General features: G+C 69.9%; 52 protein-coding genes, 1 tRNA gene and 1 pseudogene (1 of these 54 running past the window's edge). 37 read left to right on the plus strand and 17 right to left on the minus strand.

The window, feature by feature from the left end; translation table 11 throughout:
- Nucleotides 1-37: 37 nt before the first annotated feature.
- From tilS to ACZZY9_RS09330, 14 genes are all read left to right on the plus strand, one after another.
- The gene (gene tilS / locus ACZZY9_RS09265; RefSeq protein WP_463463866.1) at nt 38-1045 is read left to right on the plus strand and encodes a tRNA lysidine(34) synthetase TilS; all 1008 of its coding nucleotides are present in this window, start codon (nt 38-40) and stop codon (nt 1043-1045) included.
- A gap of 50 nt (nt 1046-1095) precedes the next feature.
- Nucleotides 1096-1647: a hypoxanthine phosphoribosyltransferase gene (gene hpt, locus ACZZY9_RS09270; protein WP_192061730.1), complete on the plus strand. Its 552-nt coding sequence runs from the start codon at nt 1096-1098 to the stop codon at nt 1645-1647.
- 152 nt (nt 1648-1799) lie between these two features.
- Nucleotides 1800-3797, plus strand: coding sequence for an ATP-dependent zinc metalloprotease FtsH (gene ftsH, locus ACZZY9_RS09275; protein ID WP_243215841.1), 1998 nt, complete (start codon nt 1800-1802; stop codon nt 3795-3797).
- A 102-nt stretch (nt 3798-3899) separates the two neighbouring features.
- Complete coding sequence (folP, locus tag ACZZY9_RS09280) at nt 3900-5453, plus strand: dihydropteroate synthase (RefSeq protein ID WP_463463867.1); 1554 nt, start codon at nt 3900-3902, stop codon at nt 5451-5453.
- Nucleotides 5450-5869 (plus strand): dihydroneopterin aldolase, encoded by a 420-nt coding sequence (gene folB, locus ACZZY9_RS09285; RefSeq protein WP_463463868.1) that lies wholly within the window; start codon nt 5450-5452, stop codon nt 5867-5869. The genes folP and folB overlap by 4 nt, the downstream gene beginning before the upstream one ends.
- Nucleotides 5866-6510 (plus strand): 2-amino-4-hydroxy-6-hydroxymethyldihydropteridine diphosphokinase, encoded by a 645-nt coding sequence (gene folK / locus ACZZY9_RS09290; RefSeq protein WP_463463869.1) that lies wholly within the window; start codon nt 5866-5868, stop codon nt 6508-6510. Before folB ends, folK begins: the two co-directional genes overlap by 4 nt.
- Nucleotides 6507-6977: a DUF3180 domain-containing protein gene (locus ACZZY9_RS09295; RefSeq protein WP_463463870.1), complete on the plus strand. Its 471-nt coding sequence runs from the start codon at nt 6507-6509 to the stop codon at nt 6975-6977. The genes folK and ACZZY9_RS09295 overlap by 4 nt, the downstream gene beginning before the upstream one ends.
- Nucleotides 6978-7022: 45 nt before the next feature.
- Nucleotides 7023-7535, plus strand: a complete 513-nt coding sequence (locus tag ACZZY9_RS09300) for a PH domain-containing protein (RefSeq protein ID WP_463463871.1) — start codon at nt 7023-7025, stop codon at nt 7533-7535.
- Nucleotides 7532-9538, plus strand: coding sequence for a PH domain-containing protein (locus ACZZY9_RS09305; RefSeq protein WP_463463872.1), 2007 nt, complete (start codon nt 7532-7534; stop codon nt 9536-9538). Before ACZZY9_RS09300 ends, ACZZY9_RS09305 begins: the two co-directional genes overlap by 4 nt.
- A complete protein-coding gene (locus ACZZY9_RS09310) occupies nt 9535-10296 on the plus strand; it encodes a Rossmann-like and DUF2520 domain-containing protein (protein WP_463463873.1) in 762 nt (253 codons plus the stop codon). Before ACZZY9_RS09305 ends, ACZZY9_RS09310 begins: the two co-directional genes overlap by 4 nt.
- A gap of 50 nt (nt 10297-10346) precedes the next feature.
- A complete protein-coding gene (gene lysS / locus ACZZY9_RS09315; RefSeq protein WP_463463874.1) occupies nt 10347-11900 on the plus strand; it encodes a lysine--tRNA ligase in 1554 nt (517 codons plus the stop codon).
- Between the two features lie 24 nt (nt 11901-11924).
- On the plus strand, nt 11925-12170 hold the full coding sequence (locus ACZZY9_RS09320) for a hypothetical protein (RefSeq protein WP_192061782.1): 246 nt from the start codon (nt 11925-11927) through the stop codon (nt 12168-12170).
- Nucleotides 12171-12671: 501 nt separating this feature from the next.
- Nucleotides 12672-13697: a sigma-70 family RNA polymerase sigma factor gene (locus tag ACZZY9_RS09325; RefSeq protein ID WP_192061739.1), complete on the plus strand. Its 1026-nt coding sequence runs from the start codon at nt 12672-12674 to the stop codon at nt 13695-13697.
- Between the two features lie 407 nt (nt 13698-14104).
- Complete coding sequence (locus tag ACZZY9_RS09330) at nt 14105-15169, plus strand: hypothetical protein (protein ID WP_463463875.1); 1065 nt, start codon at nt 14105-14107, stop codon at nt 15167-15169.
- A 389-nt stretch (nt 15170-15558) separates the two neighbouring features.
- Here the strand turns inward: ACZZY9_RS09330 and ACZZY9_RS09335 are convergent, their stop codons facing one another.
- The gene (locus ACZZY9_RS09335; protein ID WP_463463876.1) at nt 15559-16521 is read right to left on the minus strand and encodes an NAD(+)/NADH kinase; all 963 of its coding nucleotides are present in this window, start codon (nt 16519-16521) and stop codon (nt 15559-15561) included.
- Between the two features lie 252 nt (nt 16522-16773).
- On the opposite strand from ACZZY9_RS09335, the gene ACZZY9_RS09340 reads away from it, so the two are divergent.
- The 4 genes from ACZZY9_RS09340 to ACZZY9_RS09355 all read left to right on the plus strand — a co-directional run bounded on the left by ACZZY9_RS09340 (nt 16774) and on the right by ACZZY9_RS09355 (nt 21210).
- Nucleotides 16774-19263: an ATP-dependent Clp protease ATP-binding subunit gene (locus ACZZY9_RS09340; protein WP_192061742.1), complete on the plus strand. Its 2490-nt coding sequence runs from the start codon at nt 16774-16776 to the stop codon at nt 19261-19263.
- A gap of 107 nt (nt 19264-19370) precedes the next feature.
- On the plus strand, nt 19371-19904 hold the full coding sequence (locus ACZZY9_RS09345; protein ID WP_243214859.1) for an amino-acid N-acetyltransferase: 534 nt from the start codon (nt 19371-19373) through the stop codon (nt 19902-19904).
- Nucleotides 19905-20040: 136 nt separating this feature from the next.
- Nucleotides 20041-20724, plus strand: coding sequence for a hypothetical protein (locus tag ACZZY9_RS09350; protein WP_463463877.1), 684 nt, complete (start codon nt 20041-20043; stop codon nt 20722-20724).
- 3 nt (nt 20725-20727) lie between these two features.
- Nucleotides 20728-21210, plus strand: a complete 483-nt coding sequence (locus ACZZY9_RS09355; RefSeq protein ID WP_463463878.1) for an SseB family protein — start codon at nt 20728-20730, stop codon at nt 21208-21210.
- 160 nt (nt 21211-21370) lie between these two features.
- Here ACZZY9_RS09355 and radA read toward each other — a convergent pair whose 3' ends face one another.
- Both radA and ACZZY9_RS09365 read right to left on the minus strand, forming a co-directional pair.
- Nucleotides 21371-22735: a DNA repair protein RadA gene (gene radA, locus ACZZY9_RS09360; protein WP_463463879.1), complete on the minus strand. Its 1365-nt coding sequence runs from the start codon at nt 22733-22735 to the stop codon at nt 21371-21373.
- A 257-nt stretch (nt 22736-22992) separates the two neighbouring features.
- Complete coding sequence (locus tag ACZZY9_RS09365; RefSeq protein ID WP_463463880.1) at nt 22993-23751, minus strand: SGNH/GDSL hydrolase family protein; 759 nt, start codon at nt 23749-23751, stop codon at nt 22993-22995.
- Between the two features lie 121 nt (nt 23752-23872).
- Between ACZZY9_RS09365 and ACZZY9_RS09370 the strand changes: the two genes are divergently transcribed.
- Nucleotides 23873-23963, plus strand: a tRNA-Ser gene (locus ACZZY9_RS09370).
- A 465-nt stretch (nt 23964-24428) separates the two neighbouring features.
- Nucleotides 24429-24701 carry a hypothetical protein gene (locus ACZZY9_RS09375; protein WP_463463881.1) on the plus strand — a complete coding sequence of 91 codons (273 nt, stop codon included), beginning with the start codon at nt 24429-24431 and terminating at the stop codon, nt 24699-24701.
- Nucleotides 24702-25231: 530 nt separating this feature from the next.
- Here ACZZY9_RS09375 and ACZZY9_RS09380 read toward each other — a convergent pair.
- A complete protein-coding gene (locus ACZZY9_RS09380; protein WP_463463882.1) occupies nt 25232-25402 on the minus strand; it encodes a hypothetical protein in 171 nt (56 codons plus the stop codon).
- 956 nt (nt 25403-26358) lie between these two features.
- Between ACZZY9_RS09380 and ACZZY9_RS09385 the strand changes: the two genes are divergently transcribed.
- From ACZZY9_RS09385 to ACZZY9_RS09395, 3 genes and pseudogenes are all read left to right on the plus strand, one after another.
- Nucleotides 26359-27636, plus strand: a complete 1278-nt coding sequence (locus ACZZY9_RS09385; RefSeq protein WP_463463883.1) for a hypothetical protein — start codon at nt 26359-26361, stop codon at nt 27634-27636.
- A 476-nt stretch (nt 27637-28112) separates the two neighbouring features.
- Nucleotides 28113-28663: pseudogene (locus ACZZY9_RS09390) on the plus strand (recombinase family protein).
- Between the two features lie 160 nt (nt 28664-28823).
- Complete coding sequence (locus tag ACZZY9_RS09395) at nt 28824-30284, plus strand: hypothetical protein (protein WP_463463884.1); 1461 nt, start codon at nt 28824-28826, stop codon at nt 30282-30284.
- 150 nt (nt 30285-30434) lie between these two features.
- On the opposite strand, the gene ACZZY9_RS09400 is transcribed toward ACZZY9_RS09395, so the two are convergent.
- Both ACZZY9_RS09400 and ACZZY9_RS09405 read right to left on the minus strand, forming a co-directional pair.
- A complete protein-coding gene (locus tag ACZZY9_RS09400) occupies nt 30435-30884 on the minus strand; it encodes a DUF4279 domain-containing protein (RefSeq protein ID WP_463463885.1) in 450 nt (149 codons plus the stop codon).
- Between the two features lie 71 nt (nt 30885-30955).
- Complete coding sequence (locus ACZZY9_RS09405; protein ID WP_463463886.1) at nt 30956-31177, minus strand: hypothetical protein; 222 nt, start codon at nt 31175-31177, stop codon at nt 30956-30958.
- A gap of 286 nt (nt 31178-31463) precedes the next feature.
- Here ACZZY9_RS09405 and ACZZY9_RS09410 point away from each other — a divergent pair, with 286 nt between their 5' ends.
- The gene (locus tag ACZZY9_RS09410; protein ID WP_463463887.1) at nt 31464-31604 is read left to right on the plus strand and encodes a hypothetical protein; all 141 of its coding nucleotides are present in this window, start codon (nt 31464-31466) and stop codon (nt 31602-31604) included.
- A gap of 15 nt (nt 31605-31619) precedes the next feature.
- On the opposite strand, the gene ACZZY9_RS09415 is transcribed toward ACZZY9_RS09410, so the two are convergent.
- On the minus strand, nt 31620-32546 hold the full coding sequence (locus ACZZY9_RS09415) for a hypothetical protein (RefSeq protein ID WP_463463888.1): 927 nt from the start codon (nt 32544-32546) through the stop codon (nt 31620-31622).
- A 112-nt stretch (nt 32547-32658) separates the two neighbouring features.
- Here ACZZY9_RS09415 and ACZZY9_RS09420 point away from each other — a divergent pair, with 112 nt between their 5' ends.
- Nucleotides 32659-33165: a hypothetical protein gene (locus ACZZY9_RS09420; protein WP_463463889.1), complete on the plus strand. Its 507-nt coding sequence runs from the start codon at nt 32659-32661 to the stop codon at nt 33163-33165.
- A gap of 103 nt (nt 33166-33268) precedes the next feature.
- Here ACZZY9_RS09420 and ACZZY9_RS09425 read toward each other — a convergent pair whose 3' ends face one another.
- Nucleotides 33269-34483, minus strand: a complete 1215-nt coding sequence (locus tag ACZZY9_RS09425) for a multidrug effflux MFS transporter (protein ID WP_463463890.1) — start codon at nt 34481-34483, stop codon at nt 33269-33271.
- Between the two features lie 176 nt (nt 34484-34659).
- On the opposite strand from ACZZY9_RS09425, the gene ACZZY9_RS09430 reads away from it, so the two are divergent.
- Genes ACZZY9_RS09430 through ACZZY9_RS09440 form a run of 3 tightly spaced genes read left to right on the plus strand, consistent with a single transcriptional unit; the run spans nt 34660 to nt 37528 of the window.
- Nucleotides 34660-35574 (plus strand): hypothetical protein, encoded by a 915-nt coding sequence (locus ACZZY9_RS09430; protein WP_463463891.1) that lies wholly within the window; start codon nt 34660-34662, stop codon nt 35572-35574.
- Nucleotides 35571-36854: a hypothetical protein gene (locus ACZZY9_RS09435; RefSeq protein WP_463463892.1), complete on the plus strand. Its 1284-nt coding sequence runs from the start codon at nt 35571-35573 to the stop codon at nt 36852-36854. Before ACZZY9_RS09430 ends, ACZZY9_RS09435 begins: the two co-directional genes overlap by 4 nt.
- The gene (locus tag ACZZY9_RS09440) at nt 36851-37528 is read left to right on the plus strand and encodes an ABC transporter ATP-binding protein (protein WP_463463893.1); all 678 of its coding nucleotides are present in this window, start codon (nt 36851-36853) and stop codon (nt 37526-37528) included. Before ACZZY9_RS09435 ends, ACZZY9_RS09440 begins: the two co-directional genes overlap by 4 nt.
- Nucleotides 37529-37595: 67 nt before the next feature.
- Here the strand turns inward: ACZZY9_RS09440 and ACZZY9_RS09445 are convergent, their stop codons facing one another.
- From ACZZY9_RS09445 to ACZZY9_RS09465, 5 genes are all read right to left on the minus strand, one after another.
- Nucleotides 37596-38393, minus strand: a complete 798-nt coding sequence (locus ACZZY9_RS09445) for a hypothetical protein (RefSeq protein WP_463463894.1) — start codon at nt 38391-38393, stop codon at nt 37596-37598.
- On the minus strand, nt 38390-38599 hold the full coding sequence (locus ACZZY9_RS09450; protein WP_463463895.1) for a hypothetical protein: 210 nt from the start codon (nt 38597-38599) through the stop codon (nt 38390-38392). Before ACZZY9_RS09450 ends, ACZZY9_RS09445 begins: the two co-directional genes overlap by 4 nt.
- Nucleotides 38600-38634: 35 nt before the next feature.
- Entirely contained in the window at nt 38635-39126 is a 492-nt protein-coding gene (locus ACZZY9_RS09455) for a hypothetical protein (protein ID WP_463463896.1), read from the minus strand.
- 129 nt (nt 39127-39255) lie between these two features.
- Nucleotides 39256-40095 (minus strand): ABC transporter ATP-binding protein, encoded by an 840-nt coding sequence (locus tag ACZZY9_RS09460; protein ID WP_463463897.1) that lies wholly within the window; start codon nt 40093-40095, stop codon nt 39256-39258.
- A 246-nt stretch (nt 40096-40341) separates the two neighbouring features.
- Nucleotides 40342-40605: a GlsB/YeaQ/YmgE family stress response membrane protein gene (locus ACZZY9_RS09465; protein ID WP_192060901.1), complete on the minus strand. Its 264-nt coding sequence runs from the start codon at nt 40603-40605 to the stop codon at nt 40342-40344.
- 210 nt (nt 40606-40815) lie between these two features.
- On the opposite strand from ACZZY9_RS09465, the gene ACZZY9_RS09470 reads away from it, so the two are divergent.
- From ACZZY9_RS09470 to opgC, 7 genes are all read left to right on the plus strand, one after another.
- Entirely contained in the window at nt 40816-41166 is a 351-nt protein-coding gene (locus tag ACZZY9_RS09470) for a GntR family transcriptional regulator (RefSeq protein WP_192060902.1), read from the plus strand.
- Nucleotides 41163-42215, plus strand: coding sequence for a hypothetical protein (locus tag ACZZY9_RS09475; protein ID WP_463463898.1), 1053 nt, complete (start codon nt 41163-41165; stop codon nt 42213-42215). Before ACZZY9_RS09470 ends, ACZZY9_RS09475 begins: the two co-directional genes overlap by 4 nt.
- A gap of 127 nt (nt 42216-42342) precedes the next feature.
- The gene (locus tag ACZZY9_RS09480) at nt 42343-43530 is read left to right on the plus strand and encodes a SpoIIE family protein phosphatase (RefSeq protein WP_463463899.1); all 1188 of its coding nucleotides are present in this window, start codon (nt 42343-42345) and stop codon (nt 43528-43530) included.
- Between the two features lie 62 nt (nt 43531-43592).
- On the plus strand, nt 43593-45536 hold the full coding sequence (locus ACZZY9_RS09485; protein ID WP_243215784.1) for a glycosyltransferase: 1944 nt from the start codon (nt 43593-43595) through the stop codon (nt 45534-45536).
- Nucleotides 45536-45865, plus strand: coding sequence for an STAS domain-containing protein (locus ACZZY9_RS09490; RefSeq protein WP_197981978.1), 330 nt, complete (start codon nt 45536-45538; stop codon nt 45863-45865). Before ACZZY9_RS09485 ends, ACZZY9_RS09490 begins: the two co-directional genes overlap by 1 nt.
- Nucleotides 45858-46286, plus strand: a complete 429-nt coding sequence (locus ACZZY9_RS09495; RefSeq protein WP_192060906.1) for an ATP-binding protein — start codon at nt 45858-45860, stop codon at nt 46284-46286. The genes ACZZY9_RS09490 and ACZZY9_RS09495 overlap by 8 nt, the downstream gene beginning before the upstream one ends.
- The gene (opgC, locus tag ACZZY9_RS09500; protein ID WP_463463900.1) at nt 46274-48778 is read left to right on the plus strand and encodes an OpgC domain-containing protein; all 2505 of its coding nucleotides are present in this window, start codon (nt 46274-46276) and stop codon (nt 48776-48778) included. The genes ACZZY9_RS09495 and opgC overlap by 13 nt, the downstream gene beginning before the upstream one ends.
- Before the next feature lie 120 nt (nt 48779-48898).
- Here the strand turns inward: opgC and ACZZY9_RS09505 are convergent, their stop codons facing one another.
- From ACZZY9_RS09505 to ACZZY9_RS09520, 4 genes are all read right to left on the minus strand, one after another.
- Complete coding sequence (locus tag ACZZY9_RS09505; RefSeq protein WP_192060908.1) at nt 48899-50386, minus strand: PTS ascorbate transporter subunit IIC; 1488 nt, start codon at nt 50384-50386, stop codon at nt 48899-48901.
- Nucleotides 50387-50433: 47 nt separating this feature from the next.
- Nucleotides 50434-50706 (minus strand): PTS sugar transporter subunit IIB, encoded by a 273-nt coding sequence (locus tag ACZZY9_RS09510; RefSeq protein WP_192060909.1) that lies wholly within the window; start codon nt 50704-50706, stop codon nt 50434-50436.
- A gap of 49 nt (nt 50707-50755) precedes the next feature.
- Nucleotides 50756-51229 (minus strand): PTS sugar transporter subunit IIA, encoded by a 474-nt coding sequence (locus ACZZY9_RS09515; protein ID WP_463463901.1) that lies wholly within the window; start codon nt 51227-51229, stop codon nt 50756-50758.
- A 187-nt stretch (nt 51230-51416) separates the two neighbouring features.
- Entirely contained in the window at nt 51417-52583 is a 1167-nt protein-coding gene (locus tag ACZZY9_RS09520; RefSeq protein WP_463463902.1) for an ROK family protein, read from the minus strand.
- A gap of 102 nt (nt 52584-52685) precedes the next feature.
- Between ACZZY9_RS09520 and ACZZY9_RS09525 the strand changes: the two genes are divergently transcribed.
- Nucleotides 52686-54866, plus strand: coding sequence for a transketolase family protein (locus tag ACZZY9_RS09525; protein WP_463463903.1), 2181 nt, complete (start codon nt 52686-52688; stop codon nt 54864-54866).
- A gap of 48 nt (nt 54867-54914) precedes the next feature.
- Nucleotides 54915-56544, plus strand: the 5' portion of a protein-coding gene (locus ACZZY9_RS09530) for an NADP-dependent isocitrate dehydrogenase (protein ID WP_463463904.1). It continues 581 nt past the right edge of the window; the window shows 1630 of its 2211 coding nt (coding positions 1-1630); the start codon lies at nt 54915-54917; its stop codon lies off the right edge, out of view.

The following is a 56544-nucleotide window of genomic DNA, read 5'->3' on the forward strand; positions in this document are numbered from 1 at the left end:
CGACCGGGCCGGTCGACGGCTTCGCTAACGTTACAAGATGCCCGCCGAGCACCGTCCGACCCGTCCGCGCCTGACCCCGGCCATGGCCGACGTCCGCCGGGCCGTCCGCGCCTCGCTCGAGGGGCTGCCCGCCGACTCCCTCGTGCTCGTCGCTCTCAGCGGCGGAGCCGACTCGCTCGCGCTCGCCGCCGCGACCGCCTTCGAGGCCCCCCGCGCCGGTCTCCGCGCCGGGGCCGTCGTCGTCGACCATGCGCTGCAGGCGGGCTCCGCCGAGATCGCCACCCGCGCCTCCTCGGCCGCGATCGCGCTCGGGCTCGCCCCCGTCGAGATCCGCCGGGTCGAGGTCGGCACCGACGGCGGGCCCGAGGCGGCAGCCAGGGAGGCGCGCTACCGGTCGCTCGACCGGGTCGCCACCGAGACCGGTGCGGTCGCCGTGCTGCTCGGCCACACGCTCGACGATCAGGCCGAGACCGTGCTGCTCGGGCTGGCGCGGGGGAGCGGCCCGGTGAGCCTCCAGGGCATGGAGCCCGTCACGGGGCGGTGGCGACGACCGCTGCTGGGGGTGCGTCGGGAGACGACCCGCGCCTCCTGCGCCGATCTCGGGCTCGATCCGTGGGACGACCCGCACAACGACGACCCCGCCTACGCCCGCGTGCGGGTGCGGCGGTCCGTGCTGCCGGTGCTCGAACGCGAGCTCGGACCCGGGGTCGCCGAGGCGCTCGTCCGCACGGCCGCTCAGCTGCGAGAGGACAACGACGCGCTCGACCACTTCGCGCTCGAGCAGGCCGAAGAGGTGGCGGATCACGCCGAGGCCGGCATCTCGCTCGACGTCCGGTCGTTGGCGGCGAACCCCGCGGCGCTGCGGCAGCGGCTCATCCGGCTGGCCGTCGCGAGCGAGTTCGCCGTCACGCTCAGTCGCGCACAGACCCTCGAGGTCGCCCGGCTCGTGACCGACTGGCACGGGCAGGGACCCGTGTCGTTGCCGGGCGTTACAGTGATACGCACCGGAGGCGCGCTGCACTTCGCCGCGACCGGCGCCTCCTGAGATCCCCGCCACCACCCCCTCACACCTCACCTCTGGAGCGACAGCCCGCCATGGAACTCAGCGACATCGAGAGCGACCTCACCTCCGTCCTCTACACGGAAGAGCAGATCCACGCGAAGATCGCCGAGATCGCCCGCCGGGTCGAGGCCGACTACGCCGGGCGCGACCCGCTGCTGGTCGGGGTGCTGAAGGGCGCCGTCATGGTGATGGCCGACTTCTCGCGCGAACTCAAGATGAGCGCCGCGATGGACTGGATGGCCGTCTCGTCGTACGGCTCGGGCACGAAGTCCTCGGGTGTCGTGCGCATCCTGAAAGACCTCGACACCGACCTGCTCGGTCGCGACGTCATCATCGTCGAGGACATCATCGACTCCGGGCTGACCCTGTCGTGGCTGCTCGAGAACCTGCGCACCCGCGGCGCCGCGTCGGTCGAGATCTTCGCCCTGCTGCGCAAGCCCGAGGCGGCGAAGGTCGACGTCGACGTCAAGTACGTCGGGTTCGAGATCCCCAACGACTTCGTGGTCGGCTACGGCCTCGACTTCGACGAGCGGTACCGCAACCTGCGCGGCGTCGGCGTGCTCGCGCCGCACGTCTACAGCTAGGCCCTCGCGGGAGGCGCGGGTCGGCCGGGCGGGCAGGGGCCGGGGCCCGCATTAGGCCCACGGCGAACACCCATGAGGCGCATAGGGCGCTCGATGTAACCTTCTGCTCATCTTCTCCCTGCAGAAAGGCGTCGGGCTCCGCCCGTACTGACATGGACTTCAAGAAACTCTTCCGCGGCCCGATCATCTACATCGTGATCGCCGTGATCGGCATCGGCATCGGGTGGAGCGTCATCAGCTCCGGGAGCACGACGCAGGTGTCGACCCAGAAGGGCCTCGCCTCGATCAGCGCCGGCGACGTCAAGTCGGCCACGATCTTCAGCAACGAGCAGCGCGTCGACCTCGTGTTGAAAGACGGCGACAAGCAGGAGCAGTTCTACTACGCGACGCCGCGTGGTGAAGAGGTCGTCACGGCCATCACCGACGCCGACCTCGAGAACTTCGACGACACCGTCACGCAGAGCAACTGGCTCGTGTCGCTGCTCGGCATCCTGCTGCCCTTCCTGATCATCGGCGTGATCTTCTGGTTCCTCCTGTCGTCCATGCAGGGAGGCGGCAGCAAGGTCATGCAGTTCGGCAAGTCGAAGGCGAAGCTGAACTCGAAAGAGACCCCGCAGGTCATGTTCACCGACGTCGCCGGCGCCGACGAGGCGATCGAGGAGCTGGAGGAGATCAAGGAGTTCCTGAAGGAGCCCGCGAAGTTCCAGGCCGTCGGGGCGCGCATCCCCAAGGGCGTGCTGCTCTACGGCCCTCCCGGCACCGGTAAGACCCTGCTCGCCCGCGCCGTCGCCGGCGAGGCCGGGGTGCCGTTCTTCTCGATCTCCGGCTCGGACTTCGTCGAGATGTTCGTCGGAGTCGGCGCCAGCCGCGTCCGCGACCTGTTCGAGCAGGCCAAGCAGAACTCGCCCGCGATCATCTTCGTCGACGAGATCGACGCCGTCGGTCGTCACCGCGGCGCCGGCGTCGGCGGCGGCAACGACGAGCGCGAGCAGACGCTCAACCAGCTGCTCGTCGAGATGGACGGCTTCGACGTCAAGACCAACGTCATCCTCATCGCGGCCACCAACCGGCCCGACGTGCTCGACCCCGCCCTGCTGCGCCCCGGTCGCTTCGACCGCCAGATCGGCGTCGACGCCCCCGGTCTCGACGGTCGCAAGCAGATCCTCGAGGTGCACGGCAAGGGCAAGCCCCTCGCCGCGTCGGTCAACCTCGAGGTGCTGGCCCGCAAGACGCCCGGCTTCACGGGTGCCGACCTGGCCAACGTGCTGAACGAGGCCGCGCTGCTGACGGCGCGCTCCAACGCGCAGCTGATCGACAACCGCGCCCTCGACGAGGCCGTCGACCGCGTGATGGCCGGCCCGCAGCGCCGCAGCCGCATCATGAACGACCACGAGAAGCTCATCACCGCTTACCACGAGGGTGGTCACGCCCTCGCCGCCGCCGCGATGCGTCACACCGACCCGGTCACGAAGGTGACGATCCTGCCGCGTGGTCGTGCCCTCGGCTACACGATGGTGCTGCCCCTCGAAGACAAGTACTCGGTCACCCGCAACGAGCTGCTCGACCAGCTCACCTACGCCATGGGCGGTCGCGTCGCCGAAGAGATCGTGTTCCACGACCCGACCACCGGTGCGTCGAACGACATCGAGAAGGCGACCGGCACGGCCCGCAAGATGGTCACCGAGTACGGCATGAGCAACAAGGTCGGGTCGGTCAAGCTCGGCCAGGGCTCGGGCGAGCAGTTCATGGGCCGCGACATGGGTCAGCGCGACTACTCGGAGAACATCGCCGAGACGGTCGACGCCGAGGTCCGCGTGCTGCTCGAGCAGGCGCACGACGAGGCGTGGCAGGTCATCAACGACAACCGCGACGTGCTCGACGAGCTGGCCGCCGTGCTGCTCGAGAAGGAGACCCTCGACCACGACGAGCTCGCCGAGATCTTCAAGGACGTCCGCAAGCTGCCCGAGCGCCCGCAGTGGCTCTCGAGCGACAAGCGGCCCGTCTCCGACCGACCCGCGATCCCGATGCCCACCAAGGCGCCGGTCGACGCGGCCGCGGTCGACGGCGGCGTCGGCTCCGAGCCCGAGGCCGACAGCTCGTCGAGTCGTCAGCGCCCGCCGCGCACGACGCCCGGCATCGCCACGGCGTAACCGTCGAGCGGAGCGACCGCACCGGCTCGACGCCGTCGGTGCGGTCGCTACCCTGGAGCCCGACCCTGTTCGACCCCTGGCCCCGATCGGAGGCGCCTCCCCGTGACCGACTCACCGAGTGGAGCACACCGGGCATCCGACGAGACGTCGGCCGGTCGTGTCTGGAAGCGTCCGCGGGGGAGGGCGCGCTACCCCGACCCGGTCGTGCTCGACGCACCGCCGGCCAGCGCGCCGGCTGCCGGCAGCGAACGTCGCCTCGTCCTCTCGCTCGGCGAGCGGGCCGCGGTCCGCCCCCCGGCCCAGCTGCCCCCGGTCACGCAGACGCCCGCGACCCGCACCCCCGGCGGCCCGTCCGCCGTGACACCCGGCTCCGCGAGCGTCGGCTCCGCGACCGCCGGCTCCGCGCCTGCCGGCTCCGCGACCGCGAGCCCGTCCGCCGCGACCGGCACCCCCGGCGGTCCGAGCACGGCGAGCGAGCCCGCCCGGCCGACCCGCGCCTCCGGACGCCGCCTCATCGCCGGCGGACGCTTCGACGGGCCGCTCGACGACCGCGACGAAGCCGCGACCCGCACCCGGGTCGGCTCGCACGCCGCCCCGGGTCTCGTGGTGCCGCCCGTCCGCGGTGCCGACGAGCTGCGGCGACCCCCGGCGAGCAGCTCGCCCGGCGTCGAGCCGGACGCCGCGACCCTCGTGATGGACATCGTGCAGCCGGCCGCGACGTCTGCTGAGACGGCTGCCGCGACGTCGGCCGCGACGCCGGCTGCCGCTGCCACTGCCACTGCCGCTGCCGTGCCGGCACCGCGCCCGCCACGCGACGGACCCCTCGTGGTCGGCATCGTGAACGTCACGCCCGACTCGTTCAGCGACGGCGGTCGCTACGTCGAGGTCGACGACGCCCTGCGGCACGCGAGGGCGCTGGTCGAGGCCGGGGCCGACGTGATCGACGTCGGCGGCGAGTCGACGAGGCCCGGCAGCGCCCGGGTCGCCCCGATCGACGAGCAGCGGCGCGTGCTGCCCGTCATCCGGCAGCTGGCGTCCGAAGGCGTCCGGGTGAGCATCGACACCATGAACGCCGCCACGGCCTACGCGGCCGTCGAGGCCGGAGCCGACATCGTCAACGACGTCTCGGGCGGTCTCGCCGACCGCTTCATGGCGCAGGCCGTCGCCGACACCGGCAGCACCTTCGTGGCCATGCACTGGCGCGGGCCGCTCGACGGCTCCGACCGGCCCGACTACCGCGACGTCGTGACCGACGTGCACGACGAGCTGCAGCAGCGCGTCGCCGACCTCGTCGCCCAGGGGATCGACCCCTCCCGTCTCGTGCTCGACCCCGGTCTCGGCTTCTCGAAGGACGCCGCGCAGAACTGGCAGGTGCTCGCCGGTCTGCGGGGGCTCGGCCGTCTCGGGCTGCCGCTGATGGTCGGGGCCTCGCGCAAGAGGTTCCTCGGCGAGCTGCTGCCCGAGGGCGCTCCGATCGAGGCCCGCGACCAGGCCACCGCGGTCGTCAGCGTGCTGGCCGCCCTCGAGGGCGTCTGGGCGGTGCGCGTGCACGACGTCGCCGCGACCCGGGCGGCGCTCGACGTCTGGCAGGCCTGGCAGCTGGGGGGCCGCTCGGCGGGCGCCACGAAGTCGACCCGATCGGCGAGGCACGCATGACCTCCGCCGAGACGAGCCCCGCCGCGGCTGCCCCCGCCGCGACGGCCGCCGTCGGCCTCGACGTGCTCCGCTTGAGCGGCGTGCGCGCCACGGGGCACCACGGGGTCTTCGACCACGAGCGCCGCGACGGTCAGGAGTTCGTCGTCGACGCCGTCGTGCACCTCGACACCCGGGCGGCGGCCACCGGCGACGACCTCGAGGCGACCGTGCACTACGGCGTGCTCGCCGAGCAGCTCGTCGCCGCCGTCGAGAGCGACCCCGTCGATCTGATCGAGACCCTGGCCGAGCGTCTCGCCGGCGTGGTCCTCGCGTTCCCCGCCGCCGTGCGCACCGAGATCACCGTGCACAAGCCGAGCGCGCCCATCACCGTTCCGTTCTCGGACGTCTCGATCACCATCGTGCGGGAGCGCCCGTGAGCGCCGAGCCGCACGCGCCCAGCATCCGAGCGGCCGGCGCACCCGCCACCCGAGCGGCCGGCACACCCACCACCCGCGCCGTCATCGCACTCGGCTCGAACCTCGGCGCCCGCGACGAACTGCTCGGCGACGCCGTGCGGGCCCTCGACGCGACCCCGGGCATCGCCGTCGTCGCGGCCTCGACCCCCGTGTCGTCCGTGGCGCTGACGCTCGACGGCCCCGACGAGACGCGCCCCGAGTACCTCAACGCGGTCGCGCTCGTCGACACCGACCTCGACCCCCTGGCGCTGCTCGACGCGCTGCACGGCATCGAGTCCGAGCACGGCCGCACCCGCGAGGTCCGCTGGGGAGATCGCACGCTCGACATCGACATCGTCGTCTTCGGCGACCTCGAGCTCGACACCGAGCGCCTCACCCTGCCGCACCCGCGAGCGTCCGAGCGCGCCTTCGTGCTCGAGCCCTGGTTCGAGATCGACGAGGAGGCGCGGCTCGGCGGCCACGGACCGGTCGCCGCCCTGATCGCGCGGCTCCCCGACCGGACCCGGCCCGTGACCGGGGCGACGAGGCTGCTCGACCGGCGCCGCGCCTCCTCGGCCACCCCGTCGACGGACGACCGGCCCGACCAGGGAGTCACCGCGTGAAGCACACCCGCCCCGGCACCCTGATCGCACTCGGCCTCGTGGCCCTCGTCGCGGGCTTCGTCGTCGACGCCGCCCTGGTCGCGAACGGCATGGCCGCCCTCGTGCCCCCGGTGCCGCTCGGCCTCGTGCTGCTCGCCATCGGCGGCATCGTCGTCAGCATGGCCGTGCCCGTGCGCCGCGTCGCCCGGGGCACCAGCACCGACCGCATCGACCCGTACTACGCGACGAGGGTGCTGCTGCTCGCCAAGGCGAGCAGTCTCTCGGGATCGCTGTTCGGCGGGGCCGCCGCGGGGGTGCTCGTCTTCATGCTGACGCGCGGCGTGACCGTCGCGGTAGGCTCGCTCGTGCCCACGATCGTCGCCGTGGTGGGGGGTCTCGCCCTCCTCGTGGCGGGGATCGTCGCCGAGCGCATGTGCACGGTGCCACCGGGCGACGACGACGGCGGGCCGGGGGCGCAAGCGGCCTGAGGGCCGTGTTCCGTCTCGCCACCGCCGACCGGAGGAACCTCCGCCATGGATCGACTCGACAGCGCCTACGACGACATCGCCCGCCGCGACGGCGCCGTGACCGGCTCCTGGACCGGCATCTCGCCCAAGTACGTCTGGCCCGAGCTGATCGGCTGGGTCGTCACCGGCCTGATCGCGGCGGCCGCCACCCTGCCCCTGTGGCTCCTCGAGCAGTGGTGGGCCTACGCCGTCACCGCCGCGGTGGTCGTGATCTTCGCGCTGGTGGCCGCCTTCACGCCCCGGCGCGTCCGGTCGATCCGCTACCAGCTGCGCGACGACGACCTGCTCCTGCGCAAGGGCGTCATGTTCGTCCGCTTCGTCGCGGTGCCCTACGGCCGCATGCAGCTGATCGACATCAACCGCGGCCCCGTGGTGCGGGCGCTCGGTCTCAGCGATCTGAAGTTCGTCACGGCCGCGGCCTCGTCGGGCGTGACCATCCCCGGGGTGCCCGCCGACGACGCCGAGGCGTTGCGCGACCGCCTCGTGAGCCTCGCCGAGTCGCGACGGGCCGGCCTGTGAGCGACGGCACCCCCGCCTCGCCGCCCGGCGCACCCACCCCGCCGCCCGGCGCACCCACCCCGTCGCCCGGTGCACCCACGCCGCCGCCCGCCGTCGCGGCGCTGACCGACGGCGAGTGGCACCGCCTGCACCCCGCCACCCCGGTGCTCAAGGGCGGCATCGCGCTCGTCGTGCTGCTCGGCATCGTCGTCAACAACGCTCGCGACTGGGCCATCGAGCTCTTCCTGCCGGGCGGTCGCCGGGGCGGCTCCGACGAGGGCGACCCGTTCGGCTACGTGGTCGACCAGGGCTGGATCGGCTTCGTGCTGCTCGGCATCGTCGTGGTGATCGCGGCGCTCGTCGGTCTGTTCTACCTCTCGTGGCGGATGAACACGTTCCGTGTCACGGAGGAGATCGTCGAGGTCCGCAGCGGCGTCGTGTTCCGCACGAACCGTCGGGCGCGGCTCGACCGGATCCAGGGCATCAACATCCAGCGCCCGCTGCTGGCGCGCGTCTTCGGGGCCGCCCGGCTCGAGGTCAACCAGGCGGGCGACGACGCCAACGTCGTGCTCGCGTACCTCCGGGGGGCCGCGGCCGACGACCTCCGGCGCGAGATCCTGCGCCGCGCCTCCGGAGCCCGCCGACCCGAGACGACGTCCGCGCTCGCCGGCGACGACCCCGCGAACCGAGGAGGCGCGGCGACCGTCGTCGACGGAGCCCCCGGCACCCCGCCGGTCGCCCACCGCACCGGGCTCGGCGGCGTCGTCGAGCAGCGCGCGCACGAGTTCCTCGCGCCCGAGCTCGACCCCCGCGAGGCCGACCCCGACTCGGTCGTCCGCATCGAACCGGGTCGCCTGGTCGGCTCGGTGCTGCTGAGCGGCTACACGCTGTTCATCGTCGCGGCGGCCGTCGCGGTGGCGATCAGCGTCGCTGTGACCGGCGAGTACTTCCTGCTGTTCGCGATGCTGCCCGCGCTGCTCGGCTCGGGCGGGTTCTTCGTCAACCGCATCTCGAAGTCGCTGCGCTTCAGCATCGCGTCGACCCGCGACGGCATCCGCATCGGCTACGGCCTCTTCTCGACCACGAACGAGACGCTGCCCCCCGGGCGCATCCACTCGGTCAAGGTCAGTCAGCCGCTGCTCTGGCGGCCGTTCGGCTGGTGGGAGATCTCGATCAACCGCGCCTCGCGGTCGAGTGCGAACGGCGCCGACGGTCAGAACAACACCAGCATCCTGCCGGTGGGCGACATGGCCGACGTGCGTCGGGTGCTCGAGTTCGTGCTGCCCGAGCTCGTCGGAGTGGCCGCCGCGGACGCCGACACCGAGGAGGCGCTGGTCGCCCCGACGGAGCCCGTCACCGAGGAGGCGCTGGTCGCCACCTCCGACGCGGTCGCCTCCGATCCGGTGGGCGCTGCGCGCGGGTTCCGCGAGAACGCGGGCGAGCACGCCGCCCGCACCGTGTCGATCATCGAGCAGGGTCTGACCGCGAAGGGCGACGACGGCGGGTTCACCGTCTCGCCGCGTCGTGCGGCCGTGCTGCGCTGGTTCTCGTGGCGACGCAACGGGTTCCGCTCGGCGCCCGGCGCGGTGCTGCTGCGCACCGGGGCCGTCTGGCGGCGACTCGTCGTCGTGCCGCTGCCGCGCATGCAGAGCGTCGCCCTGCGGCAGGGGCCGCTGCTGCGCCGGCTGCGTCTCGCCGAGGTGACCGTGCACACCGTCCAGGGGCCGATCACGGCTCAGATCGGGGCGCTCGACGAGAACGACGCGCTCGAGTTCTTCCACGCCGCGGGGCGCGACGCCGTGGGCGCGGCGCGCGCCGACCGGACGCACCGGTGGCTGTCGGCGGCGGTGAGCGGGGCGTCCGCAGAGGGGGCGGCTCGTTCGGGGACGGACGCCGCGCCTCCTTCGGGGACCGACGCCGCGGCTCCTGCGGGGACGGACGCCGCGCCTCCTGCGGGGACTCCCGATGCGGCCGCCGCCGGGCCCGTCTCGGACGGCGCGGACGGCGCGGGGGAGCGCCCATGAGCGCTCAGCGCAGCGGACGGCTCGGCGTCGGTGTGATCGGAGCCGGGCACGTCGGGCCCATCCTCGGGGCCGCCCTCGCCGCCGCCGGGCACGCGGTGGTCGGCATCTCGGCCGTCTCCGAGCGGGCCCGCGACCGCGCCGAGGCGATCCTGCCGGGCGTGCCCGTGCTGACCGTGCAGGAGGTCGTCGAACGCAGCGAGCTCGTGCTGCTCGCCGTGCCCGACGACCAGCTCGCCGACCTCGTCGCGGGGCTCGCCGAGACGGGCGGCTGGCAGCCGGGGCAGCGCGTCGTGCACACCTCGGCCGTGCACGGGCTCGAGGTGCTGAGACCCGCGCTCGCCGCCGGCGTCATCCCGCTCGCGATCCACCCGGCGCTCACGTTCACCGGCACCACCATCGACCTCGTGCGGCTCCGCGGCGCGTACTGCGCGGTCACGGCGCCCGTGCCGGTGCAGCCGATCGGGCAGGCGCTCGTCGTCGAGATGGGCGCCGAGCCCGTGCTCGTCGCCGACGCCGACCGCCCCCGGTACGCCGAGGCCGTCGCGACGGCGACCGAGTTCTCGGCCGCGATCGTCACCCAGTCGGTCGGTCTGCTGGCCGAGCTGGGCATGCCCGAGCCGGGGCGCGTCATCGCCCCGCTGGTCCGGTCGGCGATGGACCGCGCCCTCGGCATCGCCGAGGGGTCGGTCGGCCCCGGTACCATCGACGTGGCCTCGTTCGACGACGGGCCGTCCGCGTTCGGCGACCCGCGCGCCTGACGGCACCGCGCCTCCCACATCCTCTTCCCCCTCGCTGGAGCAGCTGACACATGACCGTCTCGCCCGACCCCACCTCCACCCCCGCGCTCGACGGCGCGGCAGGCGCCGCCGCCGACGGCCAGGCGGTCAGCGAGGAGGCGCGCGAGGCGTCCGAGCAGAAGCAGGTGCGCCTCGCCAAGCGGCAGCGTCTGCTCGACTCGGGTCGTGAGGCCTACCCGGTCGGGGTGCCCGTCTCCGACACGATCGCCGCCGTCCGCGCCCGTCACGCCGAGCTCGAGACCGACAGCCGGTCGGGCGACGTCGTGGGGCTCGCCGGTCGCATCGTGCACGCCCGCAACACGGGCAAGCTCTGCTTCGCCGCACTGCAGGCGGGCGACGGGTCGCGCATCCAGGCGATGGTGTCGCTGGCCGAGGTGGGCGAGCAGTCGCTCGCCGACTGGAAGGAGCTCGTCGACCTGGGCGACCACGTCTTCGTCACCGGCGAGGTCATCTCGTCGCGCCGGGGCGAGCTGTCGATCATGGTCACCGACTGGACCATCGCGTCGAAGGCGATCCTGCCGCTGCCCAACCTGCACGGCGAGCTCAGCGAAGAGACCCGCGTGCGTCAGCGCTACCTCGACCTGATCGTGCGAGACCAGGCCCGCGCCACCGTGCGGGCCCGCGCCGCCGCCGTCGCGTCGCTCCGTCGCACCTTCGACTCGCACGAGTACCTCGAGGTCGAGACGCCCATGCTGCAGACCATGCACGGCGGCGCCGCGGCCCGACCCTTCCAGACCCACAGCAACGCGTTCGACACCGAGCTGTTCCTCCGCATCGCGCCCGAGCTGTTCCTCAAGCGGGCTGTGGTCGGCGGCATCGACCGCGTCTTCGAGATCAACCGCAACTTCCGCAACGAGGGCGCCGACTCGACGCACTCGCCCGAGTTCGCGATGGTCGAGGCGTACCAGGCCTACGGCGACTACGAGCAGATGGCGCGACTGACGCAGGAGATGGTGCAGAACGCCGCCTTCGCCGTCGCCGGCACGCACCTCGTCACCCTCGCCGACGGCACCGAGTACGACCTCGGCGGCGAGTGGGCCCGCGTGCCCATGTACGAGTCGCTCAGCGAGGCCGCCGGCGTCGAGGTCACCCCCGCCACCTCGGTCGCCAACCTGCAGGCGCTCGCCGCCACCGTCGACCTCGTCGTGCCGCACGAGACGCACGGCAAGCTCGTCGAAGAGCTCTGGGAGCACTTCGTCAAGCCGTCGCTCGACCGCCCGACCTTCGTCATGGACTTCCCGGTCGACACGAGCCCCCTCGTCCGCAGCCACCGCTCGAAGCCGGGCGTGGTCGAGAAGTGGGATCTCTACGTCCGCGGGTTCGAGCTCGCCACGGCGTACTCCGAGCTCGTCGACCCGGTCGTGCAGCGCGAGCGCTTCGTCGAGCAGGCGGCCCTGGGCGCCCGCGGCGACGTCGAGGCCATGCGCCTCGACGAGGACTTCCTGACGGCCCTCGAGCACGGCATGCCGCCGAGCGGCGGGATGGGCATGGGCATCGACCGCCTGCTGATGGCGATCACGGGCCTGGGGATCCGCGAGACGATCCTGTTCCCGCTGGTGAAGTGACATCCCGAGACGTACCCTTGACGAGTGCCTGAAACCTATCTCGGAGCGTTCGTCTTCTCGTTGACGCCGACCATCGTCGTCGGCCTCATCTTCTGGTTCGTCGTGCGCTCGCTGATCCGCGCCGACCGGACGGAACGCTCCGCGTACTCCAAGATCGAGGCCGAAGAGCGCGCCAAGGTCGCCGCCGCCGACTTCGAGGCCGAGCGCATCGCGGCCGACCGCCGTGGGGGCGACCGCCTCGACGGCGATCGCCGCGCGGCCACGTCGTAGCGCCTCCTCGGCTCCTCTCCCCGGCTTCTCCCCGAACGCCCGTCCGACCACGTCGGCGGGCGTTCGTGCTGTCTCGGGCGCCGTGCAGACACGAGCGGAGTTGTCCCCCTAGCCGTGAACCGAACGGAGGGTGCCCGGTGGGCTGAAAAAGATAGAGCAGCCGTACCCGATGTGTGCATCGGTGGACGGCGTCCCCCTCGACGTGCCGCTCGCGCCCCGAGATGCCCATGATCACGGGCATCGCTGTGCCCCGACTCCGGGGGCTGTACCCCGTTGTGCGGCGTCGAGGTGCCTACACCCGCAGGGGGTGCGCCGTCAAAGACGACGTGTTCTCGTACCCCGAATGACTCGAAACCCTGTGTGCGCCCTCCGAGAAAGCTTGTGAAGGTCCCCTCCGGCTTTTGCCGGGATTCGGTCGAGCGAGAGACTTTTACTACGCCGAAGAGCTTCACGAACTTATTCGACAGCAACGCAGTCAGCACTCGAAGCAGGGAGAGAACGATGACGACCACCACCGTCACCACGCGCAGCAGCAGCACCGAGACGACCGACGACACCGAAGTCGAGGTCCTCTCGCAGGTCCGCGGGGCCTCCACCGACCAGGTCGGCGACTACCTCCGCCACATCGGCCGCATGCCCCTCCTCGACGCGGCCGAGGAGACCGAGATCGCCCGCCGCATCGAGGTCGGCCTGTTCGCCGCCGAGAAGATCAAGGACCTCCAGGCCGCCGACGCGGTCAAGAAGGACCGCACCAAGGCCCACGCCCAGATGATGCGCGACCTCAAGTGGCTGCAGCACGACGGCGAGCGTGCGAAGGACCGCATGATCACCGCCAACCTGCGCCTCGTCGTCAGCATCGCGAAGCGCTACACGCAGCGTGGGCTGCCCTTCATGGACGTCATCCAGGAGGGCAACCTCGGCCTGGTGCGCGCCGTCGAGAAGTTCGACTACACGCAGGGCTACAAGTTCTCGACCTACGCCACGTGGTGGATCCGCCAGGCCATCGCCCGCGGGCTCGCCGACAAGGCGCGCGCCATCCGCATCCCGGTGCACACGGTCGAGCGCATCAACCGCATCTCGCGGGCCGAGCGCGACCTGACCGTCGACCTGGGCCGTGCGCCCACCGTCGACGAGGTCGCCGCCGAGGTCGCGATGGAGGTCGCCGACCTCGTCGAGCTGAAGTCGCGTTCGCACGAGCCGGTGTCGATCCACACCGTCGTCGGCGACGCGGAGGACAGCGAGCTGGGCGACTTCATCGAAGACGAAGAGACGCCCTCGCCGACCGCCGCGACCGAGAACTCGCTGCTGAACCGCGATATGCACGCCCTCGTGGCGACGCTGCCCGACGACGAGGCGCGCGTGATCCGCATGCGCTTCGGCCTCGACGACGACCAGCCGATGACCCTCGACGAGATCTCGAAGCGCGTCCACTCGTCGCGCCAGGCCGTCTCGCGCGTCGAGAGCCGCGCCCGCCTGCGCATGTTCGCGAAGGCCGTCAGCCAGGACCTGCAGCTGTACCTGCAGTAGGCCTGTCGGGCGCTCGCGCTCGTCTGCTACACCGGAGGGCCGCCGCCCCGAGTCCGCTCGGGTGGCGGCCCTTCGCCGTGCGCGCTCGTCGCTGGTGGCCCGTCGCCCGTCGCTCGCGCTCGTGCCCGGCTGACGTTGGTCCGAAGTCGCCCTTCGCGGGGTGCTGGAGGGGTGCTTTCTGCCCACCGTGGGACCCTGCTGCGCGCGCCTCGGCTGACGTTGGTCGGAAGTCGCCTTTCACGGGGTGCCTGAGGGGCGCTTTCTGCCCACCGTGAGCCGTCGGCCCGCGGTGCTCTGCGGGCTTGTGCCGTGAGGCGGGCCCTCCCCAGTCGCAGGCGGGGCCGAATCGTCCACAGGGGGCGGAGCCGAGGAGGCGCGGGTCGACTCAGCCGGGCCAGTCTCGCCTCATGCCCCGCATCCCTCTGCCCCCTGACCTCGTCGATCGTCCGTTCTCCGTCGCCGAAGCGAGAGAGGCCGGTCTGGGGGCCAAGCGTCTCCGCGGCCCCGATCTCGTGGCTCCGCATCGCGGAGTCCGTCTCTCCTCCGAGCGCATCGCGAGTCACGACCGTGCCGTGCCCGACGCCCGGCCGCCTGGCCTGGCGATGGAGTCGGCGCCGGGCCGTACGGGGTTCGAGTCCACCGCCCCACAGAGGCCGTCGGCCGTGGTCATCGACCGGGCGCTGGCGCTGCAGCCCGTCATGCTGAGCGGCTGGTTCTTCTCACACGCCACGGCGCTCGCGATCTGGAATCTGCCGGTCCCCCGCCGGGTGAGCACCGGGGTCGAGGCGTTGCACGTCAGCACGAGCGTCGGGCGCGGCCCACGTCGGCCGGGCGTCGTCGGGCACCGGTCGACGCGGACGCGTCTGCCCGATCCGACGCGGCTCGATGTCTCGTCACCAACGTCGCGAGGCAGCGCGAGCTCTGCCCGGAGAGCACTGCCGGTCGATGATCCCCTCTCGGCCTGGGCGCGGTCCGGCACCCTCCTGAGCCTCGACGAGCTCGTCCGAGCGGGCGACGCTCTGGTCGGCTCGTGGTCGCCGCACGCGGAGGCGCGCGAACGGTCGATCGACGAGCTCATCGCCGCGATCGCCGCAGTGGGCCGGGTCCCCGGGGCCGGGCGGGTTCGAGCGGCTCTCGAGCTGATCCGCCCGGGCGTCGAGTCGCCGAGGGAGACCGACCTGCGCCTCCTTCTCGTCCGTGCGGGGTTGCCCGAGCCCGAGATCAACCAGCCGACCTATGACGCCAGCGGTCGCTATCTCGGCAGGCCGGACCTGCGGTACCGGTGGCGCAAGGTCGCGATCGAGTACGAGGGTGACGAGCACCGGCTCGATCGTCGTCGGTTCCGGCACGACATCCTGAGGCGCGAGCGTTTCGCCGACGCGGGCTGGCGGACGGTCCGTTGTACGGGCGACGACCTCGACGGGCGGCGGGCCGCAGAACTCGTGGCCCGCGTCGAGCGTCTTCTCGCCTAGACAGGCGGCGGCCGCGAGCGATACCGAGCGGGTGGTCGGATGATGTCGCTGCGTGCCCGGCGAAGACTCCCCGTCGACCCGCGAGAGGTCTGCTCTGGCCTCGAGCGGTTCGCTTCGGGCCACGGTGGTCAGAAGGTGCCCACCGGCGCCCCATGAACGGCGTCTCCTGCCCACCGTGGCGGTGGGGCTCGTGAGGTTGGTCAGAAGGTGCCCTTCAGCGCCGCGCGAAGGGCGTCTTCTGACCACCGTGGCGGTGGGGCTCGTGAGGTTGGTCAGAAGGTGCCCTTCAGCGCCGCGCGAGGGGCATCTTCTGCCCACCGTCTGGGGTCGAGCGGTACCGAGTGGCGCGGGCTGACGTTCGAGCGACGGGCGGGCAGGCAGGTGACCGGTTACGGCCGCTCGCCGCGCTCCGCGCGCTCGCCGCGCTCCACGCGCTCGCGGAACCGCGCCCGCACGTCGCTCGGCACGAGCTCGAGCAGCTGGTCCTCGCGCAGCGGCAGGTCGAGCAGGCTCAGCTTCAGGCGCCCCTTGCGTCCGTGCCGGTCGGCGTCGAGTCGGATGACCTGGCCCGCGTCGCGGCGCAGCCGGAGCGCGACCACGCACCCGGCGCTCACGTCGGCCATGACGCGTCCGTCGATCTCGAGCGCGGCGGAGTGCGTGCCGTCGCCGATCTCGAACCGCAGCAGCTCGCGCGGGCCCAGCACCACCGAGCGGTCGATGCCCGACATGGGGGCGACCGGGGTGACCACGACGGCCGCCACGGCCGGCGACAGGATCGGCCCTCCGGCGGCGTAGTTGTAAGCGGTCGAGCCGGCCGGCGTCGAGGCGACGATCGCGTCGGCCTTGTAGAAGCCGTAGGGGGTGTCGTCGAGCACGAGGTCGGCGCTGACGACGCCCTCGCCGGGGCGCCGTGCCACCGAGACGTCGTTGAAGGCCAGGTAGGTGTTCTCGAAGCCGGACGAGGTGTGGGTCACCTCGAGGGCGTGGTGCGCCTCCAGCGAGAACTGCTTCCCGCCGATCCGATCGAGGGCCTCGGGCAGGTCGCGCGGCTCGACCTCGACCAGGAACCCCACGTTGCCGTAGTTCACGCCCAGCACGGGCACCGGCCGTTCGGCCACGAGGCGCATCGCGCCGAGCATCGTCCCGTCGCCGCCGAGCGCCACCACGACCGACACGCGCTCGCGGAAGACGCCCTCGTCGACGAGCTCGACGCCGTCGCCGACCCGGGCCGCGTCGGCGGTCATCGCGAGCAGGTGCGCGTCGGATCGCGCCGTCCAGTCGCGGAGGATCGCGACGCTGTCGACGACCGACTTGGTGGGGTGCGGGACGAGCCCGACGGTGAAGGTGCCCATGGGGCCGAGGCTAGTCGTCGGCCCTGTCAGCCCGACCCCGGAGGCCTGCCGTGGCCCGTCGCGGGCCTGCCGCAGCCCGACCCCGGAGGCCTCCCGCGGCCCGTCGCGAGGCCGCTCTATGCCCCCAGCGAACAGGGGCTGATTAAGCGGTGTCCCGTGGTTACTCTCTGTGTAAACCGGTGCCACCCCCTGCGGGCACCGACTGCGTATCGGTGGCGACAACTCCACCCCGTCACCTAGGGAGCAAAGAAGATGTTCGAGAGATTCACCGACCGTGCCCGTCGCGTCGTCGTCCTCGCCCAAGAAGAGGCGAAGATGCTCAACCACAACTACATCGGTACCGAGCACATCCTGCTCGGTCTCATCCACGAGGGCGAAGGCGTCGCCGCCAAGGCCCTCGAGTCTCTGGGCATCTCGCTCGACGCCGTGCGCGAGCAGGTCCAGGACATCATCGGTCAGGGCCAGCAGCAGCCGACCGGTCACATCCCCTTCACGCCCCGGGCGAAGAAGGTCCTCGAGCTGAGCCTGCGCGAAGCGCTGCAGCTCGGCCACAACTACATCGGCACCGAGCACATCCTGCTCGGCCTCATCCGCGAGGGTGAGGGCGTCGCCGCCCAGGTGCTCGTCAAGCTCGGCGCCGACCTCAACCGGGTCCGCCAGCAGGTCATCCAGCTCCTCTCCGGCTACCAGGGCAAGGAGGCGGTGGCCGTGGGCGGCGAAGCGACCCAGGGCGCTCAGGGCGGCAGTCAGGTCCTCGACCAGTTCGGTCGCAACCTGACGCAGGCGGCGCGCGACAACAAGCTCGACCCGGTCATCGGGCGCGAGAAGGAGATGGAGCGGGTCATGCAGATCCTCTCCCGCCGCTCGAAGAACAACCCCGTGCTGATCGGCGAGCCCGGTGTCGGCAAGACGGCCGTCGTCGAGGGTCTGGCCCAGGCGATCGTCAAGGGCGAGGTCCCCGAGACGCTGAAAGACAAGCAGCTCTACTCGCTCGACCTCGGCTCGCTGATCGCCGGCAGCCGCTACCGCGGTGACTTCGAGGAGCGCCTGAAGAAGGTGACCAAGGAGATCCGCACCCGCGGCGACATCATCGTCTTCATCGACGAGATCCACACCCTGGTGGGTGCGGGTGCCGCCGAGGGCGCCATCGACGCCGCGTCGATCCTGAAGCCGCTGCTCGCCCGCGGCGAGCTGCAGACGATCGGTGCGACCACGCTCGACGAGTACCGCAAGCACTTCGAGAAGGACGCCGCTCTCGAGCGCCGCTTCCAGTCGGTCCAGGTGCACGAGCCCTCGCTGCCCCACACGATCAACATCCTCAAGGGCCTCCGCGACAAGTACGAGGCGTTCCACAAGGTCTCGATCACCGACGGCGCCATCGTGTCGGCGGCGAACCTCGCCGACCGCTACGTCAGCGACCGGTTCCTGCCCGACAAGGCCATCGACCTAATCGACGAGGCCGGCGCGCGTCTGCGTCTGTCGATCCTGTCGGCTCCGCCCGAGCTGCGCGAGTTCGACGAGCGCATCGCCGGCGTCCGCGGGCAGAAGGAGGGCGCGATCGAAGATCAGGACTTCGAGAAGGCCGCCTCGCTGCGCGACGAAGAGAAGAAGCTGCTCGGCGAGCGTCTCCGACTCGAGAAGCAGTGGCGTTCAGGCGAAGCCGGAGCCGGCGGAACCGTCGACGAGGGCATCATCGCCGAGGTGCTGGCCCAGGCGACCGGCATCCCCGTCTTCAAGCTCACCGAAGAGGAGACCTCGCGTCTCGTCTTCATGGAGAAGGCGCTGCACCAGCGCGTCATCGGTCAAGAAGAGGCCATCGCGGCGCTCTCGAAGACCATCCGCCGCACGCGGGCCGGTCTGAAAGACCCGAACCGCCCCTCCGGCTCGTTCATCTTCGCCGGTCCGACCGGTGTCGGTAAGACCGAGCTGGCCAAGGCGCTCGCCGAGTTCCTGTTCGACGACGAGGGCGCGCTCATCTCGCTCGACATGTCCGAGTACGGCGAGAAGCACACCGTCTCGCGTCTGTTCGGCGCCCCTCCCGGGTTCGTCGGCTTCGAAGAGGGCGGGCAGCTGACCGAGAAGGTCCGCCGCAAGCCGTTCTCCGTGGTTCTGTTCGACGAGATCGAGAAGGCCCACCCCGACATCTTCAACTCGCTGCTGCAGGTGCTCGAAGAGGGTCGTCTGACCGACGGTCAGGGTCGCGTCGTCGACTTCAAGAACACGGTCATCATCATGACGACCAACCTCGGGTCGAAGGGCATCGCGGGTGGCCCCGTCGGCTTCCAGAGCGACAGCGACACGGCGACCGGTTACGACCGGATGCGCGCCAAGGTCAACGAAGAGCTGAAGAAGCACTTCAAGCCCGAGTTCCTCAACCGCGTGGACGACACCATCGTGTTCCCGCAGCTGAGCAAGCCCGAGCTGCTGCAGATCGTCGACCTGTTCGTGAAGCGCCTGTCCGAGCGACTGCTCGACCGCGACATGACGACCGTCCTGACGCTGCCCGCGAAGGAGCAGCTCATCAAGATCGGTTTCGACCCGTCGCTGGGTGCTCGTCCGCTGCGTCGTGCGATCCAGCACGAGGTGGAAGACCGTCTGTCCGAGCGCATCCTCACGGGCGACCTGACCGCGGGCGACCACGTCGCGATCGACTTCGTCGACGGCGAGTTCACCTTCGAGACGTCGCGCCAGCCCGGTCGCGACGAGGTCCTGGTGGGCGACGCCCCCGAGATCGAGAGCTGATCGAGGGTCCATCCGATTCACCGCGAGGGCGGTCCGGCTCCGGCCGGGCCGCCCTTCGGCGTGTCCGCAGCCGAGGAGGCGCGGGTCGGCCTGAGTAGGCTGGCCCGATGACCACAGCGGACCAGTTCGGCATCACCGTCCGCGACGCCGTCGTCAGCGACGTGCCGCACATCCAGCGGCTCTGCGAGCCCTTCGTGCAGAAGCGCATCCTGCTCGGCAAGGACCTCGTGACGCTGTACGGCGACGTGCAGGAGTTCCAGATCGCCGTCGGCCCCGACGGCACCCCCATCGGCTGCGGAGCGCTGCACGTCATGTGGGACGATCTGGCCGAGGTGCGGACGCTCGCTCTCGATGCCGCATGGATCCGTCGGGGTGTCGGCCACCGCCTCCTCGAGGCCCTCGAAGGCGCCGCGCGCCGACTCGAGATCGGGCGCCTGTTCTGCCTGACGTTCGAGGTCGACTTCTTCGAGAAGCACGGGTACCTCAACGTGGGCGACGAGGGGCTCGTGCCGCCCGAGGTGTACGGCGAGCTCGTGCGGTCGACGGACGAGGGTGTGGCGGAGTTCCTCGACCTGGCGCGGGTCAAGCCGAACACGCTCGGCAACTCGCGCATGCTGAAGGCGCTGCCCGCGCTCGACTGACCGGGCGGGTCGGGCGCTCGTCCGGCTGCCTCGGGGCGCCGGCACCGCGCCTCCTCGGCTGCTGCTGGGGCGATTCTCAGCCCACACGCCGCCGGGGTGCCGGGTTCGCGGGCTGACCTGCGGTTAGCTTGTGCGCATGTCGACGTTCAAGAATCCGACCGGGCCGCAGCCGCCCTCGGTGTACTGGCGTCGACGTGCCGTGGTGGCCCTCGGGCTGATCGCGGTGATCGTCATCATCGTGCTGATCGTCGTGCGACCCGGGTCGGGTGCGAGCGAGCCAGGTGCGGCGGCGACGTCGAGCGCTCCTGCCGCCGACGGCTCGGCCGACGCCGCCGCTACGGCACCCGCCGAGACGGCTCCTGCCGCCGATGCGACGCCCGAGCCCAGCGCCGATCCGACGGCCGCGACCGACGGCACGGCGTGCGAGCCCGCGGACATCGCCCTGGCGGCGATCCTCGACAAGGAGTCGTACGCGGCCACCGAGCTGCCGCAGATGGCCATGTCGATCACGAACACCGGCGATGCCGACTGCGTCATCAACCTGGGGTCGAACCAGCAGCGTCTGGTCGTCTCGAGTGGTGAGGAGCAGTACTGGTCGTCGAAGGACTGCCAGGTGAACGGCACCGATCAGGATGTGACGCTGACGGCCGGGCAGACGCTCGAGACCCCGGCGATCGCGTGGGACCGCACGCGGTCGTCGCCCGACACCTGCGACAGCGAGTCGCGCAGCCCCGTGCCGGCCGATGGCGCGACCTACCGACTCTCCGTCTTCGTCGGCGACATCACGTCGGCCGACCCCGCCCCGATGATCTTGAACTGAGCGATGACCGAAGCTGCTGACCCCCGTTCCGAGGCGCTCGAGCTGGCCCTGGCCAGCCAGGACGTCGCCGCCGTCGCGTTCGCGCTGCGCCATGACGTGGTCGTGGTGCCGAAGCTCGTGGCCGATGCGTCGGCTGCTGCCGAGGGTGCCGGTGCTGCCGGGGCTGCCGGTGGTGCCGGCGCCGAGGGTGCTGACGGTGCTGACGGTGCTGACGCCGATGGTGTGGCGTTCGGTGCGGCCGAGCAGGTGCGCGTCTTCGGGCGTGAGAACACCGACAAGCGGATCCTGCTGCTGTTCTCGTCGGCTGACGCGTATGCGGCGATGGTGCCGAACGACACGAACCGTCAGGTGATGCTGTACGACGCGTCGGCGTTGCGGGCCTTCCTGGAGGTGCACCTCGACGTGCTCGAGCAGGTGTTCTTCGACATCGCCGGGCCGCACACGATGGCGGCCACGCCGGAGGACCTGCTGAAGGCTCTGCACTAGTCGACCCGCTGCCGGTCGATGTCGCTGGCCGACGATGCCTCGATGCCGCTGGCCGACGTCCCTGCCCGACGTCCCTGGTCGGCGCCGCTGCACACCGGGTGGAGCGAAGGAGGCGCGGGTCGTCGCCCGAGGCGGCGAGCGACCCGGCGGGGTCATGCCGTCAGAATGCGGCGTCGAGCTCGCGTTCGCGCGGGCTGCTGCCGATGCTGAAGGCGCGGCGGAGGGCCTCGCGGAGGTGGGTGGCGTCCGAGTCGACGAGGTGCGTGAAGCCGAGGCGGCGGGCTTCGGAGCTGCGTTGGGTGGCGGATGACGCGGGTCGGATCTCGCCGGCGAGGCTGATCTCGCCGGTGGCGGCCATGGTGTGCGGGAACGACACGTCGCGGCTGGCGCTGGCGAGGGCCAGGGCGATGGCGAGGTCGGCGCCGGGTTCGGTGAGCTTGATGCCGCCGACGGTGGAGACGTAGACGTCGGCGTCGCCGAGGCGGATGCCGGCGCGGCGTTCGAGCACGGCGAGCAGCATGGCGACGCGTGACGAGTCGACGCCGTTGACGACGCGGCGGGGTTGCGGTGCCGAGCTGGCGACGATGAGCGCCTGGACCTCGACGGGCAGGGCGCGGCGGCCCTCCATGGCGACGGTGATGCAGGTGCCGCTGACGGGGGCGCCGGTGCGCGACATGAAGAGCCCGCTGGGGTCGGCGACCTCGGCGATGCCGTCGCCGGTCATCTCGAAGCAGCCGACCTCGTCGGTGGGGCCGAACCTGTTCTTGTGGGCGCGGATGAAGCGGAGTGACGTCTGGCGATCGCCTTCGAACTGGCAGACGACGTCGACGAGGTGCTCGAGGAGGCGCGGGCCGGCGATCGTGCCGTCTTTCGTCACGTGCCCCACCAGCAGCACGGGCAGGTTGCGGTCTTTGCTGACGCGGATGAGGGTCGAGGCGACTTCGCGCACCTGCGAGGTGCCGCCGGCGATGCCGTCGAGGGCGGACGACGAGACGGTCTGCACGGAGTCGACGATGACGAGCTGCGGGTCGACCTGCTCGATCTGGCCGAGGATGACGGCGAGGTCGACTTCGGCGGCGAGGTAGAGGTTGGGGTGCAGGGCGTTGGTGCGTTCGGCGCGGAGGCGGACCTGCGAGGCGCTCTCTTCGGCGGTGACGTAGAGCACGCGGGCGCCGGTGGCGGCGGCGCGGGAGGCGACCTCGAGCAGGAGCGTCGATTTGCCGACGCCGGGTTCGCCGCTGAGGAGGATGGCGGCGCCGGGGACGATGCCGCCGCCGAGCACGCGGTCGAACTCGTCGATGCCGCTGGGCCAGGAGGCGACGCTGGTGGCTTCGATCTCGGTGATGGGGCGGGCGGCGCGGTCGGCGCCGACCTTGATGGCGGCGGTGCCGCGGGCGCTGGCGAGGGTGGTGGTGACGTCGACGACGGTGCCCCAGCGTTGGCATTCGCCGCAGCGACCGACCCACTTGAGCGATGTCCACCCGCATTCGGTGCAGCGGAAGGGTGGGGATGCGGGGCGTGCCATGCGGACAGCCTAGGTGTGGCCACCGACACTCGCCGCGCCTCCTCGGCGGGGTTGTGGAAAGCCGACCACGAACCCCCGCGTGAGCATCGAACCCCGTCGTAGAGGGGTGCCTTGCTCACGCGGGGGTTCCAGGCCGGAGCCTCGCCGGGTAGCGCCAGGCAGCGCCGGGTCAGGCCGGGGCCGCACCGGGTCAGGCCGGGTCGGGCCGCTGCGAGGGGCCGCGCCGGGTCAGCCCGAATCGGGCCGCCCAACCCGTCTCAGGCGCGGTCGGCGGCGATCTGCGCGAGGCGGTCGGCGATGGCGGGTTCGAAGGCGGAGGCCCAGACGCGGTAGCCGAGGTCGTTGGGGTGGAACAGGTCGCCGGCGGAGTTGCGGAAGGTGCGGAGGAGCCCTTGTCGGCGCGTGGTCTCGTAGAGGGGTGCGACGGTGAGGTCGAGTTCGCCGGCGACCCGGTGGACGATCGCGTTGGCTTCGGCGACCTTCTTCTCGCGGTCGGGCAGCCACATGGTCGGCAGGTCGGCGACGATGGCGTGGCTCGGCAGGGCGCTGTAGATGGCGCGGATGTTCTTCTCGAACGACTCGGCCTTGAAGTCGATGATGTCGTTGGCGCCGATGGCGACGGTGACGATGTCGGGGTCGTATTCGGCGAGCTTCGGCAGCTGGTCTTTGCGGCAGAGCCAGGTGGTCGAGCCGCTGACGCTGAGGTTGACCATGCGCAGTGACGAGTGGGTGGCGCGGCGGATGCCTGCCGACAGGCGGCCGACGTAGCTGCGGGCGGGGCTCGAGGCGCCGATGCCCTGGGCGGCCGAGTCGCCGAGGGCGACGTAGAGCAGGGCGCCCTTCTTGTCGTAACGCGAGCGCCACCAGGCCGAGTGGACCGGCAGTTTCTCGTTCAGGTCGTGGGCGGCGGCGCGCTGCTGACCGGCGAAGTGGCGGTACAGGGCGAAGGTCCCGCCGACGGCGGCGAGGGTGGTGCCGACGCCCGACAGGAAGGCGAGGGAGGTGCGCTGCGTCATGCTCGAAACCTACGCCCGACCACTGACATCACGGCTGCGATGCCTGTGGAGCCACGCGGGAGCCGAGGAGGCGCGGGTCGCCGTTTCGACACAGCCCCCGTCGTGTATTACACTCGCTCTCGGTACCGTGTCCGAGCGGCCGAAGGATCATGTCTCGAAAACATGTGTGGGGGTTGACTCCACCGTGGGTTCAAATCCCACCGGTACCGCCAGAGAAAGAGCCCCGAGAACCCCGTACTTGCAGGGGTTCCGGGGCTCTTTCATTTGTCGTCGGAGAACAGCGGTAACGCAGCGGTAACAGGAACGCGGTGAGCTCGAGTGAGCAACCTGCACTTCCGCATCGCGAGGGGTGTACAGCTGCTCCATCCTGCGGCCAAGACAGAACGTCACGTGCTCGCCGCCGGCCCCGTCGACGACGACCCGGCGGCCTCTCGGTCGCGCTTGGCGCCCGTGCACTCGAAACGCTGCGCGACGTCATCGTGCCGGGCCTCGACCTCGTGCCGATGTCAGGCGTGACCGTCGGCGCCGTCCGCAATGAACCCGTGATCGCTGGCGCTGGCCGCGGGAGCGTCTCCGCGAGGCCCTGCCGGCCGTCGCCCTGCGGGCCGTCTCAAGCGACGCTACGACCTGATCCTGCGCGCGAGAGCTGCCCCAGGGTCGCCCGATGGGGGAGTGACGTGCCGCAGGAGCAAGAGCTGTTCGAGCCCGTGCTGCTCAACCTCGACACGGACACCTACGTGATCCTGACCAGGGCCCTGCACGACTTCGCCGAGGCGAACGATCACCAGGCGGAGGGCGAACGCCAGCGCGTCCACGACAACGACCTGCCCGAGACAATGAGCAACGCCGGGTCGTTCCGCCTCCTCGTAGAGCAGGCTCGCGCCTTGGCGCTGGACGTCGAACGCCAGATCGACGCGAACAGTGCTGCGCGCCGTTCGACAGAGATCTGATGCAGCTCAACGTCAGCGATGTCTAAGCGTCCGCTCACCGCGGCTGAGCATGACCGAGCGGGCCGAGTGGAAGGCGTAGAACGCCATCGTCACCGAGTCGGCCGAGTTCTACCGAGACGCAGGCGGTCACCTGTTGAGGGCAGAGGATCGCGCCAAGCACCAGGTCATCATCGAGCGAGTCAAGGCCGCAGCGCTCCGGCTGCAAGCCGCCCGCGGCACCTAGGCCACTGTGGGTCGCCTGACCTAGGGTCGGCGGGTGACTCAGTACCGGCTCGTGTTTCAGGGTACGAACGTCGCCCGGATAAAGACCGTCGATGATCCCTCGGCAGCCCCTCTCGCGTGGTTCCGCGTCGTCGACGCCGTGATCGCCGTCCACGTCTACGTATACGCTGAGGCCGTCCGCGATAGACCGTGGATCGCGGGTTGCCCGTCGCTCGCGGGAGCCGTCGCCGACAGTGACGAGCTGCACCGCGTCAGCTCCGAGGGGGCTACAAGTGGAACGGCGGCAGCATCGAGTCGAGCCCCGGGGGCTAGACCGTCCCCGACCATGCCTCCGGCTCCGGCGAGCTGCGCTCGATCAGCACGCGGATCTCAGCCTCATGCTGAACCGCCCAGGCGATGGCAGCGTTGAGCGTGTCGAAGGTCCGCAGCCAGGGTCGGCGGCCGCCGTCGTCGCGGCAGTGTGCGTAGACGTCGAACACCCAGCGGCCCGTCGAGCTGCGAGTCGTGACGTACCCAAGAGGTGGCGCCGGCTGTTGCTGCACGAGCCACAGCCCGTGCGACCCCGGGAACACCGGGCGAGCATACGGGTGCTGTTCTCGTCGCTTCGCGAGGATGTTCCGCATCGCGTCGCCAGATCCCTGCACACCCACAGGCGCACGGTAGGCCCATCCACCGACACGCGCAGTAGCGCCTCGAGCGACCGTGACAGGCGGCCGACTCGATCGCCGGTGCAGTCCTACTTTGGGCGCGGGGCACGCGAGGTGAGCGCGGTGACGATCTGTTGCGCACGGTCACCTCGCGGCCCGGACGAGACGAGAGCAACTACCCCGGCCCCAAGGAGCAGGAGCGGGCGACTGGTCACACGCAGAGCGAGCAGTACGACCAACACAGTTGACGGTGCCGCCTCGATGAGGTCGGTCACGATAGGAAGCCACAGAGGCACCAGAATCTCCGTTACTGGTACCAAGCACCCGCACACATGGCACCAAAAAGAAGACAGGGCCGGTGTTGCTATAGCGAGACTCGAACTGGCGCGACATTTTTCGGCTCGAGACTGCGGGGCCTCAGAACATGTAATCAGCGCCGGTTTTCACCGGGTCTCGCACCGCGACAGGGCTCTAGCCGTGAAGCGGGTACATATCGTGACGCCAGCGGATCATTGACAATTAGTCGCTGAAAGGCCGGACACTCGTGCAGGGGTACGTACCAATGATACATCAGACTTGGCATCCATGATGAGGTTGTGCTGTGTGTTCACTGAGAGCATGCCCCAGGCTGAGAGCGGCTGCCAGGCAGCGTCTCTGGCTCGCCCGCGAACAACGTTAGAGGCCTCAAGGTGGTCCTCGACTAGCGTCCACGACTTAGGGGTGGGTGGCAGCTGCCACTCACCCCTAAGCTGCGTCTGCGGCAGTGCTGCTGCACTTTAGGAGGACACATGACTATCTGGACCGACCTTGGGTTTCGCGATAACCCGTACGCATCACAACCGCTTCCGGCGACGGAAGCCGGGGACGCGCTTCTAGTTGGTCGGGAGCGAGAGAGCCGAACGCTGGCCGTCAAGCTCGGTAGCGAATCGTTGCACCCAACGCTTGAAGGCGCCAACGGTGTTGGCAAGACAAGTCTTGTTCTCGTCACGCTCTATCGCGCAATGGAGCAGCGAAAGCGGCGCGAGACAGACCAGACGTTCGTTCCCGCATCAGTCTTGGTCCAGATGGGCACCGACGCTCACCAACTGCACCGGGACGCACTCTTTTCCGTCGCCCAAGCTCTAATTGAGCACCAGCATTTCCTTGAGCAGTGCGGCCATGACGTAGGCGGCCTGCACGACCTCAAGATTTGGCTGAATCAGCCGGTGAATCGCAGCTACGGCGCGGGCCTCTTCGGGGTTTCAGGGGAGTACGCGGAGACGGCAACTTCTTCTCCTGGTTTTGACGAATCTGGATTTGAGCGACTCTTGAAAGCCGCCTTGGTTCGCATCTTCCCGACATCCTCCGATGGTGCGGTCGTGGGGATTATCGACAATGTCGAGCTCGTCGGAAAAAGCAACGAGGCGCGACGGGTTCTTCAGACTGTCCGCGATACGACTTTGTCTCTTCCGGGTGTCAAGTGGGTGCTTTGCGGGGCCCTAGGAATCATTCGATCCTCCGTGAGCTCGCCCAGTCTGAATGGCCGGGTGAGTACCCCAATCGCGGTAGCGCCTGTTCATTCACGCTCTATACCGGATCTCATCTCAGCGCGTCTAAACCATTACGCCGCTAGTGACGATGTGCAGTCGCCAGTCGAGGCGGAAGAATTTCAACACCTCTACAAGATTTGCAATGAGAACCTCCGCGACGCCCTGAAGTACGCCCAAGCCTTTTGCGTTTGGCTTGAAATCGAGGGAGAGCTAGGTAAGCATCCGGACGGATATCTGCCCCTGCTGGAGGTCTGGTTGGCCCAGGAAGCTGAGCAGATCGTTTCCTCTATCTCGCTTCAGCCACGCGCCTGGACCCTCTTCGACGATCTAGCTGCCGCAGGGGGCGCATGTGCCCCCAGCGACAATGAAGAATTTGGTTTCAACACGCCGCAGCAGATGCGAACTAATTTCTCTGCTCTCGAGCAGGTCTCTCTTGTGCACGCCGTTGTAGACGAGGACGACCAGCGCCGGAAGACTGTGAACATCACTGACAAGGGCTGGATCGTCATGTATGCCCGGGCCAACTTCTCGGCGTAAGACAAGACCACTACGTGCAGATTCCGTCCGGCAGAGCCCCGGCGGCGTCACCGAATACAAATTCCGCATCCTCAGTTCCTGGATCGCCACCCCGAAGCCCCTAGAGAGTGCCCGCTAGGTCGCCGCCAACGGCAAGGGGTGCGCACTCCTGCGCCGTCTCGAGCGATAGACGTCATCTCTGTCCAAACAGGGTTATCGATTCAAGGCCCATAAACGTTCGATTGCGGGTGGACTCGGCCGAGGGTCGGATCGACCGGCCAGAAACGGTGGCCGGTTCGAAACGGGGTTTCGAACCGGCCCGGGTTTCTGGGAAGCCTGCGGGTCGGGCGCCCGTTAGACGGTCGTTCATCGGGACACTTTGCGCGTCGGTCCCGGCCGACTGAAGTCAAGTGCCGCCTGGCCTGCGTATTCGCGTATGACTGTCCCGCAAAAATGCCCGATCATGGGGATTTAAACGCTGCAGTCGTTGGACGCTCATCGGATACGCGCGTGTCTCGACTTCGGGACAAAATCTCGCAGCACAACTTGATGGTCTTGAATCGCTCGGTGTTGACGATCAACACGTCCATGTTGACCACGGCTTGTCGGGCACCACTCGAGCGAGGCCGGGCCTCCGTGAGGCATTGGCTGCGTGCCGTGCCGGTGACGTTCTCGTGGTCACCAAGCTTGACCGCCTTGCCCGCTCGCCCCGGGACGCGACCGATATTGCGGACGAGTTGACGAAGAAGGGTGTCGCGCTGAACCTCGGGGGAGCGGTCTACGACCCCACCGACCCGGTAGGGCGGCTCCTGTCAATGTGCTCGGCATGGTCGCGGAGTTCGAGGCAGACCTCATCCGTGCCCGAACCCGAGAGGGCATGGCGATCGCGAAGGCTGCCGGCAATCTCCGGGGCCGAAAGCCCAAGCTCACCCCCTCGCAGGAGAAGCACCTGGTGCAGCTGCACCGCACCACGAGCGAGATCGCCGAGCTGTTCGGCGTCGCCCGCTCGACGGTTTATCGAGCGGTCCATCGCGCCGAACTAACTTGAGATGTGTCCCACGGAGGGCTGTGAAGACTTGACTTAGCAACCTGAGATCTCAATCTGGGGGCGGGCAATCGTTTTGCCGATCAGGGCCTCGTCGCAACACGTCGGCCATGTACCTTGCGCATTTGCTTCTTCCAGGACGAATCAACGACAGGATGGGGTCATGCTGTCAACGCTGGACGTCATCGACAACTACCTCACGCCACGGGGCGAAGCTGACTTCTCTTCTCTCCCTGGACGAGATCTGGATCACTTCGGTGAGCGAGTGCGCGAGTTCTCGGCTGCCCACGAGCCTGAAATTGATTCGGAGTTACATCCCATCTACTTGGGCGGATGGCCGTCGGCCAACTTTACGTTGATCGGTGGCGACCTTGTGCTCTCGAGCCTGCTTTACAGCGGGCAAGTCCTCGTTCGCGACCCCATAGCTGATTGGTTCTCTTGGGAGCAATACCACCTCGAACACATGATCAGCGCTAGACCGGGATATCGGCCCCCTGAGGAAGACGCCGAGACTCGCATGGGGCGGACTCGCGCGTTCCTCTGCACCGTCATCCCTGAACTGCTCCGAATGCGGCCACTTATTGAGGCAGGCATTGTCGTTCCCGTCGCTTCGGAGCCGCTTTTCTACCGTAGAAGGTCCTTAATTGATCAGCTTCGAAGAGACATCTCAAGCAGAGTCGACTTGGGGCCGACTGAATACGCAGAGCGGTTTGGTGCTCGAGAAATCGCTTCTGAGACCAACGTGCGAGGGTTTTTCGCGATGGCCCCAGGGCCAGATCCCGGACCCCAGATCCAGAAGGCGATTGATCACGGCATTCGGTACTTCTCCCGCGAGTTCACTCTCGCGTCTGAACATGGCGTGACCTACACAGCTCCATTTGCACACGAGCGATTCCTTTGCCAAGCAGGTATCAGCCCTATCGTCGGAAGTTCAGCTCGAGTCGTTGAAGCCGTGCTGAACTCCGGGCTACCCGTGTTCCACGGCCTGACGCCAAGGGTTGTTCGTGACATCCATGACGACGATGCCTTCGCGGAATTCCGGGCGAAACTTCATGAGGTCTATCAGCACACCCCAGTAGAAAACCCCGACGAGGCCAGACTGTATATCGAGGACCAGGAGAACGCCCTGCTTCGCCCCCTAATCGCTCAAGGCGAGGATGCCGCGTCATCCGGCTATCTGGCTCGACTGGGGGCTTCTCTTTCTGCGAACAAGTACGGCATCACAGCGGCCCTAGCTGCGGACTTTACGCTCGGAGCGGTCGGTCCGATGACTGGGCTTGCCCTGGCCGGGACAGTCTTAGACGAGCTGTCCGACCGTCGAAAGGGCTCTGCTGGGCCACAACGAATTTGGTCTTCGCTAGTGCGACATAACCGTGCCGCCGGGGAGGAGATGCGATCGGTCCAGTCCGAGGGTGCGCCAAGCTCCGGCCCAAACTGGGGAATCCCTAAAGAACCTGGAATGACGGTCGCTGTTACTGCAGGAGAGGTGATCTTGGATGCCGATCCCCGCACCGTTGCAAATCCAACTCCTGATCGAGAGCTTCGACTGCAGCTAGGGGTGTATGGGCCGTGCGGCTGCGGAAGCGGTAAAAAGTATCGATTCTGCTGCGATGGCCTCCGGTAGCTGAAAGACAGCGGCGTGAAGGCGAGGGGAAACGCCTACAAGGTCGTTATAGAGCACTCTCTCGCACCTCAGTCATGCAGCTCCGGAGGGCACCCGATTAGGGATCGGCTATCGGCAGGTGGTGACGTGCCCCGTTGAACTCAGCCGAGATCACCAGACGTCGGCGTATGAAATATCTATGTGCTTGGTCGATACGGGTGTCAGTTCTAGATCAAGCCCAGCGGCTGCCACCTGCCGCACGACCTGCGCCGGCACTGTGAAGGTGTTCTCTTCATGGTCGGTAATGAGTGACACGGCCAGCGTGAGGATGTACCCCTCGTGGCGCAGAATCGCGAAGAGATCCGCCGAGTTCCGCGGCAGCAGTAGCAGCACCCACTGCACACGCCCCCAAGGGTCTTGCCCGTGCTCTGCGCGTATCTCGTCGACGTGACGGTTGCTGAATAGGTTCCATATCGATACGTCGAAGACCCAGGGACCGTCACCTTTGAGATCGCCTATCTCGTAGTGCTCGTCCGGTGTGACGCCCAAGAGGTGTGTCACGTGCGCCGAAGAGCCCTGTTGGCCAAGGATGTTCAGCTCCACCTGGATGTTCTTAATCATTGCGGCAGTGTCCCTCTCGTGCTTTGCCGAGTTCGTGATTTTTGACACGATGGTGGCCGCTTACCGATCGGTCAGCGGTCCGCACCGGGTTTACCTTTGCGCCAGACCTGCCGGCGCAAGATCAAGCCGGACACGATTTTCGCGGCGCCGGCGACGACGACGCACCATGCGGCCGCCATCGAAGAGGCCGACAAATCGTCGATCTCACGAGACGTGGCAAGGAGTACGACGCCACCGATCAGGACGAAAGCGCCAACGAAGGCGAGCAGGGTGCCCAGAGTATTCGCGGTCATGACCGCACAGTAACCTCATGGGCCGTCGCCCCGCCATGCCCGATAGACGATGGGCCACCGAGACGCTCGGCTATTCCCCTTGCCACTCCCGCACGCGGTGCACTCGATAGCTGGCGCCGTAGATGAGCTCAGAAGCGCCGATCAAGCCGGGTGCCTCGGTTGGGCCGACTTGGCCCCACCACGAAACGTCCCCGCGTGTGAGCGTGAACACAGCAAGCATGAGTGTGAACGTGGCCAACACTGTCCACAGAAGTGCCGCTCTGGCACACCGGCTCGCCGGCCGGAGGTGCTCGCCTGGGCCGCCGCGGACCTCGGGACCGCCGACTCCGAGGCCGGCCCCGCCGGATCCGGCACCGGCGTGGCCGTCGTCGTGCGCGCGCAGCCCATCAAGCCCCCGGTCGGGCCGGCCGGCGGCGCCACGGGCTGAGCTGCGAGGGGTGCCTCAAGCGCGCGGGCCGGCGAGGCCGAAGAGGGCGACCACCTCGTCGAGGTCGCGGCCCAGGACGAGGTCGAGGGACCGGACGTCGCGTTCATCCCCTAACTGCGCGACGACCGCGCCCGACGAGCCTTCGACAGCCCGGGCCCTGCCCGCGACCGTGAGCTGCACCGGCTCGGCCCCGGCGCGCACGGGCGCGTCGGGCAGCGGGTCGAGGCCGTCGGCGGCGCGCCGGTCGAGGGCGAGCGCCGCCAGCACCCAGCGTTCCGCGAGGCCGACCGGGCGCAGCGACGCCAGGGGTGACCGGCGCCCCCGGCCGAAGACGACGGTCATGCTGTCCTGGCGCTCGACCTGCCAGGCGACGCCGCCGATGTCGAACCGACAGAGCACGTCGGAGTGGAGGTCGACGACCGCCCCGAGATGATCCAGCGCCCGCACGCACGTCGGGCCGAGCAGGCGCGCGGTCGTCGCGGCCTCGCGCTCCCGGCGCTCACGCTCGAGCACCGCACGGGCGAGCGGAGCGTGCTCGGCGGCGAGTGCGTCCCGGTCGAGCGGCGCACCCTGGGCGAGGCGCGCGTGCAGCCACGCCGGGTCGAGCCGACCGAAATAGAGGAAGCGCACCTGGACGACCCCGCCCGGGTCTGACGCGGTGAGGGGCCTGTCGGGGGCGAGCAGGGCGACGCCGTGGTCGTCCGACCACACGGCGACGACGGTTCCGTCGACGACGGCCACCCACGACCAGCCCTGCACGCGGATGTCGGGGCTGCTGCGCTCGACCACATCGCCGACGAGCGACCCTGCCCGGACCCGTAGCTCGCGACGGTGCGACTGGGCGTCGTCGCCCATCGACACGCTCTCCCGGTTGACGACGACGACGAACTCCGCGGGCACGTCGCTCGACGCCGCGCCGACGAGCCGAGACCAGATCCCCATGACGGCGACGCTACCGGCCGATCAGCCCAGCGGCTCCGGAGACGCCTACGGACCGACGAGATTGTCTAATCTGGGTACCCCTGTCGACCCGGGGTCGCCGAGAGGAGACACGATGACCGAGCAAGATCACTCATCACCACGACGAGGACTCGAGGTGCCGCTGGGCGCTCCCGTGTTCGTCCAGGCGCTGCGGTACACCGCCATGTACGGACCGAAGCCGTTCCCCGAGGCTCTGCTGATCTACCTGGACAACGGCGCGTACAAGATCCTCTCGCCCGGCGAGGAGCACTACGGGAGCTACGTCTCCGCGACCGACCCGGCCGCTCCACCTCGTCACGTGGCGTTCTTGTCCTGGCCCTCCGAAGACTGGGGGCGGAACGTCGCCTCGCACACGCTGACGTTCGACCAGGACACGGGGGCGTTCGTGCAGTCTCTGGTCCTGCCCGGAGACGCGGTGCCGCGCGCGCAGCACGGCTACGCGCACAGCGTGGACATCCCGCTGACGGGCCTCATGGAGGCCACGTGGCACGAACTCCGAGCGGCCTGCGCTCCCGTCTTCGACCGTCTGCAGGCACAGGCCGACCCTCGCCGCGACGAAGGGTCCCTCGACCTCCCGTAGGTCGACACGACTCGCGTTCACGAGGGTGATCCAGGCCGTGTGATCGTGCGACTCCTCGATCCCGGCCACGGCTCAGCCGGCACCGGCACCGGCACCGGCACCATCACCTGACCCGTCGCGACGCCCAGACCTGCGCGCCGAGACCGACCGCGATGAACCCGAGCATGAGCGCGCCCATCACGACGGCCGTGCCGCCGAGGGCGCCCGCGAGCGGTGTGGCCGCTCCGCCCAGGCCGAACTGCAGCCCGCCGACGAGGGCGGCCGCCGTGCCGGGGGAGCGGTGGCCGAGCGCCTGCGTCAGCGTGATCGACCCGGGGATCACCCACCCCCACCCCGCCGTGACGATCGCCAGCGCCGGCCACACGAGCGCCGGCCCGGCACCCGAGAGAGCCCCCACGAGCACCAGCAGCGACCCGGTCGCGCAGACCGCGAGCCCGACGGTGAAGAGGCGGTCCTCGTCGAATCGCCCGATGAGCCGCCGGAACACCAGCGTCGACGCGATCATGCACGACGCGTTCGAGGCGAAGACGAGCGTGTAGAGCCCCTCGCCGAATCCGTACTCCTGCTGAAAAACGAACGACGACGTCGAGATGTACGAGAAGAAGCCGATCGTCGCCGCGCATCCGGTGATCAGATACCAGCGGAACCGTGCGATCCCGAGCAGGCCGCGCATCCTTCGCAGCGACGCCCCCAACGAGGCTCCGCCTTCGGGAGGCGCGGTGAGGGTCTCCGGAAGCAGTCGCGTCGCCGCGATGGCCAGCCCCGACCCCAAGACGGCCAGCACGACGAACGTGATGCGCCACGACCCGGCCGCCAGCACGGCGCCGCCGACGAGCGGGGCCACGACCGGGCCGACCGAGTTGATGGCCGCCAGGGTGGCGAAGAGGCGGCTCCGGGTGGTGCCCGTCGTCGAGTCGCCGACCATCGCGCGGGCCGCGACGGAGCCCGCCGCGCCTCCTAATCCTTGCAGCACCCGGGCCACGACGAGGGTGCTCGCGTCGGGTGCCACCGCGCAGGCGACCGAGGCGAGCGCGAACACCGACATGCCGATGAGGACGATGCGCCGGCGACCCGTGCCGTCGCTGAGCGGGCCGATGACGATCTGCCCCAGCGCGAAGCTGACGAGGAAGGCGGTGAGGCTGAGCTGCACCTGCGCCGTCGAGGCACCGAGGTCGCGCGCGATGGCCGGCAGACCGGGGATGTACATGTCGGTCGCGAAGGGTGAGATCCCGACGATGAGCGCGATGGAGAGGACCGCGCCGCGCCCTCTGGGGGCCGGGGCGGCAGCGTCGGGCCGGGAGACGTCGTCGTCGCTCATCACGCCGAAGCCTAGCTCCGCGCCGCTTCCGGGTGAGGATCCGGAGCTTGCCTGACATGATCACATACCTGTAGTAATGGTTTCGACCGATCTGCCGCTGGAGCTCCGCGGTACCCCGGGGCGGGAGGATTCGTGCCCTCCCGGCCTGGTCGTCTCGAGCCCAAGGGAACACTCCGATGAACCTCCGCACAGTCATCCTCAGCGCAGTGCTGCTGGCATTGTTCAGCTCGCTCGGTGCCGGGATCAGCGTGTACGCGAACGTCCGCAGCGCGTTGTCGCTCGAGGGTGGCGATCTGCTCAGCAGCACGGCGGTGACGCTCGACTCAACCGCCCTCGATCCGACGCTGCTCGACCTGACGCGCCTCAGCGGGCGTGTGTTTCAGGATCTGGATGGGAGCGGCGACCTTCGAGCGGTTCGCACATTCGGTCATCCTGCGGCGCTGCCGATCCACGAAGGCAGGCAGTTGCGTGCCGACGACGAGCTCGTCGCTCTCGTCGGCGACGGGGTGGCCACCCGTTCGGATGATGGCCGACAGTACGTCGACTACGCAGGGCAGGCCTTCGCCGTGATCGGGCGGCTCGGTGTCCGTGCGGACAGCGGACTCGCGCAGGATGTTCTTCTCCAGGCTCCCGATCTCATCAGCGACGACGAACCCGTGTTCGTCGACGTGGAGGGTGGCGTGCGTCAGGTCGCCGGGGTGACATCGGAGATGGCTGCGCCGGTCGGCGGGGGTGCGGACCGGCGCACCAACATCGACTTCGTCTCACCGATCGTCATCATCTGCGGGTGGGGGCTCACGCTCCTCGGTGCGATCGCCGCCGGCCTGCTCATCGCAGGCTTCCGACGGCCTGTCGCCGCCCTGCAGTATCGACTCGGTCTCCGACGCCCGCGAGTCGTGATGCTGAGTGTCCTTCCCCTCGCCTGGTTCGCGGGGGCGGTGTTCGTCGCGGTGTCGACCGGCGCACTGCTCTCGGCGGGAGCGCTGCGCTCGCTGCCGGACCTCGCCGCCGCCGCAGGACTTCCGCTTGCGGTGAGCGTCGTCGTGTCGGCGGGGGCGCTCGTGGCCTCACTGGTGAGGACGAGCCGATGAACACGCGCGCACTGCTCCGCGGCACCTATGGGCGGCTCGCAGCCAAGATCCTCGTGCTCGCGTTCCTCCTGACGAGTCTCTACAACGTGCTGACCTTCTCCTTGTCGACGCAGGATGCAGCCATCCAGAGCTTCGGCGATTCAGCGGAGGTCGACATGTACGGCCTCATCGATGGCTTGACGGACCCGACGATGTTCTCGCAGTACCGGGAGTCCACGGAGAACATCCAGAAGGTCACCACGTTCTACGACGCCCTGACGCAGAACGCCCCCGAGGGCGTTCAGGTGCTCTCGGCCTTCGACCAGCCCATGCAGGTCGAGGACTTCGCCGGAGGGGTGACCTTCGAAGAGGGCTATGGAGTTCCCGGTGCCGCGCAGGGGCCTTACGAAGATCCGTTCACGAACAAGCAGGTCGTCGACGTGAAGTCCATGCAGCTGAGCCGCGAGACTTTCGAGTTCTACAACCTCGCTGGGCAGGGCGGCACGGATCTCGACTGGGACGCTGTGGACTACGAGAACGAGACCATCCCCGTGCTCCTGGGGGCCGAGTACGAGGGCGTCTACGACGTGGGAGACCAGCTGGCCGTCGACTACTACTTCAAGCCGACCCGGATGCAGGTCGCAGGCTTCCTCCCACCGAATGCCTCGATGTTCTACCAGGGCGACATCGATCACTTCCTCGACGACTACTTGATCGTCCCCTACCCCACGAGCATCACCGCCTCACCGGTTTCGGATCGCGACTTCTCAGGCATCCTCGCCTTCGCGATGCTGAATGCCAACATCGCCGTCGATCGAGGGCTCTCCGATGCCACGGTGTTCGAGGCGTTGGAGGGCGCAGCGGCGACTTCGGGGTTCGAGCACTACGTGCTGCTGAATGTGCCGAGTTACCTGACGCAGTTCTCATCGGTCCGGGCGCTGGTGCACGACAACTTCGCCGTCGTGCTGACGGTCGAACTCTTGATCGCGGCCGCATCCCTGGTGATGAGCGCCATCCTGACCGGCAGCGCCATTCGACGTCGGGAGCGACGGATCCGGGTCGCGTGGGAGCTCGGTCAGAGTCGCAGCGACCTCGGACGAGCAGTGTTCGCCATCGTCGCGGTCGAATACGCGGGACTCGCCCTCGTCTTCCTGGCCATCACGCACTCTCTTCCGAACCAGGAATCGTCTGCACAGACGTTCTGTCTCGGGCTCGTCACCTTGCTCGGCGCTCTCGACCTGCTTCACCGCCGGACGCAGCTGCAGCACGCCATCCGACACAGACCAAGGAACGAACCATGACCGAGCTCCTCACCGTGCAGTCCCTCAAGAAGACAGTGCGCGAGCCTGACGGATCCGTGCGCCGCATCTTCGACGGACTCGACTTCGCGATGGGTTCTCACGAGCGCTCCATCGCCCTTCTGGGGCGCAGCGGCAGCGGCAAGACGACGCTGCTGCGCATCCTCGCAGGCTTGGACGCTCACTACGAGGGGTCATACGTCTTCCAGGGCACAGCCGTGCCGAGACGCCTCGATCCGCTCGCCGACCATCGACGTGCTCACATCGGCCTGATCGCGCAGTCCTACGACCTCCTCGACGACTTCACCGTCGAGCGGAACGTGCTCTTCGGTGCCCGCGGACTCGCGCAGCCTAAAGAGCGCACCGGGGAAGCCCTGGAGTCGGTAGGACTGCAGGGGATGGGCAAGAAGTCGGTCACCAGGCTCTCCGGTGGGGAGGCCCAACGCGTCGCCATCGCACGGGCGATCGTGAAGCGTCCGACTCTGATCCTCGCCGACGAGCCCACCGGTGCACTCGACGAGGACACGGAGGACGACATCCTGGGCCTGTTCGCATCCCTGCAGGACAGCGGCATCAGCTTCATCATCGCCACCCACAGTCCTCGCGTAGCCGCCTCCTGCGAGCGACGAGTCGTCGTCGCCGACCACCGACTCGTCGATCACGCCAGCAGTCGCTGATGCCTCCTTGTGACGTCTCCCGAGAGCAGCCGGCGAAGGCGATGTTGCACGTCCAGACCGGTTGTAGCTAGAACGCCGACGATTCCAGGGTCCCGGCGCGACGGGCGCGTCGCTCGAAACGCCCCCAGACGACGACCGCCGCGATGACCCAGACGGCTCCGGTGCCGAGAGCGAGGGCGTAGTCGCCCCAGAACCCCTCCGACATCCCTTCGTCGACGCCCGTCCTCCCTGCTTCGATGAGGTTCGCGAGAGGAATGACACGCGCTACGAGATCTATCGGGTGCCACAGCACGCTCAGGGGGGCGACGACCCCGGCCGCCAGGGGCAGCACGTACTCGGCGATGTTGGACAGAAGCAAGTTGTCGCGGAGGGAGAGGCTGGCGGCACCGATGAGGAAGCCGATGCCGATGGCAGCCGGTGCGACGCCGACGAGCACCAGGGCGATGATGCCCCAGCTGTCTGAGCGGCCCGACGGCTGGATCACCATGAGGGTCGCGAGGAGACCGACGGTCGCGACCAGGACGCCCAGGCCGGCGACGACGGTGAAGCGACCCAGCCACGAGGCGACGGTTCCGTGCGGGGCGATGAAGAGGAACGGGGTCGTCCCCTCGAAGCGATCCTCTGCGACCAGGGTGGCGACGGCGACGCTCGCGGCGACCGAACCGACGCCGACCGACGCGGCGAGGGCGTCGCCCGCATCAGGATCGGCGGCCCCGGCACCGCTCGCCATGGCGAGGTAGAACATCGACGTCAGCAGCGGGATAACCCCGAGGCGGACCGCTCGAACGGTCGGACTGATCGACTCGGGCAGCGCCCGCCATGCGATGACCATCGCCGCGCGGTAGGTCGAACCTGCGCCCGTCATGCCAGCGCCAGCGTTCCGTCGCGACGCGCTCGACGGAGCGCCGTGATCAGCAGGACCCACGCGGCCGTAGCCCACAGCGCGGACATCCCCACCGACTCGAGGAGCCACACGAGAGCGACGGACCCCGTCGAGTGCCCGACGGCGACGGCCCCCACGAGCGGATGGATCGCCGCGACCGGAACGATCCACCACGGGAATGACGACAAGGGGACGACGATCCCGCTGAGCAGCCAGATCGGGGTCAGGAGCAGCGGCTCCAGCACAGTCGCCGAGCGCGAGACCAGGAAGAACGCGGCCAGGACGAGGGCGGGCTCATGCAGGCAAGGAACGACGCGGCCAACGAGACCAGGTCGCGGAGATCCACGTGCACGTGACCCGTCACGGCGAGCTGCAACCCGAGCGCGAGGGGGATGCCGAGGAGCCCGATGGTCGCCGCCGCCGCACACAGGCTCCCGAAGACCACGCCCGGGCGGAGGGTGCTCAAGGCCATGTGCTCGAGGGTGCCCTGGAAGCGCTGGTAGCTGATGATGCCGACAGCGGTCGTGGTCGTCGCCCAGATCCCGGCGATGGAGCCCTCGAGCCACAGTGAGGCCGTCAGCGGCGTGTCCGCACCGAGGGAGCCGAGGACGCGGAGGGCGACGAAGATGCCTGGTGAGACGAGCGCCTGCTGCAGGAAGAAGGGCGTCCGCAGGAGCTGCCGGGCGTGGAACAGCGTGATTCGAAGCGCGTTCACGGCGCCGATGTCCCGACTCGTTCTCGATGCGTCCGCAGGAAGGCCAGGTACGCCTCCTCCAGGGTCGTCGGTCTCGTGACGGAGGCCCGGACGTCGGCCAGGGAGGCGAGAAAGGCCGGTGCGGCGGGATCACGGCCGTGCTCCCAGACGAGGTCGACGTACCAGAGTCCCCCGCTCCTCGCTGATGATGTCCGCTGTTCCGACGACGGACCGGAACATGTTCCGGGGGTCTGCTCTCGACTCGACGGTGAGGGTCGTCACGGTGCCGATCCCCGCGCGGGCCGCGATGTCGGAGGGGGCCCCCTCCGCGACGACGAGACCATCCGAGATGATCACGATGCGATCAGCGAGGTCGTCGGCGTCGGCGAGATCGTGCGTGGTCAGAAGGACCGCCTTGCCCGAGGCCCGCAGCTCACGGATCAGCCCGCGGAGGTCTTCGGCGCCTTCAGGGTCGAGCCCGATGGACGGCTCGTCGAGGAGGAGGAGCTCGGGCTCTGCGAGGAGCGCTCTCGCGAGATGCAGTCGTTGCCTCATACCCCTGGAGTAGGTCTCGACCCTGCTGCCTCGACGATCGGAGAGGCCGACGCGGGCGAGCACCTCGACGATCCGCTGCCGTAGGGCGCGTCCGTGTACTCCCTGGAGCTCCCCGAAGAAGCGGAGGTTCTCTACCGCACTGGCCCGCATGTAGAAGCCCCGGTCGCCTCCGAGCACCAGCCCCAGGTGACGGCGAGCTGCGCGAGGGTCGGCGACAGCATCGATGCCTGCGACTCGGACGGAGCCTCGCGTGGGCTCGAGCAACGTCGCCGCCATCTTGACCGTGGTGGTCTTGCCGGCGCCGTTCGGGCCGAGGACGGCGACGACCTCGCCGGCGTCGATGGCGAGGTCGACCCCGCGGACAGCCTCGATCGATCCTGTCGACGTCCGGAAGCTGCGTCGCGCATCGCGCACGTCGAGGATGGGCTCATGCATAGCTGCCGAAAGTAAGACATACCGTACGATATGTCAAGATGTCTCGCGATCAGGGCGGTCGCCCTGCGGGCAGCTGATCACTCGGGAGTCGCGTCGGGTCAGCAGCTGCGACCGTGGATGACGCGGGAGGCGGGTGTTCGCCGATGCGTTAACGGCGCATCCCGCCTGACGGGCCGGCTCGGCTGACCCCGAGCGCGACGAAGGGGCGGGCGCACTGCGCCCGCCCCTTCTTCTGGCCCCGGAGGGTCAGCGCTTGCTGCGACCCGTGATGAGGCCGTAGACGAACAGCACGACGACCGCGCCGACGATGGCGATCAGCCACGACTCGATCGAGAAGAAGCCGTTGAAGTCGACGCCGAAGAGCGCGCCGCCGATCCAGCCGCCGAGCAGGGCGCCGATGACGCCGAGCACGAGGGTGGCGATCCAGCCGCCGCCCTGACGGCCCGGGAGGATGGCCTTGGCGATGGCGCCGGCGATGAGGCCGAGGAGGAGGAAGGCGAGGAAGCTCATGAGAGACCTTTCGAGCGGTTGACGACAAGTTTGCACCGCCTGACCCCCTCACCACCGAGATGGTGACGAGCTCAGGAGCCTCAAATCGAGGCTTAGCGGTACATCCACTGTGCGCCTCCTGAGAGTCTCGTGCTTGAGCTCGAGCGTCGGCTAGCCGATAAGCGCACGGGGGCCCTTGCGAGCAACCACTTGTACTAGTAGAACTAGAACATGTTGATCAGGCTCGACCCGGCATCCGAGATGCCGATCGCCGACCAGATCGTGACGCAGATCCGCCGGGGCATCGCCGACGGCGACATCGAGGTCGGCGAGCGACTGCCCTCGGCTCGTGACCTCGCGGCCGCCCTCGCGATCAACATGCACACCGTCCTGCGGGCCTACGACTCGCTCCGTACCGCCGGCCTGATCGAGCTCCGTCGCGGTCGCGGGGCGGTCGTCATCGCGGGCGCCGACGCCCCGACCACGGCCCTCTACGCCGCCGCCGCCGCGCTCGTGCGCGACGCCGCCCGCCTCGGCATCGCACCCGCCGACCTCGCCACGATCATCAGGGGGATGACATGACCGCCGACCGACCCGCCCCGAGCACGCCCGACGGGCCCGAGACCGGCACCACGCCCGTGCCTGCCGACCCCGTGCCCGCCGAGGTGGACGGGGTGGTCCTGCTCCGCACCTCCTCGGCCGTCGTCGCGGCCCTCGCGCCCGCGGCCCTCCTCGTGGTCGTCGCCCTCGTGCTCGGTCCGCGGCTGGGCGACACCATCGCGCGTCACTGGTCGGGCGACGGCGCCGCCGACGGGTTCTCGGGAACCTGGTCGTCGTTCGCCGTCGTCGCGGCGATCGTCGCGGCCCTGACCACGGTGTCGATCGTGGCCGCCCTGACGCGGCGCGGGCGCCCGTCGCGCCTGATCGCCGGAGGCGCGGCCTCCTTCGCCGGCCTGGCCGCCTGCACCTGGGTCGCCACCGCCCTCGCGACAGCAGCCGCGCCGACCCCCGAGGAGGCGGTGGCCGGCTGGACGCCCGCGCTCACGCTCCCGGGCCTCGCCTGGGGCGTCGTCGTCGGCTGGCTGGCGACCGGCAGCGGCGTCCGGGCGCTGCCCGACGTGGAGTTCGACGACCGGGCGAGCGCCCGCCCGGCGGATCTGCGACCGGGGGAGCGCCTGGCGTGGTCGGGCACCAGCGGCAGCCCCGTCTTCGTCGTGATGGGGTCCGTCGTGATGGCCCTGGCGATCGTCTCCGGCGCCGTGCTCTTCGTGATGGGCGCCTCCTCGGTCGTCGTCTACTCGGCCGTGCTGCTGCTCGCCGGTGCCGCCGTGCTCGCTCTGGGGCGCGTCCGACTGACCGTCGACCAGCGCGGGGTTCGCCTCGTCTCGGCACTGCTCGGCATCCGTCTGCTGCGGGTGCGCCTGGCCGACGTCGCCGGCGTCGAGACCGAGACCCTCGACCCGATGTCGTGGGGCGGCTGGGGGTTGCGCGTCTCGAAGCGCGGCACCGCCTACGTCACCGGCCGCCGCCCCGGCATCGTCGTCCGACGCCGCGACGGCAGCGCGGTCGCCGTCACCATCGACGACGCCGAGTCCGCCGCGTCCGTCGCCGCCGCTCTCGCCCAGCGCTGACGCCACGGCCCGTCAACCGGCTCCTCCACACGCCGGCCAGACCAGAAATGGGGCCACCGGCGGTGGCTCGATCGCCGCCGTAGACCGCTCCATCTGTTTAGAGTGTCCACAGAGAGGGGGTGCGGCGATGCAGGAGTCGACTCGCGAGATCAGACGTCAGCGGGCGGTCGAGAGCCTCGGCGTCATCGACTCCGACCGCAATCCCCGCCTCGACCGCATCACCCGCATGGCCAGGGCGATCTTCGGGGTGCCGATGTCGTCGGTCACGGTGCTCGACAATCAACGCGCGCTCTTCCTCGGTCGCGACGGCTTCGACGTCCCCGTGGTGGGTCGGCACGACACCCCCTGCCACCTCGTGATCGACTCGGGCGAGATCATCTCCGCCGAAGACGCCCGCGCCGACGCCCGCTTCGACCACATCGAGCCGTTCCGCGCCAACGACCTCGGCTTCTACCTCGGTCACCCCCTGCTCGACGGGTCGGGCAACGTCGTGGGCTCGTTCTGCGTCATGGGCTTCGAACCGCGTCATCTCGACGCCGAGCAGATGTCCGAGTTCGAGGACCTCGCGGCCTGGGCGCAGAGCGAGCTGCTGGCCGACGCCGAGGCCGCCTCGGCGTCCGCGACCCAGCAGGCGCTGCTGCCCGCCGAGCCGCTCGAGATCGACGACGTCCACGTCGAGGGCGTCTGCCTCCCCTCGCTCAGCGTCGGCGGCGACTACTTCGACTACGGCGTCGTCGGCCGACAGGTGCACGTCGCCGTGGGCGACGTCATGGGCAAGGGCGTCGGCGCGGCCATCCTCGGGTCGTCGGTCCGGGCCGCCTGCCGAGCCGCCGTCCCGACGGTCAGCGACAACCGCCTCCTCGGCACGGCCGTCGACCGCATCGAGCGCGCCGTCATCGGCGATCTGCAGCGCACCGGCTCGTTCGTCACGTACTTCCACGCCGTGCTCGACCTCGACACCGACGAGCTCTCGTACGTCGACGCCGGCTCCGGTCTCGCCCTGGTCGTCCGCGCCGACGGCTCCGTCGAGCAGCTGATGGGATCCGACCTGCCGCTCGGGCTCGAGGCGCAGACGCACGAGACCCACACCATCGTGCTGCTGCCGGGCGACCGGCTCGTCGTCATGAGCGACGGCGTGCTCGACGTGCTCGACGACGAGAACGGCTGGCTGGCCGAGGTCGGCGGCATCGTCGCCCGCTCGGGCGACGCCGAACGCTCCGACGCCCCCGATCTCGTCGACGCCATCGCCCTGCTCGCCCGCGACCGCATCGCCCGTGACGACGTGACCCTCCTCGTACTGGACCGACGTCCGTGACGGACCTCCTCACCCGACGCGACCAGCGCCTCCTCGGCCGGTCGACCCCGGCCCGTCGGATCGTGCCCATCCGCATCGTCGTGCTGCTCGCGTCGCTCGCCGGCCTGAACTACATCATCTGGCGCTGGGCCGTCTCGGTGAACTGGACCTCGTGGTGGATCGCCGTGCCGCTCGTCGTCGCCGAGACGTACAGCGTGATCGACTCGCTGCTGTTCGGCCTCGGGGCCTGGCGCCTCCGCGAACGCGGCGAGCCGCCCACCCCGCCGTCGCCCGACTCGCCCGAGACCGTCGTCACCGTCGACGTCTTCGTCACCACCTACAACGAGCCCGTCGAGATGGTCATGCGCACGGCGCTCGCCGCGCAGGCCATCGAGTACCCGCACACGACGTGGATCCTCGACGACGGCGGGCGGGCGGAGATCCGCGAGGCGGCCGAGGGCGCGGGGATCGGCGTCATCACCCGGTCGTCCGACTGGGTCGACCGCCCGCGGCACGCCAAGGCGGGCAACCTGAACAACGCGCTGCTGACGACGGAGGGCGAGTTCCTGCTGATCCTCGACGCCGACCAGGTGCCCGAGCCGAGCATCCTGCACCGCACCCTCGGGTACTTCAAAGACGAGAAGACCGCGCTCGTCCAGACGCCGCAGTGGTTCGAGAACGTGCCCGAGTCCGACCCGCTCGGCAGTCAGGCCCCGCTGTTCTACGGGCCCATCCAGCAGTCGAAGGACGGCTGGAACAGCGCGTTCTTCTGCGGTTCGAACGCCGTCCTCCGTCGGGAGGCGCTGATGCAGCTGGGCGTGTCGCGGTACGTCGCCGAGGTCGAGTCGGCCGTGCGTCGCGCCGTCAAGACGTCGAGCCGTCTGATCGAGCACGCCCGTCTCGAGGCCGTCGACCAGCCGCGCGTTCTCGAAGTGCTCGAGGAGGCCGAGACGATCGTCGAGCGCGCCCGGGTCGAGCTCGCCCGCGGAGACTCGCTGGGCGACGTCACGTACCGGTTCCAGCGCGGCATCGACACCATCGCCTACCGGTTCGCCGACGCCGACGTCGCCGCCATGCAGGACGACATCGCCGAGCTCGCGGCCATGTCGGTCGGCCCCGGCACCTTCGACGCGCTCGACCAGGCAGCCCTCGATCTGCTCAGCGACCGCTCGGCGTCGCCGCTGCAGGCCATCGAGTCGATCTCGATGCTCGTCGGCGCGCTCGACGTCGACCGCGGCGACGAGGCCCAGGCGATCATGCCGCTGGCCACGATCTCGGTGACGGAGGACATGGCGACGGCCATGCGCCTCCACGGCCTCGGCTGGAAGTCGGTCTACCACGACGAGATCCTCGCGATCGGCCTCGCCCCCGAAGACCTGAACACCATGATGACCCAGCGCCTGCGGTGGGCTCAGGGCACGATGCAGGTGTTCTTCCGCGAGAACCCGCTCGTGCAGAAGGGCCTCTCGCTGGGCCAGCGCCTGATGTACTTCTCGACGATGTGGAGCTACCTCTCGGGCTTCGCCGCCCTCGTCTACATCGGCGCGCCGGTGCTCTGCCTCTCGTTCGGCGTCGTGCCCGTCACCGCGTACAGCGTCGACTTCTTCGCCCGGCTGATCCCGTTCCTGGTGCTGAACCAGGTGCTGTTCTGGGTCGTGGCCGCCGGGCGGCCGACCTGGCGCGGCCAGCAGTACTCGCTGGCGCTCTTCCCCGTCTGGATCGCGTCGGTGACGACGGCGTTCCAGAACGTCTACCGGGGCCGCGCGCTCGGCTTCTCGGTGACGCCCAAGACCAAGCAGGCCTCGAACGGGCCACGCTGGGACCTCGTGAAGCCGCAACTCGTCGCCATGGGCTGCCTCGCCGCAGCGCTGGTGCTGGTCGGCATCCGCTACGCGACCGGACAGGCCGACGGCATCGCGCCGTTGGTGAACATCCTCTGGGTCGTCTTCGACCTGGTGATCTTCAGCATCGTCGTCCGCGCCGTTCTCTACACGGGGCCGGAGCCCCGAGACAAGGAATCCCCATGATGACCGTAGAAGTGAAGACCGTCGAGGGCGGATGCGTGATCTCCCCGCAGGGGCGCCTCACCGTCGTGTCGACCCCGCAGCTGCGGACGGAGGTGGCGACACGCATCGAGGCCGGCGACCGGCTGATCATCGTCGACCTGTCGCAGACGACCTTCGTCGACTCGTCGGGGCTCGGCGCGCTCGTGTCGTGCCTCAAGTCCGCGCGCCAGGCGGGTGGTGACCTGCGGCTCGTCGCGCCGACCGAGCAGGTGTCGATGGTGCTGAAGCTCACGAACCTCGACCGCATCCTCCAGCCCCGCGCTTCGGTCGAAGAAGCGCTCCATGACTGAGAGCGACGGCGTCAGCGTCATCGACGTCGCGGCCGTCCCCGAGAGCATCGATCTCGTCCAGAACACCTTCGAGGCCTGGTGGACGGCCCTCGGCATCGACTCGATGGAGGTGCGGTTCCCGTTCGAGACGGCGATCGTCGAGATCGCGGCGAACGTCATCGAGCACTCGATCGTGGCCGACGGCGCCGAGGGGATCGAGGGGCGCCGCTTCACCCTCGAGCTCCGTGCGGAGGACGAGCGCCTGACGGCCGTCTTCAACGACAACGGCCTGCCCGCCGAGATCGACCTCAGCGACGTGTCGATGGCGGATCTCGACGACGAGGGGGGCCGCGGTCTGGCACTCGCCATGCTCAGCCTCGAGTCGCTCGACTACACGCGCGAGGGCGGCCGCAACATCTGGACTCTCGTGTGCCGTCGCTGAGAAGACCGGCACTGCGCGCCCTCGCCGCACTCGCGGCGGCGGTGGCCGTGGTGCCCCTGGTCTTGGGAGGCGCGGCGCCGGCGACCGCCGACACCGCGCCTCCTGCAGAGGGGGCCTGGTTCGGGCCCGACCTCGACTGGGGTTCCGACGGGCCCGACGGCTACGCGGATCGCCTGGGGGAGACCCCCTCGACGTACTCCGTCAACATCGACTACCCGATCGACGACGACTCCGCCGATCAGTGGCGGCGATCGGCCCGCGCGGCGGCGGCTCAGGGCGCCGCGCTGGTCGTCAGCCTCGAGCCGTCGCGACCGCTCGCCGACCTCGACGCCGACCAGGCCGCCCGGGCCGACGAGCTGCTGACCGAGTTCCACGACCAGTACGGCATCGCGCAGCTCGTGCGCTTCGCCCCCGAGATGAACGGCAACTGGCAGCGCTGGGGGCAGCAGCCTACCGAGTTCGTGCGGGCCTTCGGCCAGATCGCCGACGCCGTGCACGACGGCACGTCCACCGCCGACATGGTCTGGGCGCCCTCGTACGGCGCCGGCTACCCGTTCGCCCAGGCCGACGGGCGTCTGCCCGCGACCGGGGCCCGCGACGAGGCCCTGCTCGACACCGACGGCGACGGCACGGTCACCGAGGCCGACGACCCGTACGGCCCGTACTACCCGGGCGACGACGCCGTCGACTGGGTCGGTCTCACCATGTTCTTCTTCGGCAAGGGCGACGCCTCGACGGCCGCCGGCACCGATGTGCCGCTCGTCGCGAACCAGGCGCCGGCCGAGGGCGAGGTGCAGGCGCGCTTCGACGAGACCTGGGGCTACTCGCAGCCGCAGGAGGCGACCTTCTACGACCGGTTCGCGGTCGGCACCGACCACCCGCTGCTGCTCGACACCGGCGCCCTCTACGACCAGGGGCTCGACGGCGCCACCGAGCTCGCGGTCAAGCAGGGCTGGTGGCGTCAGATGCTCACCGCGCTCGACGACCAGCCCCTCGTGGCCGGCGTCACCTGGCTCGAGACCGTGCGCGAGGAGGCCGAGGCCGGCGACCGCGAGGTCGACTGGCGCGCCACCGACGACGACGCCATCGCCGCGGCGTTCCGCGCCGACCTGGTCGACAGCGGGGCCATCGTCTTCGGGCCTCTCACCGACCCCGTCACACCCGAGGAGGGCGACGCCGCCACGGTGCAGGTGCGCGACGGCGGCGGCGGCGACGAGATGGGCTGGATCGTGGGCTGCGCGGTCGCCCTCGCGCTGGCGTTCCTGCTGAGCGGCGTCGTGGGGCGCGTGCTGCCGCGCTGGCGCTACCCCGACGACGGCAAGCCCGGGCGCGACCTCCGCATCGACCTCTTCCGCGGGTTCATCATCCTGGCCGTGGTCATCACCCACATCGAGGTCGCGGGCCCGTACTCGTTCGTCACGCTGAAGGCGGTCGGCGCGATCACCGGCGCCGAGATGTTCGTGTTCCTCAGCGGGCTCGTGCTCGGCATGGTCTACCCGTTGGGCGTCAAGAAGTTCGGCGAGAAGACCGCCGCGATCGGCGCCTTCGTGCGGGCCCGCAAGCAGTACGTCGTGACGCTCGTCGTCATCCTCGTCGTCTTCGCCCTGAGCTTCGTGCCGCTGGTGAACACCGACGAGATCACGACCTTCACCGACCGCGGCACGGGCGACACCGGCGCCGGCGCGATGGGCCGGGTCTACGACCTCTACCCGAACGCCGACCGCCTGCTCGACTACCCGCCGCCCTGGTACGCCGTCCGGCAGCTGCTGCTGCTCGAGATGGGCCCCTGGCCGTTCAACATCATGGGGCTGTTCGTCGTGCTCAGCCTGACGATCCCCGGTCTCATGTGGCTCGTGAAGCGCGGTCTCTGGTGGGTCGTGCTCGTCGGCAGCTGGGCCGTCTACGCGGTCGGCGTGCTCTTCCCCGACTTCTCGCTGCTGCCGTCGCAGTTCGAGCCGGTGTTCCCGCTCTTCGCCTGGCAGGTGCTGTTCACCCACGGTCTCGTGATCGGCAACTACCGGCGGCAGATCGTCTCGGCGCTGACGACGACGGTCGGCAAGGTGCTGGTCGGGGTCGGCGTGGTCGGCTACGCGGGGTTCCTGGCCCTGATCTGGGCCGGCAGCACCTACGGCTTCGACCTGGGGCCGATCCCCTCGTCGATCTACGACTCGCTGTACCTGACGGGCTACCAGCGCGTCGACATGCAGTGGGGCCGCCTGGTCGACACCGCCCTGGTCGTCGTCTGCGTCTACGCGATCCTCACCGTGTTCTGGAAGCCCATCGCCGCCGCCCTCGGCTGGCTGTGGATCCCGCTCGGGCAGGCCAGCCTCTACGTGTTCATCTGGCAGGTGTTCTTCGCCCTGGCGGTGGCGTCGATCCCCGGCCTCGACCGGACGAACGTGATCACCGGCACGATCATCCACACCGCGGTCATCCTGCTGGTGTGGTGGATGGTGCGGAAGCGGTTCCTGTTCTCGGTGATCCCCCGCTAGCCGGTCGTCGCGGTCGTCGCGACCCGCGCCTCCTGCGCTCCCGGCGGCACCCGGCCGATCGACGCGAAGACCCCCGTGCACAGCGCACGGGGGTCTTCGTCGTTCTCGCGAGGCGGCGGCCTAGGAGGCGGTGGTCGCCTTCGCCGCATCGACCTCGGCCTGCTCGGCCGCCAGTCGCGCATCGCGCTTCGCGCCGGGCACCCAGCCGCCGTCGACGAGCTTGATCTGGTAGATCGACGCGCCGATGACGAGCGCGGCGCCGACGACCAGGCTGATGACGACGCCGATCAGCGGGCCGCCCAGGAAGCTGACGCCGATGAGCGTGCCGAACCAGCCGAAGTCGGCGTCGCCGAAGGTGCTGTTCGCGAAGCCCAGGTTGCCGAGCACGAGCAGCAGGATCGCGGGCAGGAACGTGATGATCAGGCCGTTGACGAAACCGCCCAGCACGGCGCCCTTGCGACCGCCGGTCGCGTTGCCGAAGACGCCCGCTCCACCACCGGTGAAGAAGTGCGGCACCATGCCCGGCAGGATCAGCGCGAGGCCGAACACCGGGTTCAGCCACGACGCCAGCACCGCGAGGGCGACGAGACCGCCGGCGAACGACGACAGGAACCCGATCAGCACCGCGTTCGCCCCGTACGGGAAGATCAGCGGGATGTCGAGGGCCGGCTTGGCGCCGGGCACGACCTTCTCGGCGATGCCCTGGAACGCCGGCACGAGCTCGCCGAGCACGGTGCGGACGCCGTAGAGGATGATCGCGACGCCGACGCCGAACTGCAGCGCCTGGGCGAAGCCGGCCATGATGAACGCGCCCGCGTCGGTCACGCCGAAGATGTCGAAGGCCTGGTCGCGCGGCAGCACGATGAGGGCCCAGACGGTGAAGACCAGGTAGATCAGCACCATCGAGAGGCTGGTCGCGACCATCGAGTCGCGGAGGAACTTCAGCCCCTGCGGGAACTTGATCTCTTCGGTGGACTTGCTCTTGCCGCCGACGACCGAGCCGGTCGCGCCCGCCGCGAGGTAGCCGAGGGTGCCGAAGTGGCCGATGGCGATCGAGTCGTCGCCGGTGATCTTCTTCATGAAGGGCTGCGCCAGGGTGGGCATCACCACCATGATCACGCCGAGCAGCACCGCGCCGAGCACGACGGTGAGCCAGCTGAGGCCCTCGCCGAGACCGACGGACAGCACGACCGTCAGCATCACCGACATGAAGACCATGTGGTGCCCGGTGAGGAAGATGTACTTCAGCGGGGTGAAGCGCGCGAGGGCGAGCATCACCAGGAACCCGAGCACCAGCACGTAGGCGCTCTGCGCGCCGTACTGCTCTTGCGCGACGGCCGCGATGACCTCGTTCGTGGGGATGACGCCCTGGGCGCCGGTGACGGCGAGGATCAGCGTGCCGAGCGGGTCGAGCGCCCCGGTGACGACGGTCGCGCCGGCCCCGAGGATCAGGAACCCGAGAGCGGCCTTGAGCGCACCGCCCACGACCTGCCCGGCGTTGCGGCGCAGCGCGATCAGACCGATCGCGGTGATGATGCCGATCAGGTAGGCGGGCACGTTGAGGATCTGCATGCCGATGAAGTCGAGTACGACGACCAGCCACTCCATTGGGACTCCTTCTGGGTTTCGTTCGTGGGATCAGCCGACGCGGAGCGTCAGGCGATCGATTCCTGGAGCTTCGCCTGGATCTCGGCGACGCTGGTGAAGTTGTCGATGACGATGACCTTCGAGGGGACTTCGCCCAGCTCTTCGACGAGGTCGGCCGAGGTCAGGACGATCTGGGCCGTGCGGGCGGCGCCGCGGGCGGTGCCGATGTCGGCCGCCTCGACGTCGGCGTCGACGTCGAGGGCGCGGAGGGCCTTCTCGGCGTTCATCTTGAGCAGGACCGAGGTGCCGATCCCCATGCCGCAGACGGTGATGATCTTCATGGTGCGTTCCTTTCGAGCGGTGCGTGGTGGTGGTGCGTGGCGGTGGTGGTCAGGAGGCGTTCTGGGCGTCGGAGAGCGCGTGCAGCGTGCGCAGCACCTCGTCGGGCGACTCGGCGGCGCGGAGGGCCGCGAGCCCGTCTTCGTCGGCGAGCACGCCGGCCAGGGCCGACATGACCTCGATGTGGCCGTCGTGGTCGAGCGCGGCGAGCCCGATCACCAGATCGACCGGGTCGTTCGTCTTGTGCCCGAAGGCGACCGGCTCGGCGAGACCGACCCACGAGAGGCCCGTGCGCGACACGGCGGGCGAGGGGCGGCTGTGCGCCAGGGCGAGCCCCGGGGCGATGACGATGTACGGCCCGAGCTCGTCGACGGCGGCGATCATCTCGTCGGTGTAGGCGGAGGTCGTGGCGCCCGAGGCGACGAGACCGTCGCCGGCCAGTCGGAGGGCCTCGCGCCAGTCGGCGGCGTGCGCGCCGGTGACGACGGATTCGACGGGGAGTTCTTCGGCCAGGTCGACGGGCATGTCGCGCTCTTCCGCTCGGCGCCTCGTTGGGCGGCAGCTGTCGTCGAAGAGGGGCCTCGTCGACTGGTGCCCGAGCCTAACCCGAAAAACGGCTTTTGACCACTCGTGTTCGAAAGTCCCCGCAGGAGGCGCGGGGGCTCGGGAGGCCCGGTCGGGAGGCGCGGCAGGCCCGGTCAGGAGGCGCGGCTCACGACGCGGGGGAGCGTCGGCTGGTCGCGGCGCTCACCCGGCCGATGTCGAAGAGGGCGTCCTGCGCCATCAGCGAGGCCCCCCGCACGCCGGCCTTGTCGCCGAGGCGGGCCCGCTCGACGACGAGACCGCGGCGCGAGAAGTCGTGGGTGCCGGTCAGCAGTGCCGAGCGGATGCCCGCGACGAGGCGCTCGCCGGTCTCGGCCAGATTGCCGCCGATGATCACCGCCTGCGGGTTCAGCAGCCCGACGACGTCGGCGAGGGCCTCGCCGATGCGGGTGCCGACCTGCTCGAGCTGATCGAGCACCACGGGGTCGTGCGCCCGGGCGGCGGCGACGATGTCCGCGCTCGTCGCGATGTCGCGGCCCCGGGAGCGGAGTTCGCGGCGGATGGTGGCACCGCTCGCCTCGAGCTCGAGACGGTGCAGCGGGCTGCCGTCGTGACGGGGCGCGCTCAGCTGACCCGCGCCTCCTCGGGCCCCTCGGTAGACGTGACCGTCGAGCACGAAGGCGCAGCCGACGCCCATGCCCACCTTGACGACGGTCAGGTGCGAGTACTCGGGCCAGCTCAGCCGGGACTCGCCGACGGCCAGGATGTTGACGTCGCGGTCGACCGCGAACACGGCGTCGAAGCCGGTGAAGTAGTCGTCGACGCGCACCTCCTCCCAGCGGGAGTCGAGCTGCGGGCTGCCGAGTCGACCCGTCACCGCGTCGACCGGCCCGGGCACGCCGATGCCGATCGCCCGGACGTCGCCGCGACCGCGACCGAGGTCGGCGAGCAGGAAGTCGAACACCTGGATGGCCCAGCTGAAGATCTCGTCCGGTCCGTCGTGCAGACCGATGTCGGCCTCGTCCTCGCTGAGCACCGTCGAGACGAGGTCGGTCACCCCGACCCGGGTGTGCGAGCCGCCGATGTCGATCGACAGGATCACGCCGGCCGACGCGTCGACCGCGAACTCCTCGGGCGGACGGCCGCCGCTCGAGCTGCGCTGCCCGGCGCTGACGATGAAGCCGGCCTCGAGCAGGTCGTCGAGACGGCGGGCGAGCGTGACGCGCGACCAGCCGAGACGGTCGATCAGGTCGGAGCGCGTGGCCGCCTCGCCGCGACGGATGAGGTCGAGCACCACGCCGGACCCCGTCGAGGGGGTCTTGGGGGTTCGGGCCACGATGCGCTCTTCTCGGTCGGTGGGTCTCGGTGGGTCGTGTCGGTCTCGCTCGGTCCGTGCCGGTCGGTTGACTTCTGTCTATTTGTATACGAATGTGGACGGATGGCCAACGACGTCCCCGACATCCACCCGACTGACCCTAGCCGCGGGCTCGACGAGCGCCTGGTCGCCGCGGCCACCGCGATCCCCGCCGAGGTCGTCCAGGCGAAGGGCCACGGTCACGCCGGCACCGCCATGGCCCTCGCGCCGCTCGCCCACGTGCTCTGGCATCGCGTGCTGAGGCACGACCCGTCCGACCCGGGGTGGGAGGGGCGCGATCGCGTCGTCCTGTCGGCGGGCCACGCGAGCCTGCTGCTGTACACGCAGCTCGTGCTGACCGGCTACGACCTCGACCTCGACGAGCTGCCCCGCAGCCGCAGCCTCGGCTCGCGCACTCCCGGGCACCCCGAGCTGCACCACACCCCGGGCGTCGAGATGAGCACCGGGCCGCTCGGCCAGGGGCTCGCGTCGGCCGTCGGCATCGCGCTCGCCGCCCGCCGCGACGAGGCCCTGCACGGCGGCGGCACCGGCCTGTTCCACCCCACGGTGTGGGTGATCGCGGGCGACGGCTGCCTCCAGGAGGGGGTCTCGGCCGAGGCGTCGAGCCTCGCCGGCACGCTCGGGCTCGACGACCTCGTCGTCGTGTGGGACGACAACGGCATCACCATCGACGGGACGACCGACCTGGCGTTCTCGGAGGACGTCCGGGCGAGGTACCGCGCCTACGGCTGGTCGGTCGTCGACGTGGCGGCCGACGACGCCACCGATCTCGACGCTCTGCAGCGGGCACTGGAGGCTGCGCGCGTCCGCGACGGGCGCCCGACGCTCGTCGCCCTCCGCACCGTGATCGGGGCCCCGTCGACCCTGCGCGGCGGCACCCCGGCGGCGCACTCCGGCGGCTTCGGTGCCGAAGAGGTCGCGGCGGTCAAGGTGGCGCTCGGCTACGCGCCCGACGCGGGTCTGCACGACCTCGTGCCCGACGACGTGCGGGCGGCGGGTCTCACGGCGCGCGACCGCGGCGTCCGGCGGCACCGGGAGTGGAGCACGGCGGTCGAGCGCTGGCGGCGGGAGCACCCCGACCTCGCGGCCCGCCGCGACGCCGCCCGCGCCGCGCCCGACCCGACCCGTCTCGAGGCCGTGCTGGCGGGCGTCCCGGTCGACGACGGCGCGGCGACCCGGACGACGTCGGGCGCCGTGCTCGCCGCCGTGCACGACCTCGCCGGGCTGTGGGGCGGCTCGGCCGACCTGTCGGGTTCGACCAACGTCGCCGTCGAGGGGGTCGCCGTCGATCGCGCGACGCCCGGGGGCGACTTCGTGCACTTCGGCATCCGCGAGCACGCGATGGCGGCCATGCTCAGCGGCATCGCCCTGCACGGCCTCTGGCGCCCGTACGGCTCGACCTATCTCGCGTTCAGCGACTACGCCCGACCGAGCATCCGGCTGGCTGCGCTGATGCGGCTGCCCGTGCTCTACGTCTTCACGCACGACTCGGTCGCCGTGGGCGAGGACGGCCCGACCCACCAGCCCGTCGAGCAGATCGCGTCGCTCCGCACCGTGCCGGGGCTCGACGTGGTGCGCCCGGCCGACGCCCGCGAGGTCGTCTCCGTCTGGAGGCGCGTGCTGGGTCGCGGAGCCGAGCGCGCCTCCTCGGCGGCGGCGGCCGGTGCGACCCGCGAGGTCGACGGTTCGACCCGCGAGGTCGACGGTGCGACCCGCGTGGGCGACGGCCCGGCCCCCGAGCGCGACGGCAGCGGCCCGACCGCGTTCGTGCTCTCGCGTCAGGCCCTGCCCGACCTCGGCGGCGGCGACGCGACCGACATCGGCGCGGCGCGCGGCGGGTACGTCGTGCACGCCGAGCGCGGCGGCGACGACCTGGCGCTGATCGCCAGCGGCAGCGAGGTGCACGTGGCCGTCGAGGTCGCCCGTCGACTCGCGGTCGACGGCGTCGCGGCCCGGGTCGTCTCGATGCCCTGCCTCGAGTGGTTCGACGAGCAGTCCGCCGGATACCAGGAGGCGGTGCTCCCGTCCGCCCTGCGGGCTCGCGTGGCCGTCGAGGCCGGCAGCACGCAGCCCTGGCATCGGTACGTCGGGCTCGACGGCGAGGTCGTCGGCATCGACGGGTTCGGCGAGTCGGGCTCGGGCGCGGAGCTGCTGCGCCTCAAGGGCGTGGACGTCGAGTCGGTCGAGCGGGCCGCGCGCCGGGTGCTCGAAGTCTCTCGACATCGAGACATCTCCGAGCGCTAGCCTGAGGCGGAACACACGCACGAGCGACACGAGGGAGAACCCGCCGTCATGGCCAAGATCATCTACACGCTCACGGACGAGGCGCCGCTGCTGGCGACCTACTCGTTCCTTCCCATCATCCAGGCGTACGCCAAGACCGCGGGGGTCGACGTCGAGACCCGCGACATCTCGCTCGCCGGACGCATCATCAGCCAGTTCCCCGAGCGGCTCACCGACGAGCAGCGCATCGGCGACGCCCTGTCCGAGCTCGGCGCCCTGGCGCAGACGCCCGAGGCCAACATCATCAAGCTGCCGAACATCTCGGCCTCGATGCCGCAGCTGAAGGCCGCCATCGCCGAGCTGCAGTCGCAGGGCTACGACCTGCCCGCCTACCCCGACGCCCCGGCGGACGACGCCGAGCGCGACGTCAAGGCCCGCTACGACAGGGTCAAGGGCAGCGCGGTCAACCCCGTGCTGCGCGAGGGCAACAGCGACCGCCGCGCTCCGCTCTCGGTCAAGAACTACGCCCGCAAGCACCCGCACCGCATGGGCGCCTGGTCGGCCGAGTCGAAGACGAACGTCGCGACCATGGGCGTCGACGACTTCCGGTCGAACGAGAAGACCGTCGTCGTCGCCGCCGACGACACCCTGCGCATCGAGTTCGCAGCGGCCGACGGCACGACCACCGTGCTGCGCGAGTCGATCCCCGTGCTCGCGGGCGAGGTCGTCGACGCGACCGTGCTGCACGTCGCGGCCCTGCACGAGTTCCTGGCCGCGCAGATCGCCCGCGCCGAGGCCGAGGGCGTGCTGTTCTCGGTGCACCTCAAGGCCACCATGATGAAGATCAGCGACCCGCTGCTCTTCGGTCACGTCATCCGCGCGTTCTTCCCCCGCGTCTTCGAGCAGTACGGCGCCGACCTGAAGGCCGCCGGGCTCGACCCCGCGAACGGCCTGAACGGCATCCTGCAGGGTCTCGCGGCCCTGCCGAACGGCGCCGAGATCAAGGCCGCCTTCGACCAGGGCATCGCCGACGGCCCCGACCTCGCCATGGTCGACTCCGACAAGGGCGTCACGAACCTGCACGTGCCCTCCGATGTGATCGTCGACGCCTCGATGCCCGCGATGATCCGCACCTCGGGTCACATGTGGGGCCCCGACGGCGGCGAGCACGACACCCTCGCGGTCATCCCCGACTCGAGCTACGCCGGCATCTACCAGGCCGTGCTCGACGACTGCCGCGCGAACGGCGCCTTCGACCCGGCCACGATGGGCTCGGTGCCGAACGTCGGGCTGATGGCCCAGGCCGCAGAAGAGTACGGCTCGCACGACAAGACCTTCGAGCTGCCGGCCGACGGCACCGTCCGCGTGGTCGACTCCGCCGGCACGACCCTCCTCGAGCACGAGGTCGCACAGGGCGACATCTGGCGCGCCTGCCAGACGAAGGACGTCCCGATCCGCGACTGGGTCAAGCTCGCCGTCACGCGGGCCCGCGCCAGCCAGACCCCGGCGGTCTTCTGGCTCGACGAGACCCGTGCGCACGACGCGACCCTCATCGACCTGGTCCGCACGTACCTCGCCGAGCACGACACCGACGGTCTGCAGATCGAGATCATGTCGCCGGTCGACGCGATGGCGTTCTCGCTCGAGCGCATCCGCCGCGGCGAAGACACCATCTCCGTCACCGGCAACGTGCTGCGCG

This window comes from Frigoribacterium sp. AC394, from assembly GCF_979258095.1.

Excerpts from the sequence above, each read along its gene's own strand:
- tilS (WP_463463866.1), top strand. The coding sequence starts at position 38 with ATGCCCGCCGAGCACCGTCCGACCCGTCCGCGCCTGACCCCGGCCATG.
- hpt (WP_192061730.1), top strand. The coding sequence starts at position 1,096 with ATGGAACTCAGCGACATCGAGAGCGACCTCACCTCCGTCCTCTACACG.
- ftsH (WP_243215841.1), top strand. The coding sequence starts at position 1,800 with ATGGACTTCAAGAAACTCTTCCGCGGCCCGATCATCTACATCGTGATC.
- folB (WP_463463868.1), top strand. The coding sequence starts at position 5,450 with ATGACCTCCGCCGAGACGAGCCCCGCCGCGGCTGCCCCCGCCGCGACG.
- ACZZY9_RS09300 (WP_463463871.1), top strand. The coding sequence starts at position 7,023 with ATGGATCGACTCGACAGCGCCTACGACGACATCGCCCGCCGCGACGGC.
- ACZZY9_RS09310 (WP_463463873.1), top strand. The coding sequence starts at position 9,535 with ATGAGCGCTCAGCGCAGCGGACGGCTCGGCGTCGGTGTGATCGGAGCC.
- lysS (WP_463463874.1), top strand. The coding sequence starts at position 10,347 with ATGACCGTCTCGCCCGACCCCACCTCCACCCCCGCGCTCGACGGCGCG.
- ACZZY9_RS09325 (WP_192061739.1), top strand. The coding sequence starts at position 12,672 with ATGACGACCACCACCGTCACCACGCGCAGCAGCAGCACCGAGACGACC.
- ACZZY9_RS09330 (WP_463463875.1), top strand. The coding sequence starts at position 14,105 with ATGCCCCGCATCCCTCTGCCCCCTGACCTCGTCGATCGTCCGTTCTCC.
- ACZZY9_RS09335 (WP_463463876.1), bottom strand. The coding sequence starts at position 16,521 with ATGGGCACCTTCACCGTCGGGCTCGTCCCGCACCCCACCAAGTCGGTC.
- ACZZY9_RS09340 (WP_192061742.1), top strand. The coding sequence starts at position 16,774 with ATGTTCGAGAGATTCACCGACCGTGCCCGTCGCGTCGTCGTCCTCGCC.
- ACZZY9_RS09345 (WP_243214859.1), top strand. The coding sequence starts at position 19,371 with ATGACCACAGCGGACCAGTTCGGCATCACCGTCCGCGACGCCGTCGTC.
- ACZZY9_RS09350 (WP_463463877.1), top strand. The coding sequence starts at position 20,041 with ATGTCGACGTTCAAGAATCCGACCGGGCCGCAGCCGCCCTCGGTGTAC.
- ACZZY9_RS09355 (WP_463463878.1), top strand. The coding sequence starts at position 20,728 with ATGACCGAAGCTGCTGACCCCCGTTCCGAGGCGCTCGAGCTGGCCCTG.
- radA (WP_463463879.1), bottom strand. The coding sequence starts at position 22,735 with ATGGCACGCCCCGCATCCCCACCCTTCCGCTGCACCGAATGCGGGTGG.
- ACZZY9_RS09365 (WP_463463880.1), bottom strand. The coding sequence starts at position 23,751 with ATGACGCAGCGCACCTCCCTCGCCTTCCTGTCGGGCGTCGGCACCACC.
- ACZZY9_RS09385 (WP_463463883.1), top strand. The coding sequence starts at position 26,359 with ATGACTATCTGGACCGACCTTGGGTTTCGCGATAACCCGTACGCATCA.
- ACZZY9_RS09395 (WP_463463884.1), top strand. The coding sequence starts at position 28,824 with ATGCTGTCAACGCTGGACGTCATCGACAACTACCTCACGCCACGGGGC.
- ACZZY9_RS09400 (WP_463463885.1), bottom strand. The coding sequence starts at position 30,884 with ATGATTAAGAACATCCAGGTGGAGCTGAACATCCTTGGCCAACAGGGC.
- ACZZY9_RS09405 (WP_463463886.1), bottom strand. The coding sequence starts at position 31,177 with ATGACCGCGAATACTCTGGGCACCCTGCTCGCCTTCGTTGGCGCTTTC.
- ACZZY9_RS09415 (WP_463463888.1), bottom strand. The coding sequence starts at position 32,546 with ATGGGGATCTGGTCTCGGCTCGTCGGCGCGGCGTCGAGCGACGTGCCC.
- ACZZY9_RS09420 (WP_463463889.1), top strand. The coding sequence starts at position 32,659 with ATGACCGAGCAAGATCACTCATCACCACGACGAGGACTCGAGGTGCCG.
- ACZZY9_RS09425 (WP_463463890.1), bottom strand. The coding sequence starts at position 34,483 with ATGAGCGACGACGACGTCTCCCGGCCCGACGCTGCCGCCCCGGCCCCC.
- ACZZY9_RS09430 (WP_463463891.1), top strand. The coding sequence starts at position 34,660 with ATGAACCTCCGCACAGTCATCCTCAGCGCAGTGCTGCTGGCATTGTTC.
- ACZZY9_RS09435 (WP_463463892.1), top strand. The coding sequence starts at position 35,571 with ATGAACACGCGCGCACTGCTCCGCGGCACCTATGGGCGGCTCGCAGCC.
- ACZZY9_RS09440 (WP_463463893.1), top strand. The coding sequence starts at position 36,851 with ATGACCGAGCTCCTCACCGTGCAGTCCCTCAAGAAGACAGTGCGCGAG.
- ACZZY9_RS09445 (WP_463463894.1), bottom strand. The coding sequence starts at position 38,393 with ATGACGGGCGCAGGTTCGACCTACCGCGCGGCGATGGTCATCGCATGG.
- ACZZY9_RS09460 (WP_463463897.1), bottom strand. The coding sequence starts at position 40,095 with ATGCATGAGCCCATCCTCGACGTGCGCGATGCGCGACGCAGCTTCCGG.
- ACZZY9_RS09465 (WP_192060901.1), bottom strand. The coding sequence starts at position 40,605 with ATGAGCTTCCTCGCCTTCCTCCTCCTCGGCCTCATCGCCGGCGCCATC.
- ACZZY9_RS09470 (WP_192060902.1), top strand. The coding sequence starts at position 40,816 with ATGTTGATCAGGCTCGACCCGGCATCCGAGATGCCGATCGCCGACCAG.
- ACZZY9_RS09475 (WP_463463898.1), top strand. The coding sequence starts at position 41,163 with ATGACCGCCGACCGACCCGCCCCGAGCACGCCCGACGGGCCCGAGACC.
- ACZZY9_RS09480 (WP_463463899.1), top strand. The coding sequence starts at position 42,343 with ATGCAGGAGTCGACTCGCGAGATCAGACGTCAGCGGGCGGTCGAGAGC.
- ACZZY9_RS09490 (WP_197981978.1), top strand. The coding sequence starts at position 45,536 with ATGACCGTAGAAGTGAAGACCGTCGAGGGCGGATGCGTGATCTCCCCG.
- ACZZY9_RS09495 (WP_192060906.1), top strand. The coding sequence starts at position 45,858 with ATGACTGAGAGCGACGGCGTCAGCGTCATCGACGTCGCGGCCGTCCCC.
- ACZZY9_RS09505 (WP_192060908.1), bottom strand. The coding sequence starts at position 50,386 with ATGGAGTGGCTGGTCGTCGTACTCGACTTCATCGGCATGCAGATCCTC.
- ACZZY9_RS09510 (WP_192060909.1), bottom strand. The coding sequence starts at position 50,706 with ATGAAGATCATCACCGTCTGCGGCATGGGGATCGGCACCTCGGTCCTG.
- ACZZY9_RS09515 (WP_463463901.1), bottom strand. The coding sequence starts at position 51,229 with ATGCCCGTCGACCTGGCCGAAGAACTCCCCGTCGAATCCGTCGTCACC.
- ACZZY9_RS09525 (WP_463463903.1), top strand. The coding sequence starts at position 52,686 with ATGGCCAACGACGTCCCCGACATCCACCCGACTGACCCTAGCCGCGGG.